The sequence below is a fragment of the Rugamonas violacea genome, assembly GCF_016461825.1.
In the GTDB taxonomy this organism is placed as follows: domain Bacteria; phylum Pseudomonadota; class Gammaproteobacteria; order Burkholderiales; family Burkholderiaceae_D; genus Rugamonas.
This window is the reverse complement of sequence record NZ_JAEMNU010000083.1, coordinates 1-56,373: the sequence shown is the minus strand read 5'-3', so window position 1 is coordinate 56,373 and position 56,373 is coordinate 1. Positions and strand designations below refer to the sequence as shown.

Annotated in this window: 53 protein-coding genes and 1 other RNA gene (1 of these 54 only partly in view); 36 read left to right on the top strand and 18 right to left on the bottom strand. The window is 66.7% G+C overall.

The features are described 5' to 3' along the window. On the top strand, positions 1–1,390 hold the 3' portion of the coding sequence (locus H7U20_RS16225) for a putative bifunctional diguanylate cyclase/phosphodiesterase (RefSeq protein WP_233410805.1). 905 nt of this gene lie to the left of the window's left edge; the window shows 1,390 of its 2,295 coding nt (coding positions 906–2,295); its start codon lies off the left edge, out of view; it ends in the stop codon at positions 1,388–1,390. 54 nt (positions 1,391–1,444) lie between these two features. Here H7U20_RS16225 and H7U20_RS16220 read toward each other — a convergent pair whose 3' ends face one another. Both H7U20_RS16220 and H7U20_RS16215 read right to left on the bottom strand, forming a co-directional pair. After that, on the bottom strand, positions 1,445–1,750 hold the full coding sequence (locus H7U20_RS16220; RefSeq protein WP_199760191.1) for an antibiotic biosynthesis monooxygenase family protein: 306 nt from the start codon (positions 1,748–1,750) through the stop codon (positions 1,445–1,447). A gap of 98 nt (positions 1,751–1,848) precedes the next feature. Beyond that, positions 1,849–2,484 carry a TetR/AcrR family transcriptional regulator gene (locus H7U20_RS16215; RefSeq protein WP_199760190.1) on the bottom strand — a complete coding sequence of 212 codons (636 nt, stop codon included), beginning with the start codon at positions 2,482–2,484 and terminating at the stop codon, positions 1,849–1,851. Positions 2,485–2,700: 216 nt separating this feature from the next. Between H7U20_RS16215 and H7U20_RS16210 the strand changes: the two genes are divergently transcribed. Then, the gene (locus tag H7U20_RS16210) at positions 2,701–3,123 is read left to right on the top strand and encodes a nuclear transport factor 2 family protein (protein ID WP_199760189.1); all 423 of its coding nucleotides are present in this window, start codon (positions 2,701–2,703) and stop codon (positions 3,121–3,123) included. A 57-nt stretch (positions 3,124–3,180) separates the two neighbouring features. On the opposite strand, the gene H7U20_RS16205 is transcribed toward H7U20_RS16210, so the two are convergent. Then, on the bottom strand, positions 3,181–4,518 hold the full coding sequence (locus H7U20_RS16205) for an ATP-binding protein (protein ID WP_199760188.1): 1,338 nt from the start codon (positions 4,516–4,518) through the stop codon (positions 3,181–3,183). 3 nt (positions 4,519–4,521) lie between these two features. Continuing rightward, positions 4,522–5,214, bottom strand: coding sequence for a response regulator (locus H7U20_RS16200; RefSeq protein WP_199760187.1), 693 nt, complete (start codon positions 5,212–5,214; stop codon positions 4,522–4,524). A gap of 200 nt (positions 5,215–5,414) precedes the next feature. Here H7U20_RS16200 and H7U20_RS16195 point away from each other — a divergent pair, with 200 nt between their 5' ends. The 3 genes from H7U20_RS16195 to H7U20_RS16185 all read left to right on the top strand — a co-directional run bounded on the left by H7U20_RS16195 (position 5,415) and on the right by H7U20_RS16185 (position 7,597). Next, positions 5,415–6,002: an outer membrane beta-barrel protein gene (locus H7U20_RS16195; protein WP_199760186.1), complete on the top strand. Its 588-nt coding sequence runs from the start codon at positions 5,415–5,417 to the stop codon at positions 6,000–6,002. 73 nt (positions 6,003–6,075) lie between these two features. Next, entirely contained in the window at positions 6,076–6,858 is a 783-nt protein-coding gene (locus H7U20_RS16190; protein ID WP_199760185.1) for a MipA/OmpV family protein, read from the top strand. Positions 6,859–6,871: 13 nt separating this feature from the next. Beyond that, positions 6,872–7,597, top strand: a complete 726-nt coding sequence (locus tag H7U20_RS16185) for a hypothetical protein (RefSeq protein ID WP_233410804.1) — start codon at positions 6,872–6,874, stop codon at positions 7,595–7,597. Positions 7,598–7,637: 40 nt separating this feature from the next. Here H7U20_RS16185 and H7U20_RS16180 read toward each other — a convergent pair whose 3' ends face one another. Both H7U20_RS16180 and H7U20_RS16175 read right to left on the bottom strand, forming a co-directional pair. Next, positions 7,638–9,104 (bottom strand): PepSY-associated TM helix domain-containing protein, encoded by a 1,467-nt coding sequence (locus H7U20_RS16180; protein ID WP_199760184.1) that lies wholly within the window; start codon positions 9,102–9,104, stop codon positions 7,638–7,640. A 124-nt stretch (positions 9,105–9,228) separates the two neighbouring features. Further along, positions 9,229–9,621, bottom strand: coding sequence for a DUF2946 domain-containing protein (locus H7U20_RS16175; RefSeq protein WP_199760183.1), 393 nt, complete (start codon positions 9,619–9,621; stop codon positions 9,229–9,231). Between the two features lie 198 nt (positions 9,622–9,819). Between H7U20_RS16175 and H7U20_RS16170 the strand changes: the two genes are divergently transcribed. Next, entirely contained in the window at positions 9,820–9,969 is a 150-nt protein-coding gene (locus H7U20_RS16170) for a hypothetical protein (RefSeq protein ID WP_199760182.1), read from the top strand. 95 nt (positions 9,970–10,064) lie between these two features. Further along, positions 10,065–11,336, top strand: a complete 1,272-nt coding sequence (locus H7U20_RS16165; protein ID WP_199760181.1) for an O-acetylhomoserine aminocarboxypropyltransferase/cysteine synthase family protein — start codon at positions 10,065–10,067, stop codon at positions 11,334–11,336. Here H7U20_RS16165 and H7U20_RS16160 read toward each other — a convergent pair. Beyond that, a complete protein-coding gene (locus tag H7U20_RS16160) occupies positions 11,333–12,871 on the bottom strand; it encodes a GGDEF domain-containing protein (protein ID WP_199760180.1) in 1,539 nt (512 codons plus the stop codon). The two genes, H7U20_RS16165 and H7U20_RS16160, sit on opposite strands and share 4 nt — an antisense overlap. A gap of 282 nt (positions 12,872–13,153) precedes the next feature. Continuing rightward, positions 13,154–14,206, bottom strand: a complete 1,053-nt coding sequence (locus H7U20_RS16155) for a DUF5694 domain-containing protein (protein ID WP_199760179.1) — start codon at positions 14,204–14,206, stop codon at positions 13,154–13,156. Positions 14,207–14,391: 185 nt separating this feature from the next. On the opposite strand from H7U20_RS16155, the gene H7U20_RS16150 reads away from it, so the two are divergent. Then, entirely contained in the window at positions 14,392–15,048 is a 657-nt protein-coding gene (locus tag H7U20_RS16150; RefSeq protein WP_199760178.1) for a 2-hydroxychromene-2-carboxylate isomerase, read from the top strand. Between the two features lie 63 nt (positions 15,049–15,111). Here the strand turns inward: H7U20_RS16150 and H7U20_RS16145 are convergent, their stop codons facing one another. After that, the gene (locus tag H7U20_RS16145; RefSeq protein ID WP_199760177.1) at positions 15,112–15,885 is read right to left on the bottom strand and encodes a flagellar brake protein; all 774 of its coding nucleotides are present in this window, start codon (positions 15,883–15,885) and stop codon (positions 15,112–15,114) included. Between the two features lie 592 nt (positions 15,886–16,477). Further along, positions 16,478–16,838, bottom strand: a transfer-messenger RNA (tmRNA) gene (ssrA, locus tag H7U20_RS16140). A gap of 271 nt (positions 16,839–17,109) precedes the next feature. Here ssrA and H7U20_RS16135 point away from each other — a divergent pair. Further along, positions 17,110–18,399 (top strand): ABC transporter substrate-binding protein, encoded by a 1,290-nt coding sequence (locus H7U20_RS16135; protein ID WP_199760176.1) that lies wholly within the window; start codon positions 17,110–17,112, stop codon positions 18,397–18,399. 48 nt (positions 18,400–18,447) lie between these two features. Beyond that, positions 18,448–20,187 (top strand): sensor domain-containing diguanylate cyclase, encoded by a 1,740-nt coding sequence (locus tag H7U20_RS16130; RefSeq protein WP_233410803.1) that lies wholly within the window; start codon positions 18,448–18,450, stop codon positions 20,185–20,187. Positions 20,188–20,325: 138 nt separating this feature from the next. Here H7U20_RS16130 and H7U20_RS16125 read toward each other — a convergent pair whose 3' ends face one another. From H7U20_RS16125 to ompA, 4 genes are all read right to left on the bottom strand, one after another. Then, positions 20,326–21,357 carry a hypothetical protein gene (locus H7U20_RS16125; protein ID WP_233410802.1) on the bottom strand — a complete coding sequence of 344 codons (1,032 nt, stop codon included), beginning with the start codon at positions 21,355–21,357 and terminating at the stop codon, positions 20,326–20,328. 494 nt (positions 21,358–21,851) lie between these two features. Next, the gene (locus H7U20_RS16120) at positions 21,852–22,550 is read right to left on the bottom strand and encodes an HAD family hydrolase (protein ID WP_199760174.1); all 699 of its coding nucleotides are present in this window, start codon (positions 22,548–22,550) and stop codon (positions 21,852–21,854) included. 66 nt (positions 22,551–22,616) lie between these two features. Further along, positions 22,617–23,312 carry a bifunctional 2-polyprenyl-6-hydroxyphenol methylase/3-demethylubiquinol 3-O-methyltransferase UbiG gene (gene ubiG, locus H7U20_RS16115; RefSeq protein WP_199760173.1) on the bottom strand — a complete coding sequence of 232 codons (696 nt, stop codon included), beginning with the start codon at positions 23,310–23,312 and terminating at the stop codon, positions 22,617–22,619. Positions 23,313–23,472: 160 nt separating this feature from the next. Continuing rightward, positions 23,473–24,189, bottom strand: a complete 717-nt coding sequence (gene ompA, locus H7U20_RS16110; protein WP_199760172.1) for an outer membrane protein OmpA — start codon at positions 24,187–24,189, stop codon at positions 23,473–23,475. Positions 24,190–24,759: 570 nt separating this feature from the next. On the opposite strand from ompA, the gene gyrA reads away from it, so the two are divergent. The 14 genes from gyrA to H7U20_RS16040 all read left to right on the top strand — a co-directional run bounded on the left by gyrA (position 24,760) and on the right by H7U20_RS16040 (position 40,868). Then, complete coding sequence (gene gyrA, locus H7U20_RS16105; protein WP_199760171.1) at positions 24,760–27,429, top strand: DNA gyrase subunit A; 2,670 nt, start codon at positions 24,760–24,762, stop codon at positions 27,427–27,429. A 143-nt stretch (positions 27,430–27,572) separates the two neighbouring features. After that, on the top strand, positions 27,573–28,217 hold the full coding sequence (locus H7U20_RS16100) for a DUF2059 domain-containing protein (protein WP_199760170.1): 645 nt from the start codon (positions 27,573–27,575) through the stop codon (positions 28,215–28,217). A 26-nt stretch (positions 28,218–28,243) separates the two neighbouring features. Then, positions 28,244–29,332: a 3-phosphoserine/phosphohydroxythreonine transaminase gene (serC, locus tag H7U20_RS16095; RefSeq protein ID WP_199760169.1), complete on the top strand. Its 1,089-nt coding sequence runs from the start codon at positions 28,244–28,246 to the stop codon at positions 29,330–29,332. Between the two features lie 91 nt (positions 29,333–29,423). Next, positions 29,424–30,497: a prephenate dehydratase gene (gene pheA / locus H7U20_RS16090; protein ID WP_199760168.1), complete on the top strand. Its 1,074-nt coding sequence runs from the start codon at positions 29,424–29,426 to the stop codon at positions 30,495–30,497. 154 nt (positions 30,498–30,651) lie between these two features. Next, entirely contained in the window at positions 30,652–31,566 is a 915-nt protein-coding gene (locus H7U20_RS16085; RefSeq protein WP_199760167.1) for a prephenate dehydrogenase, read from the top strand. 13 nt (positions 31,567–31,579) lie between these two features. Continuing rightward, positions 31,580–32,938 carry a 3-phosphoshikimate 1-carboxyvinyltransferase gene (gene aroA, locus H7U20_RS16080; RefSeq protein ID WP_199760166.1) on the top strand — a complete coding sequence of 453 codons (1,359 nt, stop codon included), beginning with the start codon at positions 31,580–31,582 and terminating at the stop codon, positions 32,936–32,938. Positions 32,939–33,107: 169 nt separating this feature from the next. Beyond that, entirely contained in the window at positions 33,108–33,779 is a 672-nt protein-coding gene (gene cmk / locus H7U20_RS16075; RefSeq protein WP_199760165.1) for a (d)CMP kinase, read from the top strand. Positions 33,780–34,007: 228 nt separating this feature from the next. Then, positions 34,008–35,687: a 30S ribosomal protein S1 gene (gene rpsA / locus H7U20_RS16070; RefSeq protein WP_199760384.1), complete on the top strand. Its 1,680-nt coding sequence runs from the start codon at positions 34,008–34,010 to the stop codon at positions 35,685–35,687. Between the two features lie 16 nt (positions 35,688–35,703). Continuing rightward, positions 35,704–36,009 carry an integration host factor subunit beta gene (locus H7U20_RS16065; protein ID WP_008446215.1) on the top strand — a complete coding sequence of 102 codons (306 nt, stop codon included), beginning with the start codon at positions 35,704–35,706 and terminating at the stop codon, positions 36,007–36,009. 142 nt (positions 36,010–36,151) lie between these two features. After that, complete coding sequence (locus H7U20_RS16060) at positions 36,152–36,457, top strand: LapA family protein (RefSeq protein WP_199760164.1); 306 nt, start codon at positions 36,152–36,154, stop codon at positions 36,455–36,457. Positions 36,458–36,493: 36 nt separating this feature from the next. Beyond that, positions 36,494–37,669, top strand: a complete 1,176-nt coding sequence (gene lapB / locus H7U20_RS16055) for a lipopolysaccharide assembly protein LapB (RefSeq protein ID WP_199760163.1) — start codon at positions 36,494–36,496, stop codon at positions 37,667–37,669. 221 nt (positions 37,670–37,890) lie between these two features. Then, complete coding sequence (locus tag H7U20_RS16050; protein ID WP_199760162.1) at positions 37,891–39,258, top strand: UDP-glucose dehydrogenase family protein; 1,368 nt, start codon at positions 37,891–37,893, stop codon at positions 39,256–39,258. A 9-nt stretch (positions 39,259–39,267) separates the two neighbouring features. Beyond that, a complete protein-coding gene (rfaE1, locus tag H7U20_RS16045) occupies positions 39,268–40,215 on the top strand; it encodes a D-glycero-beta-D-manno-heptose-7-phosphate kinase (RefSeq protein WP_199760161.1) in 948 nt (315 codons plus the stop codon). A 185-nt stretch (positions 40,216–40,400) separates the two neighbouring features. Then, a complete protein-coding gene (locus H7U20_RS16040) occupies positions 40,401–40,868 on the top strand; it encodes a ComEA family DNA-binding protein (RefSeq protein ID WP_199760160.1) in 468 nt (155 codons plus the stop codon). 131 nt (positions 40,869–40,999) lie between these two features. On the opposite strand, the gene H7U20_RS16035 is transcribed toward H7U20_RS16040, so the two are convergent. From H7U20_RS16035 to H7U20_RS16020, 4 genes are read right to left on the bottom strand one after another with little or no spacing between them, the layout of a single operon-like run. Beyond that, complete coding sequence (locus tag H7U20_RS16035) at positions 41,000–41,761, bottom strand: hypothetical protein (RefSeq protein WP_199760159.1); 762 nt, start codon at positions 41,759–41,761, stop codon at positions 41,000–41,002. Continuing rightward, entirely contained in the window at positions 41,758–42,669 is a 912-nt protein-coding gene (gene lepB / locus H7U20_RS16030; RefSeq protein WP_199760158.1) for a signal peptidase I, read from the bottom strand. Before lepB ends, H7U20_RS16035 begins: the two co-directional genes overlap by 4 nt. 12 nt (positions 42,670–42,681) lie before the next feature. Beyond that, a complete protein-coding gene (locus tag H7U20_RS16025) occupies positions 42,682–42,906 on the bottom strand; it encodes a hypothetical protein (RefSeq protein ID WP_199760157.1) in 225 nt (74 codons plus the stop codon). After that, positions 42,899–43,444: an RNA polymerase sigma factor gene (locus H7U20_RS16020; RefSeq protein ID WP_199760156.1), complete on the bottom strand. Its 546-nt coding sequence runs from the start codon at positions 43,442–43,444 to the stop codon at positions 42,899–42,901. The genes H7U20_RS16025 and H7U20_RS16020 overlap by 8 nt, the downstream gene beginning before the upstream one ends. Positions 43,445–43,953: 509 nt before the next feature. On the opposite strand from H7U20_RS16020, the gene H7U20_RS16015 reads away from it, so the two are divergent. The 12 genes from H7U20_RS16015 to H7U20_RS30795 all read left to right on the top strand — a co-directional run. Beyond that, positions 43,954–44,238, top strand: a complete 285-nt coding sequence (locus H7U20_RS16015) for a pilus assembly protein (RefSeq protein ID WP_199760155.1) — start codon at positions 43,954–43,956, stop codon at positions 44,236–44,238. A 20-nt stretch (positions 44,239–44,258) separates the two neighbouring features. Further along, positions 44,259–45,596 (top strand): pilus assembly protein TadG-related protein, encoded by a 1,338-nt coding sequence (locus H7U20_RS16010; RefSeq protein WP_199760154.1) that lies wholly within the window; start codon positions 44,259–44,261, stop codon positions 45,594–45,596. Positions 45,597–45,607: 11 nt separating this feature from the next. Then, positions 45,608–46,564, top strand: a complete 957-nt coding sequence (locus tag H7U20_RS16005) for a hypothetical protein (RefSeq protein ID WP_199760153.1) — start codon at positions 45,608–45,610, stop codon at positions 46,562–46,564. Further along, positions 46,561–47,391, top strand: coding sequence for a hypothetical protein (locus H7U20_RS16000; protein ID WP_199760152.1), 831 nt, complete (start codon positions 46,561–46,563; stop codon positions 47,389–47,391). The genes H7U20_RS16005 and H7U20_RS16000 overlap by 4 nt, the downstream gene beginning before the upstream one ends. Continuing rightward, positions 47,388–48,122, top strand: a complete 735-nt coding sequence (locus tag H7U20_RS15995) for a hypothetical protein (protein WP_199760151.1) — start codon at positions 47,388–47,390, stop codon at positions 48,120–48,122. Before H7U20_RS16000 ends, H7U20_RS15995 begins: the two co-directional genes overlap by 4 nt. Continuing rightward, a complete protein-coding gene (locus H7U20_RS15990; RefSeq protein WP_199760150.1) occupies positions 48,119–48,313 on the top strand; it encodes a hypothetical protein in 195 nt (64 codons plus the stop codon). Before H7U20_RS15995 ends, H7U20_RS15990 begins: the two co-directional genes overlap by 4 nt. 2 nt (positions 48,314–48,315) lie before the next feature. Continuing rightward, positions 48,316–49,299, top strand: coding sequence for a Flp pilus assembly protein CpaB (gene cpaB / locus H7U20_RS15985; protein ID WP_199760149.1), 984 nt, complete (start codon positions 48,316–48,318; stop codon positions 49,297–49,299). Positions 49,300–49,338: 39 nt separating this feature from the next. Next, a complete protein-coding gene (locus H7U20_RS15980) occupies positions 49,339–51,126 on the top strand; it encodes a type II and III secretion system protein family protein (protein ID WP_233410801.1) in 1,788 nt (595 codons plus the stop codon). Between the two features lie 8 nt (positions 51,127–51,134). Beyond that, positions 51,135–52,994 carry an ATPase, T2SS/T4P/T4SS family gene (locus H7U20_RS15975; RefSeq protein WP_199760148.1) on the top strand — a complete coding sequence of 620 codons (1,860 nt, stop codon included), beginning with the start codon at positions 51,135–51,137 and terminating at the stop codon, positions 52,992–52,994. After that, positions 52,991–53,851 (top strand): type II secretion system F family protein, encoded by an 861-nt coding sequence (locus H7U20_RS15970; protein WP_370593163.1) that lies wholly within the window; start codon positions 52,991–52,993, stop codon positions 53,849–53,851. Before H7U20_RS15975 ends, H7U20_RS15970 begins: the two co-directional genes overlap by 4 nt. Positions 53,852–53,899: 48 nt before the next feature. Continuing rightward, positions 53,900–54,832, top strand: coding sequence for a type II secretion system F family protein (locus H7U20_RS15965; RefSeq protein ID WP_199760147.1), 933 nt, complete (start codon positions 53,900–53,902; stop codon positions 54,830–54,832). Between the two features lie 26 nt (positions 54,833–54,858). After that, positions 54,859–56,373: DUF192 domain-containing protein (locus tag H7U20_RS30795; protein ID WP_199760146.1), on the top strand; the 1,515-nt coding region annotated here is incomplete at its 3' end.

The window sequence follows — 56,373 nt, the reverse complement described above, 5'->3', positions numbered from 1 at the left end:
AGGCGAGTCGGCCACCCAGTTGCTGATCACCGACGACACCGAGCGCATCGCCAGCGCGCGCGAGTTGCAGCACCAGGCCAGCCACGACGAGCTGACCGGCCTGCCCAACCGCAGCGTGCTGATGGAGCGGCTGGCGCAGTGCTGCGCGGCCGAGCGCGCCGGCGCGCCCTGCACGCTGGTGGTGCTCAACATCGACCGCTTCAAGCTGTTCAACCAGAGCCACGGCCACCTGGCCGGCGACCGCGTGCTGCAGGCCTTCGCCGCCAAGCTGGCCGGGGCCTTGGGGCCGGGCGCCGAATTGATGCGCCTGGGCGGCGACGAGTTCGCCCTGCTCGAACCGGGCGCCGGCGCCGCGCGCGAGATGGCGCAGCGCTTGCGCGCCGTTTGCGCCCAGCCGCTGGCGGTGGCCGACGGCGAGTTTTTCATCGACGCCTCGATGGGCATGGCGGTGTATCCGGCCAACGCGGCCGAGCCGGACGCGCTGCTGCGCGCCGCCAACGCGGCGATGTACCAGGCCAAGCGCACGCCGGGCACCGCGTTGGCGCTGGCCGAGCAGCGCTTCGAGCTGATGTCGAGCCAGGCGCTGGAGCAGGAGCAGGCGCTGCGCAAGGGCATCCGCAACCACGAGATCCATCTGCACTTTCAACCCAAGGTCGACGCCACCACCGGCCGGCTGCTGGCCTTCGAGGCGCTGGCGCGCTGGCACCGGCCCGGCATCGGCGACATCAGCCCGGTGGAATTCATCGCCATCGCCGAGCACACCGGCCTGATCGCCGAACTGGGCGCCATGCTGCTGCGCGAGGCCTGCCGCCAGATCGCGCTGTGGCGCGCCGCCTTCGGCGAGTGCGTGCCGGTGGCGGTCAACGTGTCGCCGGTGCAGCTGCTCGATCCCGGTTTCCTGCAACTGGTCGAGCAGGCGCTGGAGCAGCACGGCGTGCCGGCGCGCTACCTGACGCTGGAGATCACCGAGAGCGCGGCGGTCGACAACCTCGACGACACGCGCCAGCAGCTGCAGCAGCTGCGCGAGTTGGGCGTGCAGGTGGCGATGGACGATTTCGGCACCGGCTTCTCGTCCTTGAGCATGCTGCGCAATCTGCCGCTGCACACGCTGAAGATCGACCGCGCGCTGATCGACCCGCTGCCGGCGGCCGACGCGGTGGCGGTGGTGCGGGCGATCTGCCAATTGGCCGATGCGCTGCAACTACGCGTGGTGGCGGAGGGGATAGAGACGTCGGCGCACGCGCTGTCGGCGCGCTTGGCCGGTTGCCACGAGCTGCAGGGCTTTCACTTCGCCCGGCCGATGCCGCCGCAGGAGGCGACGCAGTGGCTGCGCCTCGGCCTGGAGGGCGCGGTGACGCCGGACCTGGCCGGCATTACCGGCCAGGATTGAAGCGGGCGGGGAGGGCGACCGCCTCGGCGGAATGGAAACGGCGGGCTTGAAGGCTTAGCCGCCGAAGCCGGCGACCACGGTCTCGAAGTGTTCGACCTTGGGCGGCTGGGCGAAGTAACCGCCCACCAGGCCGCGCCAGGCTTGGAAGTCGGCGCTTTCGCGGAAGTCGACGGTGTGGTTTTCCAGCGTCTGCCAGCCGACCACCAGGTGGTAGGTGTCGGCCTGCTCGATGCCACGGGTCAGGCGCATCGACAGGCAGCCCTTGGCGCGCTGGAACAGCGGCGTGGCTTCGGCGACGCCGGCCTGGAAGGCGGTGTGGGCGTCCGGTTTGATGTACAGCTCGGCGATTTCATAGATCATGGCGGCTCCTGTGTTGGGGGCTACCATTCTGCCTGAAGCCGGCCGATCGTGCCGGCGCCGGCGCCGCCCGGGGCGGCCAAGCCCTGCGCCTGTGCTGCCTAGGCCTCGCGCGGCGGCGTGCGCAGGATGAACAACAGCGCCTGCTGCGCCAGTTCCTTGACGTCGGCGCCGCTGCCCGGCTTGAACCACTGCACGGTCCAGTTCAGCGCGCCGAAGATCAGCAGGCGGTCGAAGCGCGACGGCATGGCCCAGTCGCCGGAGCGGTGCAGGGCCCCGATCACCTCGTCCCACACCGCCTCGTAGCGGTCCTTCAGCGCGACGATGCGTTGGCGCGAGGGCTGGTCGAGCGAGCGCCATTCGTACAGCAGCACGGCGATGAAGTCGTGGTCGGGCGCCAGCAGGGTGTGCAGGTGGACTTCGACCAGCCGCTCCAGCGCCGCGCGCGGCGCCAGGCCCTGCTCGGCGATGGCCTCGATCTGCAGCAGCGAGCGGGCCATGCCCTGTTCCATGATCGCCACCAGAATATCCTGCTTGGTCTTGAAGTGATAGAACCAACTGCCGGCCTGGATGCCGCTGGCGGCGGCGATGTCGCGCACGGTGGTGTTGTCGTAGCCTTTTTCGCGGAACAGGCGGGCCGATTTTTCGATCAGTTCGGCGCGCAAGCCGCCGCCCTCGCCCTTGGCGGGGCGTCCGCGTTTTTTCAGCACGGAGGGAGGGGGGGCGAGGGTCTGCATGGTAGTTGATATCAAAAGGCACTAATCGCCCATTTTAATGCAAAGTGGCTTTCAACCCGGTTTCAACTGGGTTATTCGCGCGAATTGGCCCGTTTTTGGCCCGTTTTTCGTCATTTTCGCCGGCTATGCGCCGCCGCATATACCCCATATCAGCGCTCGGCCCGGCCGCCCGGCGGTGCCGCACGGCATGATGGCAGGCCAACCCAGGAGCATGCCATGAACCGCAATACCACTTCCACTTCCCCTTCCTCGTTCGTCGCCACGCCGACCTACAGCGCCGAGCAGGCGGCCGTGCTGACGCCGATTGAACAGTACTTCCTCGGCCACGCCCGCGACGACGCGGCGCATATGCGGCTGGCCTTTCTGCCGAGCGCGCACATCGAGTCGATGCGCGAGGGCGTGTTCACCTCCTGGCCGCTGGACGTGTACTGCGAGCGCTTCAAGGGCCTGCCGGCGGCCGACGAGGCGCAACGCCGCCGCACGGTGGACTGGATCGACGTGGGCGGCAACTCGGCCTGCGCCAAGATCACGCTGCTGCACGGCGCCGTCACCTTCACCGATTATTTTGTGCTGCTCAAGACCGAGGCCGGCTGGAAGATCGCCAACAAGGCCTTCAACGGCCAGCCGACCTTGGCCTGACCTTGGCCTGATCTTGGCCTGAGCTTCGCCGACCTTCGCTCGACCTTCGCCTGATCTTCAACTTCGCCGGCAGGGGATGGTGAGCACGAAGCGGGCGCCGTGCGGCGCGGTGCCGGTGCCGGCGGCGCCGTCCTCGATGGCGATGGCGCCGCCGTGCAGTTGCAGCGCGCGCTGGGCGATGGCCAGGCCCAGGCCGTAGCCGCCGGCGGCGTGGTCGGCCTCGCGGCCCAGCCGGTAGAACGGCTCGAACACGCGGCCGCGCATGTCGGCCGGGATGCCGGGGCCGTCGTCCTGCACCACCACCGTCCAGTGCTCGGCGTCGTGCCGCGCCGCCGTCAGGACGATGCGGCCGGCGGCGTATTTGGCGGCGTTGCCCAGCACGTTGTTGACGGCGCGCGCCAGCAGGCGCTGGTCGCCGTCGACCATGCCGTCGCCGGCGCCGATGCGCGCCTCCAGCGTGGTGTCGCGCAGGCCGGCGGCGCAGCTGTCGGCGCAGGCGTGCAGCATCGCCGCCAAGTCGAAGGGCGCGCCCTGCGGCGCCTGCGCGTGGTCCAATTTGTTCAAACTGAGCAGCTCGTTGACCAGCGCCTTCAGCTCGTCCACGTCGCCCTCCAGCGCGACCAGACGCGGCTCCAGCGCCGCGTCGGCGGCCGCCGTGCGCAGCAGCTCCAGGCCGAATTCCAGCCGCGCGATCGGCGTGCGCAGCTCGTGCGAGACGGCGTGCAGCAGGTTCTTGCGGGTCTCCAGCAGCGTGGCGATGCGCTCGGCCATGTCGCCGATGCGGCCGGCCAGCGGCGCGATGCTGGAGGTCTGGCGCGGCGCCGGCCGCGCCGTCAGGTCGCCCCGGCCGAAGGCGTCGGCCACGCGCGACAGCGCCTGCAGGCCGCGCCAGTGTGAACGCGACCACCAGCCGATCGGCACCAGCAGGAACAGCGCGACGATGGCGAAGCGGATCGCCTCCATGCCGAGCGCCTCGCCGATGTCGATCGGCAGGCGCTGCACGTGGATCACCTCGGCGTCGCTGTCGATGTAGCGCGCGCCGCGCAAATCGACGCGGCGGTAGAAGGCCTTGGCGCCGACGTCGACCACGATGGCGCCGCCCAGCAGCGCGGCGCGGCGGCGTTCGGGCAGGGCGGCCAGCGCGGCCGGCAGCGGCAGCAGCTCCATGTCGGCGCCGGATACCTCGCGCACCTTGTTCAGGCGCGCCAGCCACTCGTCGCTGGGCGCCAGGTCGATGTATTGCTCAAGCAGGAAGATCTGGCCGGCCGCCTGGCGCGTGGCGATCTGTTCGAGCGGGTCGCCGAACAGGCGGCTGAAGGTGAAGTAGATGACAAAGGTGGCCAGGGTGATGGCCAGCATCACCAGCACGACGAAGCGCTGAAAGATGCGGTTCAAGGCTTATTCCCAGGCGGCCGGGCTGAATAGATAGCCTTCGCCCCAGACGGTCTTGATGCGTTCGGCGCCGCTGTCGTCGAACTTGCGGCGCAGGCGCGAGATGCAGTTGTCGATGCTGCGGTCAAGGCCGTCGAACTCGATGCCGCGCATCTTGACCAGGATGTCGTTGCGCGACATGACGCGGCCGGCCGCCTCGGCCAGGATCAGCAGCAGCTTGAACTCGACGCCGTTGACGCTCACCTCGGCGCCGCGCCAGAACACGGCGCGGTCGGCGCGGGCGATGCGCAGCGCGCCTATCGTCAGGTCGGCGTTGGCCGGCGCCGGCGCCGCGCCGCGCTCGCCACGGCGCAGCAGGGCGCGCAGGCGGGCCAGCAGCACGCGCGGCTGGATCGGCTTGTTGATGTAGTCGTCGGCGCCCTGTTCGAGGCCGGAGACCTCGTCGAACATGTCCTCGCGCGCGGTCAGGATCAGGATCGGCACGGCGCTGAGCTGGCGCAGTTGGCGGCACACCACCATGCCGTCCATGCCGGGCAGGGTCAGGTCGAGCACCACCAGCTCGGGCCGGGTGGCGTCGAAACGGGCCAGCGCCAGGTCGCCGCGCGGCACCACGTCGACCTTGAACTCGTAGGCGTCCAGGTACTCCTTGACCAGCGCGGCCAGGCGCGCATCGTCCTCCACCAGCATCACAGCGATCATCCAGCCTCCATTGTTGGGCAGGCGTATTGTATAAGAGGCACTGCGCGGCGGGGGCATTCCGACAATCGCATACATCGGCGTACATTTTCTATACAAATGGCGCCTACAAATTGACGACAATTGCACGACACCGCAAGGAGGATTTCGACGCCGCGCGCCGCTACCATTCATGGCTCCTACCACTACCCGGAAACACCACCATGAAGCCTATCCTGACTACCCTGTTATTCGCCGCCGCCACCGGCTATTCCTCGCTGGCGCTGGCCGACGACTTCTATGTCGGCGCCAACCTCGCCAGCAAGAGCGAGGGCCACATCAACCAAACCGGCAGGGACGGCAAGACGACGCGCGCCGACAGCAAGAACGGCGGCATCCCGGTCAAGGTCTACGGCGGCTACAACATCTCGCCGCTGCTGGCGCTGGAGGGCGGCTACCAGCGTTACGGCACCAACCATTTCGACCTGCCCCTGGGCGGCCAGCTAGGCGCCGAGGCGCACGCCTTCTACGCCGCCGCCAAGGGCACGCTGGCGTTGAACGAGCAGTGGTCGCTGTTCGGCAAACTGGGCGTGGCCCGCACCAGTTCGAAGATCACCGTGTCCGGTTTGGGCGCGGCCTCGGACAGCCGCAGCGCCAACCGCAACAGCCTGTATGCCAGCGTGGGCGGCGCCTATGCGATCAGCCAGCAGCTGTCGGTGCAGCTGGAGTGGGATCGCTTCGGCAAGGTGAACAACGAGGGCTTTGTCTCCAACCTGAACAACTTGTCACTGGGCCTGCGCTACAGTTTTTAGGCCGGCTCCGCCGGTTTGACCTTAGAATGCGGTGGGCTTGGCCCGCCGTGTTCCCTTTTTTGAAAAGTCGCTGATGATCAAACTGTCCCCGCTGCCCCCGCTGTTACTGCTGCTGGCCTGCGCGCCGGCCCTGGCCGACCAAGCCCGCGTCGCCATGCTGCCCGACGGCAGCACCGACATGTACGTCGGCATGGCCGTCGGCGCCCGCCTGGGCAGCGCCGACCTGAACGAGCATGGCCGCGGCAGCCTCATGCCGCTGCTGCAGGTGGAGTGGGCCAACGGTATCTTCATCGCCAACCTGTCGACGTTGGGCCTGCATTTGTCGACCACGCCGGGCCTCGAGTACGGCCCGTTTTTGGAAACGCGCGACAGCCGCCACCCGAACGACCGGCGCGGCCTGGCCGGTACCGAGACCATTTACGGCAATCCGAACCTGGGCGGCTTCGTCAACTACTACCTGGGCGCGGAGACGCGTCTAACCAGCTCGCTGTACTACGATACCAACGCGCACGGCGCCGGCCTGCACGTCGGCCTGCAAAAGAACCTGCCGAACATCCTGCCGCACCACAGCCTGACCTTTGCGCTGGGCCTGTCGGCCTCCGACAGCCGCGTCATGCGCCAGCTTTACGGCGTGACGGCGGACGCCGAGCGCTATCCCGGCCTGCGCGGCTACCGCGCCACGGCCGGCCTGGGCAGCGTCAACGCCAGCGTCAACTGGAACTGGAAGCTCAGCCCCAGTTGGATGATCAACACCGCCGTCAACGCCAGCCGTTTCGGCGCCGCGGTGGCCGACAGCCCGACCGTCAACCGCAGCAGCGTCGTCAGCGTGTCGACCGGCCTGGCCTACCGCTTCTAGGCATCGCGCCGCCATGCCCCGACCGCTCCGACCGCTCGGCTTTCTGTTGCTGTGCGCCTTGCTGGCGTTGGCGCCGGGCCGCGTGGCGGCGCAGGCGGTCGAGGGCGGCGAGTCGGACTGGGTCGAGTATCGCGACGCCTACCGGCAGATGATCTGGTTCGAGAAATACAGCAAACCCAAGCAGTTCCTGCTGAGCCACTACCGGGTCCGGCCGCGCGACAAGAACGCTTCGCTGGACGGTTTGCGGCTGACGCTCAACAGCAAGGCCGGCACCTTGAACCTGGCCTTGGACCCCTTGGGCCGCGCCGTCTTCCCCTTTTCCAAGGCCGCCTACGACGACAACGCCGCGCTGACCTTGAACCGCAAGGCCGGCCAGTTCCGCTTTGAAGGATGGATCTCCATCGCCACCCGCGCCGACGGCGTCTACGAGGCGGCCGATCTGCGCCTGGCCTGCGAACAGCTGCTGGCCTATCTGCGCTATGTCGGCGATAGCGGCGTTGGCGGCAGAAGCTGCGTCGGCGTGCAGTTCTCCTACGCCCACAACGACGGCGAGGCCGAGGTGCGCCTGCGCCGCGCCGACCATGGCCAGACGGCGCTGCCGGCGCGCGAAGGTCCGGCCTTCCCGGGCGATGTGGTGGGCAAGCTGCGCGTCTTCGTCTACCGCTTCGCCGCCATGCCGGAGGGCGGCCAGGTGGTCACCCGCAACACGCCGTTGGCCATCGCCGCCTTGCTGGAGTAGGGCGGGGGATGGGCCCTGTCTTGAGACACGGCCCGCATGCTCAGGCCCGCAGTCGCCGCCACAGTATCGATTCGCACAGCAGCACCAGCGCGGCCGACACGGCCAGCAGCGGCATCAGCGCGCACAGCGCCAGGGCGCTCAGCCACAGGCCGGGCGTCACGGCGCGCCAGGCGCCGGGCAGCAGCTTGGGCAGGCCCAGCGTGCCGGGCGCGCGGCGCTTGAAGTACATCAGCCAGCCGGACACCAGCGAGAACAGCACGCTCAGCCCGAACACCAGCAGTAGCGCCTGGTTCCACCAGCCGAATTCGCCGCGATGGAAGGGGATGCCGATGGAGGTGGCCTTGCCGAAGGCGGTCTGGCGCTGCCAACCGGAGTAGTACAGCGTTTGCGCGTTGTAGGCGTCGAGCAGCAGGTCGAAGCGCTTGTCCGGCTGGCCACGCTCGGCGGCGCCGACGCGCCATGGATGTTGTGGCGTGCGCGGCGGCGTCAGTTGCAGCGCCACGTCGGGCGCGTGGCGCCGCGCGGCGTTCCAGGCGGCCTGCCAGTCCAGCGCCACGGCGCCGTTGGCCGGGCCGGAGCGCAGCTCCCGTGGCGGCTGCGGCGAGGCTTGTCCGGCGGCGTCACGCAGAACGCGCACCTGCTCGCCGGCGTATTTGCTCCAGGTCAGGCCGGTGAGCAGAATCGGCAGACTCATCAGTCCCAGCGCGACGCCGAGGAAACCGTGCCACTGCCTCCAGAAATTGCGGCCGGCCGCGCCGGTCTGCGGTAGTGCCTTTTGCGCGCCGCGCGGCCACCACAGGTAGACGCCGGTCAGCAGCATCACCAGCATCCAACTGGCGGCCAACTCGATCATCCAGCGCCAGCCGTCGCCCTGTAGCAGGTGCGAGTGCAGCTTTTTGCTCCAGTGGCCGAAGCGGTCGGCGCTGGCCAGGGTGCCGAGCACGGTGCCGGTGTAGGGATCGACGTGGACCACCAATGAGCCGGACGGCGAACCGGAGGCCGGCTTGGCGGGCGCCTCGGCGATGGCCATCGGCGCCAGTTCCTGCGCGGTCGCGGTCGCAGTTGCTGCGTGCCGGTGTTGCGCGTTGGGCGGTGTCGGCGGCGTCGCTGGTTGCTGCGATGGTTGATGGGCATCGTGCTCGCCGCGCGCCTGGCCCTGCGGCGCCAGCGTCACGCGCACCGCGTCGTCGGCTTGGTAGGGCGGCAGCACGGCGAGCACGCTGAGTCCCGCCGGCGCGGCGGCGCGGGCGGCCGCCACGGCTATGTCCAATGGCAGCACGGCGCCGTTCGGCGTGACGTGGTCGATGTTGCGATACAGCGCGGCCTCGATCTGCGGCGTGAAAATGTAGAGGATGCCGGTCAAGGTGGCGATCAGGGCGAACGGCGAGGCGATCAGCGCGGCCCACAGGTGGATGCGCCAGAACAGGCTGCGGCGGCGGGCGTGACGTAGCTTGCTGTGGCTGTTGCTGTGGCTGTTGCTGTTGCTGTGGCTGGAGTGTGAGTTCATTGGCGGAGCGATTTTCTGATCGAAATGGGGACGGTGCCCGTGCACCGGCGTGCGCGGGCCATGCGCCGTGGGGGCGCACAGCGGAAACCATGGAATGGCGGACCGGCGCGGGGCCGGTGCGGGATCAGGAAAGGCTAGGCGGGGCGCGCGACTGCGCCGAGGTCCAGATGAACAGCGGGCGTGGCGATTGGTAGAACAGCGTCGGTGCGATGCTCACACCGCTGACGATGGGCAGCACGCAGCTTGCGCTGGGCGGCGGCCCGTCGGCGCCGGCATGGCTGACGCAGAAGGCGCAGTGTTCCAGGTGCAGCAGCTTGGCGCCGCCAGAGGACGAGGGCGTGGCGTCGCCGGTCTTGACCAGCTTGGCGCCGTCGGTGGTGCAGATCTCGGCCCAGGTGGCGACGCCGCCGCGCTGTGCCTCGATGGCGTGGGAAATCGACGGCGCGAGTGCGGCGAACAGGATCGCGAAGCAGGCGATCCATGAGGCGTACCAGCGGGTGATTGATTTGATTCCCATGATGAAATTATAGCAGCGCCGATGCGGCGCCGACGCGCCACTTTGCGCGCGCTCATGCGAGACGACGGTGAACGATTTAGGCTGGGGGGAGTGCATTCTCATTGAGGGGGGAGGCCATGACCAGCACCGACAACGTGACGCCCGGCACGGCGGGACCGGAGGGCGAGGATGAGTCCGATCCGGCGGACGATATCTTTAGTGCGGGCCGAACTGCTCGCTGCCCGCAGCGAGGCCAAGGCCGACGTCGAACGTCTGCGTCGCGAAATGGCGCTGGGCTTTCGCTGGATGGTCGGCATTCAAATCACCACGCTGCTGGCAATTGCGGCCAAGTTCGCCAATATGTACTAGCCGCATATGGAAATGATTTTATATTCTTTTGCCGCATAGTTGCTTTCTCCTATGCTGGGGCGGCGAATTTGGCAACACCACCCCAAGGAGATGCAATGAAGCTGGAAACCATCGCCGTGCACGGCGGCTACACCCCCGACCCGACCACCCGCGCCGTCGCCGTGCCGATCTACCAGACCGTCGCCTACGCCTTCGACGACACCCAACACGGCGCCGACCTGTTCGACCTCAAGGTGCCCGGCAACATCTACACGCGCATCATGAACCCGACCCAGGACGTGCTGGAGCAGCGCGTCGCCGCCTTGGAGGGCGGCATCGGCGCCTTGGCGCTGGCCTCGGGCCAGGCCGCCGTCACCTACGCCATCCAGACCATCGCCGAGGCGGGCGACAACATCGTCTCCGCCGCCACCCTGTACGGCGGCACCTACAACCTGTTCGCCCACACGCTGCCGCAGTTCGGCATCGGCACCCGCTTCGCCGACGCCGCCCGGCCCGAGTCCTTCGCCGCGCTGATCGACGAGCGCACCAAGGCCATTTTCGTCGAGTCGATCGGCAACCCGCTGGGCAACATCACCGACATCGCCGCCATCGCCGAGATCGCCCACCGCCACGGCCTGCCGCTGATCGTCGACAACACCGTGGCCACGCCGTATCTGCTGCGCCCGTTCGAACACGGCGCCGACATCGTGGTCCACTCGCTGACCAAGTACCTGGGCGGCCACGGCAACTCGCTGGGCGGCGCCATCGTCGACTCCGGCAAGTTCCCCTGGGCCGAGCACAAGGCCCGTTTCAAGCGCCTCAACGAGCCCGACGTGTCCTACCACGGCGTGGTCTACACCGAGGCGCTGGGCGCGGCGGCCTACATCGGCCGCGCCCGCGTGGTGCCGCTGCGCAACACCGGCGCCGCCATCTCGCCGTTCAACGCCTTCCTGATTTTGCAGGGCATCGAGACGCTGGCGCTGCGCATGGAGCGCATCACCGAGAACGCGCGCAAGGTCGCCGAGTTCCTGCAGGCGCACGCCAAGGTGAAGTGGGTCAACTACGCCGGCCTGGAGAGCCACCCGGACCACGCGCTGGCCGTCAAATACCTGGGCGGCCGGCCGTCCGGCGTGCTGACCTTCGGCGTGCGGGGCGGCGTCGAGGGCGGCGCCCGCTTCCAGGACGCGCTGCGCCTGTTCACCCGCCTGGTCAACATCGGCGACGCCAAGTCGCTCGCCTGCCATCCGGCCTCGACCACGCACCGCCAACTCGACGAGGCCGAGCTGGCCAAGGCCGGCGTCACGCTCGACACGGTGCGCCTGTCGATCGGCATCGAGCACAGCGACGACCTGCTGGCCGACTTGGCGCAGGCGCTGGAGGCGGTCTAGCCCGGCGCCGGGGGCTGGTAGAGGGCGCTGCCGCCGCGGCCGTTCTTCTTGGCGGCGTACATCGCGCTGTCGGCGTTCTTGGTCAGCTCGGTCTGGTCGGCGCCGTGCTCGGGATAGAGGGCGATGCCGATGCTGGCCGAGATGTCGATGCGGTGGCCGTCGAGCAGATAACTCGGGCGCAGCGCGGCGCACAGCTTGTCGGCCATGGCCAGGGCGTCGCCCGCCGTGCCGACCGTGCGCAGCAGCACGACGAACTCGTCGCCGCCGAGCCGCGCCACCGAATCGGAGTGGCGCACGCCGTGCAGCAGCCGCTGCGCCACCTCCTTGAGCAGCAGGTCGCCGACGCCGTGGCCCAGGCTGTCGTTGACCGGCTTGAAGCCGTCCAGGTCGATGAACAGCAGCGCCAGATGCTGCTGCTCGCGCCGGGCGCCGGCCAGCGCCTGTTCCAGCCGGTCGGCGAACAGGGCGCGGTTGGCCAGTCCGGTCAGCGTGTCGTGTTGGGCCATGTGGCGCAGCGCCTGCTCGGCTTGCCGGCTGGTGGCCAGCGCGCGCGCCAGCCGGCGGTTGACGCGGTAGATGTACAGGGCGATGGCGCCGGTCAGGCCGAGCAGCGCGGCGGCCGCGACCAGCCAGCGCAGGTCGGTGGCGGGTTTGGACTGGTAGAGAAAACCCCGCAGTGAAAAGCCGCGCGGCAGCAGGCCGAGGTCGGCGTAGGTGTCGGCGATGTGCAGCCAGCGCACCGGATTCATGTAGCCGACCTCGATCAGGTCGGTGCGCATCAGCGGCTTCATCGCCGCCGCCTCGTACAGATAAAACTCGCGGCTGTACGGGCCGGGATAATGCTTGAACATCATCTCGACCACCTCGCGCGGGTGGGCCACGGCGTACTCCCAGCCGCGCAGGCTGGCCTGGCGGAAGGCCGCCACCCGCGCCGGATGGGCGGCGATCTGCGCCTCGGTGGTGAACAGGTTGTCGCCGTAGAAGTCGATGCCGTCGGCCAGCGGACTGAGCAGGCGATAGGCGAAGCCGGCCCGCTCCAGCAGATACGGTTCGTTGGTGGAGTAGGCGGTCATGGCGTCGACCTTGCCGTCGATCAGGTCCCGCACGTTCTGGCTGTGCGGCAGCTGGACGATCTGCTCGGCGCCGATGCCTTCCTGGCGCAGATAGGCCAGCAACTCCTCCGACTGCGGCTCGACCATGACGCGCTTGCCGACCAGCCCGCGCGGTCCGCTGTGCATGGCCGACTGGGCCACCAGCAGTACCGACGGCGAGTGTTGGAAGATCACCGCCAGCGCCACCACCGGCCGGCCGGCCTTGCGCGCCAGCAGCAGATTGCTGTTGCCGACGCCGAACTGGGCGCGGCCGTCGAGCACCTTCTGCAAGGTGTCGCCGCCGTCGGCGCCGGCGACGATGTTCACCTCAAGACCGGCCTCGCGGTAGTAGCCCAGCTGCTGCGCGGCGTAGTAGCCGGCGAACTGGAAGGCGTGGCTCCATTTCAATTGCAGGGTGACGTTGTCGAGGGCGTGCGCCGGCATGGCCGCCCCCGCCAGCGTTAGATAGCAGGCAAGGAGGAATCGATGCAGCAACAGTGCGCCCCTCAGTGCGCCGACGCGAAGGGCGGCTCGGTGGCGGCACGGCGCCGCATGGTGAAATTATACGGTTGGGGCGGCGCGGCGTTGCGGCGGACGCGGCCGCAACGCCGTCCAAGTGCGTGAATCTGTTGCGAATTTGTTGTATTGGACGCGCTTCTTGCGTGAAATGGCAAGTTTGCCGCAGTGCCAGACCGCCTCGGCGGGCCGGGCTGCCGCGCTCGCGGCTTACTTCAGCAGGCCTGCCGCGTCGACCATGTCGACCCCCTGCAGTTGGCCGAGCCAGCCGTCGAACCACGGCTTGTGGGCGGCGCCGACAATCGACAGGACGCGGGCGCCGGGACGTTCGCGGAAGGTTTCGCGGATGTTGGCGACCATGCGCAGGTTGCGGATTTCCCAGCCGGCGACCCACATCTGCGGATAGCCTTCCGCCGACTTGGCGCGCATGGCCGGGCCGACGTTGGCCTCGGCGGCGAGTTGCAGGCCGGCCGGCTCGTTGAGATAGCGGTACAGCGGCAGCAGCTCGGCTGCCTGCGCCAGGACATCCTCTTGTTTCTTGCGCTCGTTCAATGCCGCAGCGCCCGCGGCCGAGGCCGCTTCGATCGAGCGCACGAAGGCCTTGATGTCCGGCACGTCGATGTGGTCGCCGGTATGGTTGTCGACGGCGTGGACCCGCTGCAGGCCGAGGCGCGCGGCCAGGCGCGCGGCCAGCTGGTAATTCTCGTTGTTGCGCGTTTCGATCTTGCCGAGCAGCTCCACCAGCGCGGCGTTCAAGCTGTCGCCGGCGCGGCGCTCGCCGGCGGGCAGTTGCAACCACTGCACATAGGCCGAGGCGCGGTCGTTCGCCGCCAGGAACAAGGCGGCGAGGCGGCGCCGCTGTGTCGGTGTCGCTTGCGCGGGCCAGGTCTGGAGCGTCTTGTCCACTTCGGCGATGGCGGCGGGCACGTCCAACCCGGTGGCGGCCAGCGCCGCGTCAGTCGGGGCGCAGTAATCGGCGCCGTACTTTGCGGCGTGGCGCGCGGCCAGATCACATTCCTCGCCGGACTCGGTCTCGATGGTGATGATGTCGGGCTTGAACGCCGCCAGCCGATTGAGCACGCCGTCCAACGATGCGGGATTGAAGCCCGCCGCCATGCCACTTAGATGCACGGTGCCCAGCACCAGTATTTGTGCCCGTGGTCCGGCCATGTCGCGATCGAGTCCCTTCAAATTGACCTGTGCCTGCGCCGCCAACGGTACTGTCACGATGACGCTGCATAGCCATTTTGTCCATTTTTCCATGTTGTATTCTTCCTTGTGTTGTCGGAGCGGGTCTGATCGTCGAAGTGGGGCCAGTGTAAGAATGTACGAAGGAAGCTCAAGCGTGTTTTGGACAGGATGCGTATTTATGGGGCCAGGATGTCAAAAAATGCGTTATTGTTAAAAAATTATGTAAAAAATTCAAATAAACAAATAAGGAGACTTCTTTGACCACCGCAGAACTCAAATCCCATGGTGTTTTCTACTTTGATGTGATCTCGCCATGGGCATGCTTGATGGACCATGCCTTGCGCAATGATCCCCTGCCGATCACGCTGGAGCGGCGCCCGGTGCTGTTTGCCGGGCTGCTCAACACCTTTGGCACCAAGGGGCCGGCGGAGATTGAGAGCAAGCGCCAGTTCACTTACGAACTATGCACGTGGACCGCACAACAGCAGGGCATGCCATTTGTCATGCCGTCGGTGCATCCGTTCAATCCGTTGCGCTACCTGCGGCTGATGCTCGCCTTGGGGACTACGCCGGAAGTGGTTTCCGTCGTGTTCGAGCAGCTCTACACCACTGGGTGCGATCCGGATAGCGCGCAGGCTTGGCAGGCCATGCTGGATCGCTTGGGCGTGACGGAAGCCGAGGCGGCCCTGCGCATGGATGCGGCGGAAATCAAGGCGCGCTTGAGGGAGAACACTGGCCAGGCGGCGGAGGGGGGCGTCTTCGGTGTGCCGACGATCTGCGTGGACGGCAAGTTGTTCTGGGGGCTGGATTCATTGCCCATGCTGAGGGCTTATTTGCGGGGCGATCCGGGGATGGATACGCCGGCGATGCAGGCCGTGGGGAAGGTGCGAGTTGGGGCTGTGCGAAATAGCTAAGGCACTGAGAAGAGGGTGGCGGGCGCTGGATCGATCGCGCAATGGACAGTGGCGCGGCGATCTTCAGCGCTGCCGATGGGCATGGTCTAGCTGATCCATCAGACTCTTGATCTGGCTTTCGACCTCTGGCGTCATATTGCTGAACGTGCAGCCGATATGGATCTGTTCGCCCAGCAGGAAGGAACGGAAGGCGCGCGTGAAGCGGATTTCCAGTTCTGTGACGAGGACGGTTTCCTCTCCCAGTTCCAGTTGCACATCCGGCAGTTTGCGGCCTTTGAGCAAACCCTTCGCTTCGCTCTTTGAGCAGCGCAGACCGATCCCGCCTAGCGAGAAATCGTATACCGACCACTCGTAGAAGGTGCCGTGGGTCTCTAACGAGGCGGTGAAATTGGTGCCCAGCGGCGTTTCCACTCGCTCCGAGGAACGGCGGTCCAGCACCAGGCAGACTTCCGGGAATACCATCGGGATCAGTTGGGGACTGCCGGGAACCGAGTTCCAATCCATGTTGGACAGGCGAAATTGCAGCTTCGCGGTGCGCAGCACGGCGACAAAGGTGATCTTGCCAGGCGTTAAGGTCGCACCTTCGTTTAATTCAATCACGAAATGCGGCAAATCGGGATCGACCGATAGAATGCGCCCAAGCACCGCCTCACGGGTGCCGCTCACGTACATCGAGATCGCATCGCCGCTCGCGGCCAGCAGAGTCAGGGTATCGCCGATCTCGTCTTCGCTCGTCATTTCATGCGAGCTGGCGGCGGCCGGGATGGGCGCTATCGCATCTTGTGGCCGTGGCGGTCCTTTACGGATGGGCACGGCAGTGTGTTCGTTGATGAGCATATCGATCGATTATGATAAGTGCAACTTTAGACGGGGTTTAAGTCTGTTGATAAACTCATCATAGGTCGAAAATTTCCGAAAGGCAACTTAATTTTCGTATTGTAAAAAAATATCCGCCATCGGTGATGTTTGCGCGCCAAGATTTCTTTTAATCGATCATGACGAGGACCTGCTGAGGAGGGGGGGCGCCGGCCCGCAGTCTTTAGGGAACCTCGAAAAACTGTCATTCCCGCGCAGGCGGGAATCCATACCCCGCATGCCCATTGGCTCAGCAGAGGTTCCCGCCTGCGCGGCGGGCCTTGATGTGGGTTTGCATCATTTCCTGTTGGAAATTTGAGGGAAATCGCCTTCGGCGATTTTTTAACGGCGGTGGAGCCGCCAGCCCGCCCGCAGTCTTTAGTCGGACGAATCGGAGAGGCTTCGCGCTTGCAAGCGCGAAGCCGCTTTTGCGGCGGCGAGCTGCGCTCGCCGACTGCCCCGCAAAAGCCCCGCGCCCGTGCCGGACGCGGTTTCGATTCCCGCCAGGCGAACACCCCTAATAAAAACAAAGCCCCGCCGGGCTTACGCCCGGCGGGGCTTTGTTTTTATTCGGTGGTGGAGACGGCGGGAATCGAACCCGCGTCCGCAAGCACTCTACAGACAGTTCTACATACTTAGCACTATCATTTAATTTAGCCTGTACAACGCGGATGTGCACGCTTTGGACAGACGATTCACCTTAGATTTAACGCTACTTCAAGTGACCCGTTATAGCGCGATTCCCTGTAAATGACTCCACAGCTTTTAACGGCCCGCCCCAGGGAAGAAGCGTTGTGGAGCTAACAGCAATTAAGCTGCCAGTGCGTACGAGTTATCGTTTGCAGTTAAGTTTTTTCTGGTTGTATTTACGAGGTAGCCAGCCCTCGGTATGCCCTGCGCTGCTTTGCAACCCACGTCGAAACCAGGTCGTCCCCACAGAACCTCCATTGTAGCGCATTCCACACGTCCCTGCAGCGCTTATCGGCGACCATGCCGAATGCCCCGCCCAGCCTCGCCGCGCTGTGCATTTTGGCCGGCTAAAATGCTTCGCCCAGTTTGTCTGGGGCAAACTTTGGTGTAATCTTTTGCTTATCTGTAGTTACTAGCATGCAATGAGTCCTGTCCGGCCGCAAGCCGGCCTCGGCCCTTGCGGTGCGCCGCCGGGCCTGCCACCGCCCCCCAACCTGGATAGTTGCGAGCATAGAAATGTTGACGTTCCTCCGCTGCGCGCCGCGCTTGTCCGCACTGTTCTGCCTGCTGGCGTTGGCCGCCTGCGGCCGGACGGAGCAGGCCGCCGCGCCGCCGCGCGCGCCGCCGGTCACCATCACGGCGCTGGTCTGGGCGCCCGACTGGCCGCAGGAGATGCACCAGGTGGCGGCCGCTTTCAGCCGCGCCCATCCGGACATCAAGGTCGACCTGCAGTTCATGATCGGCAACTCGGTGGAGGAGAACCTGAAGCCGAAGGTGGCGGCCAATCAGTTGCCCGACCTGGTCTCGGTCAACCCCAACGCCTACGCCGCCGGTTTGGCCGACCAGGGCATGCTGGTCGACGTCGGCCACAGCGCCGCCTGGGACAATATGCTTGAGGTGCTCAAGCCGGATTGGACCTCGCGCGAAAAAAAACGCTTCGGCGTCGCCGGCGGTGTCGCGGCGACCTTGATCTACTATAACAAGGCGCTGTTCCGCCAGGCCGGCGTCGAGCGGCTGCCGGCCAATTTCGACGAGTTCCTGGCGCTGTGCGAACGCCTCAAACGGGCCGGCATCACGCCGCTGATGTTCGACGCCGGCTTTCCCAACATGCTGGGCAACGGCCCGTTCAGCTTCGGCTTCGCCAACAACGTGGCGGCCGGCCGGCCGGGCTGGCGCGAGGCGCTGACCGCCGGCAAGCTCGACTTGAACACCGAGGCGGCGGCCGACATCTTCGCCAAGATCAAGCTGCTGGCCGAGCGCGGCTACGTGCAGAAGAATTTCCTCAACACCGGCTACGACGAGGGCATCCGCCTGTTCGCCGAGGGCAAGGTGGCGATGGCTTTCCACGGCACCTGGGCGGCCGGCCGGTTGATGGCCAGCCAGCGCTTCGCCAGCGGCGTGTTCGTGCCGCCATGGAACGCGGCCGGCCGCGCCGTGGTGCCGGTGGTCGGCAGCGAGACCGGCTTCGCCGTCTGCGCCACTCGCAACCAGCGGGAGGCCCTGCTGTTCCTCGATTTCATCTTCGGCCCGGGCTTCCCGCTGCAGCAGAACAAGCGGCAGAACCTGCCGCCGATGAAGCGGGTGCCCGGCCCGGTGGTCAACGATGCGCAGATCACCGCCTACGCGGCGAGCGTGGGCGCGGCGGCGCAGACCAGCGGCCCGTATTATTCCTTCCTGCCGGCGCCGGCCATCGAGCTGGTGCACGCGCTGTTGCACGATGTGTTGGCCGGCAAGACCACGCCGCGCCAGGCGGCGGCCGCGCTGGACGCCTCGGTGCGGGCGGCGGCCGACCAGGACAACCGCTGAGGCCACCGCGCCCGGCATTTTTTCGAAAGTTCGAGCATGCGCTTGTCGTTGGAAAATCGTCTCACCACCTTGCTGCGCGCGCTGTCGATCCGCCACCGGCTGATCGCCTCCTTCGTGCTGCTGTCGCTGCTGTCGCTGCTGCCGCTGCTGGTGTCGGGCTACATCTCCTATGCCGAGTCGAGCCGCGAGATCGAGCGGCGCACCCGCCTGTTCGCCACCGAGGTGGTCAAGCAGGTGGCCAAGAACGTGCAGTTGCAGATGGCCGAGGTGGAAACGGCCAGCGAGGCGCTGGTGCTGTCGGACGGGGTGCAGGCGGCGCTGGCGCGTTACGCCGTCGACGACGCCGCCGAGAAGGGCCGCGCCCGCGCCGAGCTGACCAAGATCCTGCTCGACAGCTACGGCTCCTTCGAGGACGTCAGCCAGAAGTACTTCCTCGACAAGGACAACCGCATCCTCGACCCGCAGGTGCTGGGCCAGCTGGGCGGCACGATGGAGCGCTTCGCCGCCGCCGCGCCGCCGCGCCACGGCCGGCCGCACTGGGGCGCGCTGGAACTGTGGGGCGGCCAGAAGAGCCTCGTCATGCTGCGCCAAGTCTACTTCAAGAGCAACAACCGGCTGGCCGGCAGCCTGTTCCTCGGCGTGCGGCCGCTGTACTTCGCCGGCATCTTCGACAACGTCCAGCTGGGCGAGGGCAGCGACATCTTCATCCTCGACGGCCGCGACGGCAGCGCCGTGGTGCAGGCGCGCGAGCGGCCCAACGGCGCGCCGCTGGCGGCCGGCCTGCTGGCCGAGGTGGGCGCCAGCCTGCGCCACGGCCAGTCCGCCGGCTTCGCCGCCTACGAGGACGTGGCGGCCGACGGCCGTGGCCGCGCCAGCTTCCGCGCCGCCTACACGCAGATCCCGCGCACCAACTGGTACGTGGTCAGCACGCTGCCCAACGACAGCCTGCTGGCCCAGGCCCAGTCGGTGCGCGACAAGATCCTGTTGATCGGCCTGGCCTGCTTCCTGGTCGCGCTGGCGCTGGCCTACCTGATCGCCCGCTCGATCTCGGCGCCGCTGGAGAAGCTGGCCGGCATCATGCGCGCCACCGAGGGCGGCAACTACGGCCTGCGCATGGACTACACGGGACGCGACGAGCTGGCCCAGTTGGCGCGCAAGTTCAACGAGATGGCCGGCAACATCGGCCAGGCCCACGAGCAGCTCGAAAGCCGGGTGGCGGCGCGCACCCACGAGCTGGAGCTGGCCAACGAGAAGCTGGCCACGCTGAGCATGACCGACGGCCTGACCGGCATCGCCAACCGGCGCCGTTTCGACGCCGTGCTGGAGGCCGAGCTGCACCGCGCCAGCCGCTGCGGCCAGCCGCTGACGCTGCTGATGATCGACGTCGATTTCTTCAAGAGTTACAACGATTTCTACGGCCACCAGGAGGGCGACGCCTGTCTGTTGCGGGTGGCCCGCCTGTTGCAGGCGCACGCCCGCCGCGCCGGCGATCTGGCGGCGCGTTATGGCGGCGAGGAGTTTGTCATGCTGGCCGCCGACACCGACCTGGAGACGGCCGCCGCGCTGGCCGAGAGCATCCGCCTGGCGCTGGAGCAGGCCGGTCTGCCGCACGCCGAGTCGCCGATCGGCTGCGTCAGCGTCAGCATCGGCGTGGCGACGCTGGCGCCGGACGAGCGGCAGAGCGCCGAGATGTTCATCCGCACGGCGGACAAGGCGATGTACCGCGCCAAGCAGCTGGGCCGCAACCAGGTGCAACTGGCCGGCGGCCGCAGGATCGCGGCGGCATAGGGGCGAGGCGAGAAAACCCCGGACGCAAACTGGGGTCGGACCCCGCGGGGTCCGACCCCGGCTCTTGCTCTTGGGGTGGTTTTTGCGTCCGCCGGCGCTCGGACCGGGCGGCGTCGGCTTGGACTTGGCGCGCGGCGCCTAGTGCTTGCCGGCCGGCGCGGCCTTGTCCGGCACGCGGGTGATCGCGATTTCACCGTCGACGATGCGGCAGTCGAGCACGTGGCTGCGCGACATGGCGGCATGCTCGGACATCAGGTCGTGGTAGTTGTCGGCGCCCTCCAGGCGCAGGTCGATGCGGAACTGCTGCAGATTGTTGGCGGCGCCGATCTCGCGCACCCGCTCGCGCCGCATCTGCAGTTCCGGCTCCAGGCGGCCGCGCATCTGCTCGCCCTCGAAGTAGCGGATCAGCGTGCATTCGACCAGGTCCATGCGGTCCTTCTGCAGCGCGTCGGCGGCCACCGCGTTCTGATTGGCGGACAGCTCGGCCGGGTCGCCCTGCTCGGACAGCACTTCGACGCTCATGCGCTGCACCAGCAGCAGCGTGTCCTGGTCCTCGCTGTACTTCTGGTGCACCCGCTGCACCGCCGTCAGGCGGGCCTTGGCCAGGCGGCCGGCCGGGTCGCGCGTCTGGCCGACGTAGCGCACCGTGCTCGGCGCGGTGAACTGGTTGGGATAGTCCTGCAGGATGTCGTGGATGGAACGGGCCTCGATCAAGCCGCCCCAATTGAAGGTGACGAAGCGCTCGTTGAGCGACACCGACGGCTTCTTCAGCGTCGCCGCCATCGGCACGCTCAGCTCGATGGTGAGCGTGTCGCGCTTCTGCTCGACGCCGACCAGCACCGGCAGCGTCAGCTTGAGCGAGAAGAAGCCCCACTGTACGCTGCGGCTGGGGTCGAGGCGAATGATCGGGCGGTTGACCACGCAATAGATCAGCCGCTTCTCCACCGCCGCCTCAAGGTCGAACTGCATGCGGCGCAGATAGCGTCCGACCGGGTCGCGGATGTCCGGCACGGCCGGGAAGCCGGCGATCAGGTCGTACCAATGGAATTTGGCGTCAGCCACGGTGACGTTCCAGGTCTGCGGCGCGCTGGTGCGCACCGGCATGTCCGGCATCAGCTCGCTGTAGGGCTCGGGGATGTCCGCGATTAGGTCGGGATAATCGCTTGTCATGGTCAATGCTCCAGGGTTTGGGGTTGGCATTTTTTACTACTTGTCTCAGTATAGTACGGACTCGGTGATATTTCCACTCGGCAATTACCTCTTGCCGTAGTGGCTTATCTGACGCCGCAATGCGAGTGGCCGGCGCAGGGCGGGGGCGCGGGCCACAATGGCGAAACTTGGCGTTATTCTAACGGTGCTGGGCGAATAAACAAGGGGGAAATGTTTTTTAACAACACCACTTGTTGCATGTTAATTCGGTCGGCGGCGCCGGCGGGCGCGGACGATGGCATGCGGAAAGATACGTGATTATACGTAGATGAGGGGGCGGGGCAACGGCAGAATTAGTGGCCGCGCTCGGCTTGTCGGGACGACCAGCCGGGTACGGCATGCGCAACGTGGGCGGCCGCTCAGGCGGCCAACCAGGCGGCCAACCAGGCGGCCGCTCAGGCGGCCAACCAGGCGGCCAACCAGGCGGCCGCTCAGGCGGCCAACCAGGCGGCCGCTCAGGCGGCCAATGCCGCGCCGCTGGCGGCCAGGCTCTGGCGCAGCAGGTCGAGCAGGCTCAGCGGGCTGGCCAGCAGATGGTCGGCGTTCCAGTCCAGCGGCTCGTGCGGGCCGCAGTAACCCCAGCCGCAGGCCACCGTGCGCATGCCGGCGGCGCTGCCGGCCTGGATGTCGCGCAGGTCGTCGCCGACATACCAGCATTGCTCGGGCGCCAGGCCGAGCCGGTTGGCCGCTTCCAGCAGCGGCGCCGGATGCGGCTTGGCGTGCGCCGTGGTGTCGCCCGAGACGACGCAGCCGGCGTGCTGCAGGCCGATCTGCGGCAGCAGCGGGTCGGTGAAACGGGCCGGCTTGTTGGTGACGATGCCCCAGGCCAGGCCGGCCTGCTCGATGCCGGCCAGCAGCTCGGCGACGCCGTCGAACAGGCTGCTGTGGACGGCGATGGCGGCCTGGTAGTTGTCGAAGAAGCCGTCGCGCAGGGCGACGAAGCCCTCGTCCTGCGGCTTCAGGCCGAAGGCCGCGCCGATCATGCCGCGCGCGCCGGCCGAGGCGGTCGGCCGCAGCAGCGCGTAGTCGGTCGGCGCCAGGCCGCGCGCGGTGCGCAGCAGGTTGACGGCGGCGGCCAGGTCGGGCGCGGTGTCGGCCAGGGTGCCGTCGAGGTCGAACAGGATGGCGCGGGGCGGGGTGGTCGGAAGGCTCATGGCGGCGGTGGCGGAAGGGGGCGAAATAGGAGGGGGGCGGCGTGCGCCGCCCTCGTGTTGGGCGGCTTACAGCGCTCGGCTGGTGGCGACCATGTAGTTGACGCTGGTGTCGTCGTTGAGCGAATACAGCTTGCTCAGCGGATTGTAGCCGAGGCCCTTCATGCCGTTCAGCTCCAGGCCGGCGCTGCGGATGAACTGCGACAGCTCGGCCGGGGTGATGAACTTCTCGTAGTCGTGGGTGCCCTTGGGCAGCATGCGCAGCAGGTACTCGGCGCCCAGCACGGCGAACAGGTAGGCCTTGAAGTTGCGGTTCAGCGTGGAGAAGAACACCTGGCCGCCCGGTTTGACCAGGCTGGCGGCGGCGCGCACGATGGCGGCCGGGTCGGGCACGTGTTCCAGCATTTCCATGCAGGTCACCACGTCGTACTGGCCGGCCTCCTGCGCCGCCATGTCCTCGGCGGCGATCAGCTTGTAGCGCACCTGCACGCCGGATTCCAGGCTGTGCAGGTCGGCCACCTTGAGGGCTTTTTCGGCCAGGTCGATGCCGGTCACGCGGGCGCCCTTGCGCGCCATCGATTCGCTCAGGATGCCGCCGCCGCAGCCAATGTCGATCACGTTCTTGCCCGCCAGCGGGGCGCGCGCGTTGATCCACTCGAGGCGCAGCGGATTGATTTCGTGCAGCGGACGAAACTCGGAAGTGGGGTCCCACCAGCGGTGGGCCAGCTCACTGAATTTTTGCAGTTCTAGGGGGTCGGCGTTCATGGGGTGAATAATAACGGCAAATCGTCCCGTTCCCAAGCGGGGCGGCTAAAAAAACCGCCGCGCCGCGCCGGCGGCGGGCCAAAAAAAACCCCGCACGAGGCGGGGTTGATGTGTCGGGCGCGGCGCTCCGGGGAGCGGACCGGCCTGGCCACTGCGTCAATTACTTGGCGCGGGTGCCGACGACTTCGATTTCAACGCGACGGTTTTTGGCGCGGCCTTCAGCGGACTTGTTGTCTGCCACTGGTTGTTTCTCGCCCTTGCCTTCGGTGTAAACGCGGTTGGTTTCGACGTTTTTCGACACGATGTAGGCCTTGACGGCTTCAGCGCGACGGATCGACAGTTTTTGGTTGTAAGCATCGGTGCCCACGGAGTCGGTGTGGCCGACAGCGATGATGACTTCCAGTTTGATGCTGCCCAGTTTCGAGGTCAGGTCGTCCAGCTTGGCTTTGCCTTCTGGCTTCAGTACGGCTTTGTCGAAGTCGAACAGGGCGTCGGCGGCGAAGCTGACTTTTTCCGAGGTCGGTGCGATCACGACTGGCGCGACGACAGGAGCTGGTGCCGGTGCCGGTGCCGGAGCGGCTGGCGCTGGTGCTGGAGCGACGCATTTGCCGTTTTCCAGTTTTTCGCCTTCGTTGCACAGTGGCAGATCGCAACCTGGAACGGCATCGGCCGGGGTCCAGTAGCCGGTGCGCCAGCACAGGCCGAACGGGTCACGGGCGATGACGCCACGGGCGTCCTGCACGTAAGCGCTTTTCGGGGTGGCGGCCTTGATGTCCTGGGTCACAGGAGCGAACGGCGGGGTGGTCGGTTGAGTTTGAGCGATTGCCGAACCTGCAAATGCGGCCGACACAGCCAAAATCGAAATAAGTTTCTTCATATTTTTCTTCCTTTCGGGGGGTGATATCCGCAGAAAAACTGCGCGACGTAGTGATGCATGGGGCGAATTCTACCATCACGCAGCAAATCGCGACGGTCTCCCGATTGCGAAACAAGCAATTGACTTCCAGTCCATTTTGCCACACGCGATCTTGCCGCACGTTCGGGGGTAAATCAAACCCGCTGCGATTCCGACCAAAATGTTGTTTTGTTGCAACGCGAAGGAGGATCATAAGCGAAAATTGTGTCATCGCGATTACATCCGTGCCTTATGCACAAGAGTCGGACGGGAGCGCGGCGGGGTGGCGGCAGGGCATGGAGGCGGTCGGCGCCGCCGCGCGGCGCGCCGCGCCGCGCCGGCGCTGGCTCCGTTCCCGCCGGCAACGGCCGGGGCGCGGCGGCGCAAGGCGGAAATGCGCTAGTTGCCGGGCGCGCATGCTAAAATCGCAGGCTTGACTGTCCAGCACGCGGCCCCCGGGGCGCGCCGGCGGGACGGCTCAGGCATGCTTCAGTGCGGCATTCATTGCTTAAAAGATAAGTTAACCACAGTCAAAGATCAGTCGACCCGCCAATGGATCAATTCGCAAAAGAAACAATCCCTATTTCCCTCGAAGAAGAGATGCGCAAGAGCTACCTCGATTACGCCATGAGCGTGATCGTCGGCCGCGCCTTGCCGGACGTGCGCGACGGCCTCAAGCCGGTGCACCGCCGGGTCCTGTTCGCGATGCACGAAATGAACAACGTGTGGAACCGTCCCTATGTCAAGTGCGCCCGCGTGGTCGGCGAGACCATGGGTAAGTATCACCCGCACGGCGATGCTTCGATCTACGACACGCTGGTGCGGATGGCGCAGGACTTTTCGCTGCGCTACATGCTGGTCGACGGCCAGGGCAACTTCGGCTCGGTCGACGGCGACAGCGCCGCCGCGATGCGTTACACCGAGTGCCGTCTGGACAAGATCGCCAGCGAGATCCTGGCCGACATCGACAAGGACACCGTCGACTTCCAGCCCAACTATGACGGCAAGGAAAAAGAGCCGACCGTCCTGCCGACCAAGATCCCCAACCTGCTGATCAACGGCTCGTCGGGCATCGCCGTGGGCATGGCGACCAACATCCCGCCGCACAATCTGACCGAGGTCATCGACGGCGCGCTGCACGTGCTGCGCAATCCGGATTGCACCATCGACGAGCTGATCGAGATCATCCCGGCGCCGGACTTCCCGACCGCCGGCATCATCTACGGCGTTTCCGGCGTGCGCGACGGCTACCGCACCGGCCGTGGCCGCGTGGTGATGCGCGCCAAGACCCACTTCGAGGAATACGGCAAGGACGGCGGCCGCACCGCCATCATCGTCGACGAGCTGCCTTACCAGGTCAACAAGAAGTCCCTGCTCGAGCGTATCGCCGAGAACGTGCGCGACAAGAAGCTCGAAGGCATTTCCGACATCCGCGACGAGTCCGACAAGTCGGGCATGCGCGTGGTGATCGAACTGAAACGCGGCGAAGTGCCGGAAGTGGTGCTCAACAATCTGTACAAGCAGACCCAGTTGCAGGACACCTTCGGCATGAACATGGTGGCGCTGGTCGACGGCCAGCCGCGCCTGCTGAACCTGAAACAGATGCTGCAATGCTTCCTGGCGCACCGCCGCGAAGTGGTCACGCGGCGCACCGTGTTCGAGCTGCGCAAGGCGCGCGAGCGCGGCCACGTGCTCGAAGGCCTGGCCGTGGCGCTGGCCAACATCGACGACTTCATCGCCATCATCAAGGCGGCGCCGACGCCGCCGCTGGCCAAGTCCGAACTGATGGCGCGTCCTTGGGATTCGTCGCTGGTGCGTGAAATGCTGGCCCGCACCGGCGAAGGCAGCACCGTCGGCGGCGTGGAAGCCTTCCGCCCCGAGCACCTGCCGAAGCACTACGGCATGCAGGCCGACGGCCTGTACAAGCTGTCCGACGACCAGGCGCAGGAGATTCTGCAGATGCGTCTGCAACGCCTGACCGGTCTGGAACAGGACAAGATCGTCAACGAGTACAAGGACGTGATGGCGGAAATCGCCGACCTGCTGGACATTCTGGCCAAGCCGGAGCGCGTCACCGTCATCATCACCGACGAGATGACCCTGGCCAAGAACGAATACGGCGCCGGCAACAAGGACGTGCGCCGTTCGAGCATCGAGCACAACGCCACCGACCTGGGCACCGAGGATCTGATCACGCCGCAGGACATGGTGGTCACCCTGTCGCACACCGGCTACATGAAGTCGCAGCCGATCTCCGAGTACCGCGCGCAGAAGCGCGGCGGCCGCGGCAAGCAGGCCATGGCGACCAAGGAAGAGGATTGGATCGATCAGCTGTTCATCGCCAACACCCACGACTACATCCTGTGCTTCTCCAACCGTGGCCGGATGTACTGGCTGAAGGTGTGGGAAGTGCCGCAGGGCTCGCGCAATTCGCGCGGCAAGCCTATCGTCAACATGTTCCCGCTGGCCGACAACGAGAAGATCACCGTGGTGTTGCCGCTGTCCGGCGCCAACCGCACCTTCCCGGAAGACCATTACGTGTTCATGTCGACCAGCCTGGGCACCGTCAAGAAGACGCCGCTGAAGGACTTCAGCAATCCACGCAAGGCCGGCATCATCGCGGTCGACCTGGACGACGGCGACTTCCTGATCGGCGCCGCGCTGACCGACGGCCAGCACGACGTGATGCTGTTCTCCGACTCCGGCAAGGCGGTGCGCTTCGACGAGAACGACGTCCGTCCGATGGGCCGCAACGCCCGTGGCGTGCGCGGCATGAACCTGGAGGAAGGTCAGCACGTGATCGCCCTGCTGGTGGCCGAGAACGAGGAGCAGTCGGTATTGACGGCCACCGAGAACGGCTACGGCAAGCGCACACCGATCACCGAGTACACCCGCCACGGCCGCGGCACCAAGGGCATGATCGCGATCCAGACCAGTGAGCGCAACGGTAGAGTCGTCGCCGCCACGCTGGTCGAGACCACCGACGAGATCATGCTGATCACCACCGGCGGCGTGCTGATCCGCACCCGCGTTTCGGAGATTCGCGAGATGGGCCGCGCGACACAGGGCGTGACCCTGATCGCGGTCGAGGACGGCACCAAGCTGTCCGGCCTGCAGCGCATCGTCGAGACCGATATCGACGAGGTCGAGCTGGAGCCGGGTCCGGACGCCAAGGGCGAGGACGCCGCGCCGGATGCCGTGTCGGACGCCGCGCCGGAATAAGCGCAACACAGCATGCCCCGGCGCCCAGCGCGGCCGGGGCGGACGGGGTCAGGGTTTTTTTCGCGGAATGATGCGACAATAAACACTGGCCCCGTTTTTCTTTCAGCAACCTCTTCGCAACGCGGAGTATTCCGCCAGTCAACATGAAAAAATTCGTCGCAGCAAGTATTTCCAGCGTCGCCGCCTTGTTCTTGCTGGCCGGCGCGCCGGCCCGGGCGCAGAACACCCCGGCCGCCATGCCAGTTGCCGCCGCCGCGCCGGCCAAGCCCATCGAGCCGGCCGCCGCCGCCGCCGTCAAGGAGCTGTTCGTGGCGATGAACTACCGCGCCCTGATGAGCGCCGGCATGCAGCAGATGACCCACAACCTGCCGACCATGATGCGCAACTCGATGGAGGCCGGCATCAACGCCAATCCCCAGCTCGGGCCGCAGGACAAGCAGGTCGCCATCGTCAAGGCCGAGGCGCGCCTGCCCGCCGTGGTCAAGGCGCTGCAGGAATTCCTCAGCGATCCCAAGCTGGTCGACGAGATGATGGAGGAGATCGCGCCGCTGTACGCCGCCAACTTCAACGTCGCCGAGATCGAGCAGCTGTCGGTGTTCTACCGCAGCGCGCTGGGCGCCAAGATGCTGGCGCTGTCGCCCAAGCTGATGGCCGAAGGCATGCAGATCGGCCAGCGCGTCGTCGCCCGCCGCATGGCGCCGCTGATGAAGCAGCTGCAGGCGGCCGACCAGGCCGACAAGGCCGAAGCGGCCGGCAAAGCCGAAGCGGCCGACAAGGTCGAGAAATAAGCGCAACCCAACCATAAGGATAGCCCGTGACGCACATCTATAACTTCTCCGCCGGCCCCGCCGTCTTGCCGAAAGAAGTCTTGGCGCAAGCCGCCGCCGACATGCTCGACTGGCACGGCAGCGGCATGTCCGTCATGGAAATGAGCCATCGCGGCCCGGAGTTCATCTCGATCTACCAGGCCGCCGAGCGCGACCTGCGCGAGCTGCTCGCCGTGCCGGCCAACTACAAGATCCTCTTCATGCAGGGCGGCGGACTGGCGCAGAACGCCATCGTGCCGCTCAACCTGGTCGGCCACAGGGCGCAGCCGGCCAGCATCGACTTCGTCCACACCGGCTCCTGGTCGGGCAAGTCGATCAAGGAGGCGGCCCGCTACGCCAAGGTCAACGTCGCCGCCAGCGGCCAGGCCGGCGCCTTCACCGGCGTGCCGCCGCAGTCCGAGTGGAAGCTGACGCCGGACGCCGCCTATCTGCACATCTGCACCAACGAGACCATCGACGGCGTCGAGTACGACTTCGTGCCGGAACTGCCGGCCGGCGCCACCATCGTCGCCGACATGAGCTCGCATATTTTGTCGCGCCCGGTCGACGTGTCGCGCTACGGGGTGATCTTCGGCGGCGCGCAAAAGAACATCGGCCCGGCCGGCCTGACCCTGGTCATCGTGCGCGAAGACCTGCTCGGCAAGGCGTTGCCGATCTGCCCGTCGGCCTTCGATTGGAAGATCGTCGCCGACAACGAGTCGATGTACAACACGCCGCCGACCTACGCGATCTACATCGCCGGCCTGGTGTTCCAGTGGCTCAAACAGCAGGGCGGCGTGGCCGCGATGGAGCGCCGCAACATCGCCAAGGCCGAGCTGCTGTACGCCGCCCTGGACGCCGACGACTTTTACCAGAACCGCGTCGCCAAAGAATACCGCTCGCGCATGAACGTGCCATTCTACCTGCGCGACGAAAGCAAGAACGAAGCATTCCTGGCCGGCGCCAAACAGCGCGGCCTGCTGCAACTGAAGGGCCACAAGTCCGTCGGCGGTATGCGCGCATCGATCTACAACGCGATGCCAATCGAGGGCGTACAAGCCCTGGTCGATTATTTGAACGAGTTTGCCGGCCGCTGATACCCCTCCAGCGCCGCACGCACCATCAAAGGCCGGGGCGGCCGGGCAGCCGCTCGCGCTCCGGCACAACGACACTGACACTACGCACACCATGACTGATAAATTGAAACCCTTGCGCGAGCAGATCGATTCGATCGACGCGCAAATCCTCGACCTGCTGAACCGCCGCGCCAAGGTGGCGCAGGAAGTCGGCCACGTCAAGGCCGAGACCAAGGCACCGGTGTTCCGCCCCGAGCGCGAAGCCCAGGTGCTGCGCGGCGTGGCCGATCGCAACCCCGGCCCGATGGGCAACCACGAGGTGCAGACCATCTTCCGCGAGATCATGTCGGCCTGCCGTTCGCTGGAAAAGCGCGTCACCGTGGCCTTCCTCGGCCCGGCCGGCACCTTCAGCGAGCAGGCCGTCTACCAGCAGTTCGGCAGCGCCGTCGAAGGCCTGCCCTGCGCCTCGATCGACGAGGTGTTCCGCGCCACCGAGGCCGGCACCGCCGACTTCGGCGTGGTCCCGGTGGAGAACTCCTCCGAAGGCGCGATCAACCGCACGCTCGACCTGATGCTGCAAACCTCGCTGCTGATCAGTGGCGAGGTGGCGATCGCCGTGCACCACAGCCTGATGACCAAGACCGGCGGCATGGACGGCGTCAAGGTGATCTGCGCCCACTCGCAGGCGCTGGCGCAGTGCCAGGTGTGGCTGAACCTGAACCACCCGAACATCGAGCGGCGCGCGGTCGCCTCCAACGCCGAGGCGGCGCGCATGGCCAGCGCCGACGCCAGCATCGCGGCGATCGCCAGCGAGATGGCGGGCGAGCAGTACCAACTGGGCGTGGTCAAGGCGCACATCCAGGACGACCCGCACAACCGCACCCGCTTCGCCATCGTCGGCCATCTGCAGACCAACCCGTCGGGTCAGGATCAGACCTCGCTGGTGCTGGCGGTGCCGAACAAGGCCGGCGCCGTTTATCAGTTGCTGGCGCCGCTGGCCAAGCACGGCGTGTCGATGACCCGCTTCGAGTCCCGCCCGGCGCGCATCGGCACCTGGGAGTACTACTTCTATGTCGACGTCGAGGGCCATGTCCACGACGCCGCCGTGGCGCGTGCCTTGGCCGAGTTGCAGGAAAACGCCGCCTTCTTCAAAGTGCTGGGTTCCTACCCGCTGAGTCTGACCTGAGCCCATCTAAAACCCCGTCGTTCCCGCGCAGGCGGGAACCCATGGCGCGCCGGACTGCATGCGAAGTATGGATTCCCGCCTGCGCGGGAATGACGGATTCGGGAAGCTCGAAGCTCCCTGAAGTACGACCACCTCGAACGGGATTGAAAATATCGTGTTGAACAAGATCGTCATTTGCGGCGTCGGCCTGATCGGCGGCTCCTTCGCGCTGGCGCTGCGCAAGGCCGGCGCCGTCGCCAGCGTGGTCGGCGTCGGCCGTTCGACGGCCGCGCTGGAACGGGCGCGCGCGCTGGGCATCATCGATGTCGCCAGCGGCAACGCGCCGACCGACCTGGCCGCCGCGCTGGCCGGCGCCGAGCTGGTGCTGCTGGCCGCGCCGGTGGCGCAGACCGAGTCCATTTTGGCCGCGCTGCGGCCGCACCTCCGGCCCGGCACGGTGGTGACCGACGCCGGCAGCACCAAGGGCGACGTGGTGGCGGCGGCGCGCCGCGCGCTGGGCGACAAGGTCGGCCAGTTCGTGCCCGGCCACCCCATCGCCGGGCGCGAGTCGAATGGACCGGACGCCGCCATCGACCACCTCTATCTGGGCAAGAAGACGGTGTTGACGCCGCTGGCGGAAAACCGCGCGCAAGACATCGAACGCGTCGCCGCCGCCTGGCGTGCCTGCGGCGCCGTCATCCACCAGTTGACGCCGCAGGAGCACGACAAGGTGTTCGCGGCGGTCAGCCACCTGCCGCACCTGCTGGCCTACGCCCTGGTCGACGACATCGCCAAGAAGCCGCACGCCGACCTGCTGTTCCAGTACGCCGCCAGCGGCTTCCGCGACTTCACCCGCATCGCCGGCTCCTCGCCGGAGATGTGGCGCGACATCAGCCTGGCCAACCAGGCCGCCTTGTTGGCCGAGCTGGACGCCTACATGGCACAATTGAGCGGCCTGCGCGCCAGCCTGGCCGCCGGCGACGGCGCCGCGCTGGCCGCCGTTTATAGCAATGCCCAGCACGCCCGCCAGCAGTGGATCGAGGCGATCGAGGCGGCCGAAGCGCCGCAGTCCAACGACCAAGCAGAATAAAGGAAGATACGGCATGACGCAGCACACTCCGAAGCACTACCCGCATCACCTCGATCTCCCTCCCGTGACGCACGTGCAGGGCACGGTGCGCCTGCCCGGCTCGAAGAGCATCTCCAACCGCATCCTGCTGCTGGCCGCGCTGGCCAAGGGCAAGACCAAGATCGTCGACCTGCTGGCCTCCGACGACACGCTGGTGATGCTGGGCGCGCTGCGCTCGCTCGGCGTGCAGTGGGAGCAGGAGGAGCAGCAGGACCCGCACACGCTGCACCAGGTGCACCATGTCAGCGGCTGCGGCGGCGAGTTCCCCAACAAGAAGGCCGACCTGTTCATGGGTAACGCCGGCACCGCGATCCGTCCGCTGACGGCGGCGCTGGCGGTGATCGGCGGCGACTACACGCTGCACGGCGTGGCGCGCATGCACGAGCGGCCGATCGGCGACCTGGTCGACGCCCTCAACGAGGTCGGCGCCAACATCGGCTACACCGGCCAGCCGGGCTTTCCGCCGCTGCACATCCGCAGCGGCCAATTCAAGGCCGAGCGCCTGTCGGTGCGCGGCAACGTGTCGAGCCAGTTCCTCACCGCGCTGCTGATGGTGGCGCCGCTGATGGCGCGCGAGCACGCCGTTTCGATCGACGTGGTCGGCGAACTGATCTCCAAGCCCTACATCGAAATCACGCTGAACCTGATGCGCCGCTTCGGCGTGCGGGTCGAGCAGGACGGCTGGCAGTCGTTCACCGTGCCGGCCGGCCAGCAGTACCAGAGTCCGGGCACCATCCACGTCGAGGGCGACGCCTCGTCGGCATCCTACTTCCTGGCGGCCGGCGCCATCGCCGGCGGTCCGGTGCGGGTCGAGGGCGTGGGGCGCGACAGCATCCAGGGCGATGTGCGCTTCGTCGCCGCGCTGGAGCTGATGGGCGCCAGCATCACCATGGGCGACAACTGGATCGAGGCCAGCTCGAACGGCAAGCTGAAAGCCATCGACGCCGATTTCAACCACATCCCCGACGCCGCCATGACCATCGCCATCGCCGCGTTGTACGCCGACGGCACCAGCACCCTGCGCAACATCGCCAGCTGGCGCGTCAAGGAGACCGACCGCATCGCCGCCATGGCCACCGAGCTGCGCAAGCTGGGCGCCGAGGTGGAGGAGGGCGCCGACTACCTGCGCGTGACGCCGCCGGCGCTGATCGCCGCCGCCACCATCGACACCTACGACGACCACCGCATGGCGATGTGCTTCTCGCTGGCCTCGCTGGACGGCGCGGCGCGGCGCGGCAACACCATGCGCATCAACGATCCGAAATGCGTCGCCAAGACTTTCCCGGACTATTTCGCCGCCTTCGCCGCGATCGCCCACGACCGGCTGATCTAAGCCAGACCCGGCGGCAAAGGGCGGACCCGGGGGCAAAGGCTTGACCCAGCGGCAGATGCCGGGGACGGACCCGGCGGGTCCGTCCCCAGGTTCACGCCCTTGGGTTTGCCCGCCGGACCGCCGGCCGCGCCGCCGTGCTATTGTCTTCCATTAACACTGAAATTTTGATATGTCGACCCACTCTATCCCAGTCATCGCCATCGACGGCCCCACCGCATCCGGCAAGGGCACCGTCGCGCACCGCGTCGCCGATAAGCTCGGCTTCCATTACCTGGACTCCGGCGCGCTGTACCGCCTGACCGCGCTGTCGGCGCTGCGCCGCGGCACCGACCTGGCCGACGAGCACGCGCTGGCCAAGTTGGCCGAGCACCTGCCGTGCAGCTTCACCGGCGGCGACGTCATCCTGTCGCACGAGAACGTCAGCGAAGCCATCCGCGCCGAGCTGGTCGGCAACACCGCCTCGAAGATCGCCGTCCTGCCGGCCGTGCGCCACGCCCTGATCGGCCTGCAACTGGGTTTTCGCAAGGCGCCCGGCCTGGTCGCCGACGGCCGCGACATGGGCACGGTGATCTTTCCGCACGCCCCGTTGAAGGTGTTTTTGACGGCCAGCGTTGCGGCGCGCGCCGAACGTCGATATAAGCAATTGATTGACAAGGGGATTCCTGCTAATATGGAAGACCTTCTGATGGATTTGCAGGCGCGCGACGATCGCGATACGCACCGGGCGATAGCCCCGCTGGTTCCGGCAGAAGGCGCCCATGTGCTCGATACCTCGCATATGAGCGCCGACGAAGCCGTCGACGAGGTGCTCAAATGGTATGCGGCGGCGATGAAATCGTAGGCTGCGCGGCAAAGAATTCAGCAGTGAATGCGGTAAAAAACAGCAGTAAAAACGCAGTAAATCAGCAAAAAAGCAGTAAAAATGGTACGTATCAGTACCATTTGCGGTGCCCAAGACGGGCCTGTGCTCGTCACGGGTGTGTCAAAACCCTAACCCAGTTTAAGTCGCGTTGTGCGAACTCTGCTGGCTAACCATGTGTGAACCCCTATGTCTACAGCTACCACCGGTATGGAAAGTTTTGCAGCGCTCTTCGAAGAGTCGTTGTCCCGTCAAGATATGCGCTCCGGCGAAGTTATCTCCGCTGAAGTCGTGCGTCTCGATCACAACTTCGTGATCGTTAACGCTGGTCTGAAATCGGAAGCTTTCATCCCTGTTGAAGAATTCAAGAATGACCACGGCGAACTGGAAGTCAAAGTTGGCGATTTCGTTTCCGTGGCCATCGAATCGCTCGAAAACGGTTTCGGCGATACCATCCTGTCGCGCGACAAAGCCAAGCGTCTGGCTTCGTGGCTGGCACTGGAAAAAGCCATGGAATCGGGCGAGATCGTCGTCGGTACCGTCAATGGCAAAGTCAAGGGCGGCCTGACCGTTCTGACCAACGGCATCCGCGCCTTCCTGCCGGGTTCGCTGGTCGACACCCGTCCAGTCAAGGACACCACCCCGTTCGAAGGCAAGACCCTCGAATTCAAGGTCATCAAACTGGACCGCAAGCGTAACAACGTGGTTCTGTCGCGTCGCGCCGTCATCGAAGCTTCGATGGGCGAAGAGCGTCAGAAACTGATGGAAACGCTGAAAGAAGGCACGGTCGTGACCGGCGTCGTCAAAAACATCACCGACTACGGCGCCTTCGTCGACCTGGGCGGCATCGATGGCCTGCTGCACATCACCGATCTGGCATGGCGTCGTGTGCGTCACCCGTCGGAAGTGCTGACCGTCGGCCAAGAAATCACCGCCAAAGTCCTGAAATACGATCAAGAGAAAAACCGTGTTTCGCTGGGCGTGAAACAACTGGGCGACGATCCTTGGACCGGTCTGTCCCGTCGTTACCCACAAAGCACCCGTCTGTTCGGCAAAGTCACCAACCTGACCGACTACGGCGCCTTCGTTGAAGTCGAGCAGGGTATCGAAGGTCTGGTCCACGTTTCCGAAATGGATTGGACCAACAAAAACGTCGCTCCGAACAAAGTTGTCCAACTGGGCGACGAAGTAGAAGTGATGGTTCTGGAGATCGACGAAGAGCGTCGCCGTATCTCGCTGGGCATGAAACAGTGCAAAGCGAACCCATGGGACGACTTCGGCGTCACCCACAAGAAGGGCGATAAAGTCCGCGGCGCGATCAAATCGATCACCGACTTCGGCGTCTTCATCGGCCTGGCCGGCAACATCGACGGCCTGGTTCACCTGTCCGACCTGTCGTGGACCGAAACCGGCGAAGAAGCCGTGCGTCGCTTCAAGAAAGGTGACGAACTGGAAGCCATCGTTCTGGCCATCGACGTCGAGCGTGAGCGCGTTTCCCTGGGCGTTAAACAGCTCGAAGGCGACCCGTTCAACAACTTCGCAGCGATGAACGACAAAGGCGCCCTGGTCACGGGTATCGTCAAGTCGGTCGAGCCAAAAGGCGCGGTCATCCAACTGTCCGAAGAAGTCGAAGGCTACCTGCGCGCTTCCGAAATCTCCCGCGACCGCGTGGAAGATGCCGGCACGCACCTGAAAGTCGGCGACTCCGTCGAAGCCCTGGTCATCAACATCGACCGCAAAGCTCGCAGCATCCAGCTGTCGATCAAAGCGAAAGACAACGTCGAGACCCAGGAAGCGATGCAGAAAATGGCCGCCACCGACAACAACGCAGCTTCGGGCACCACCAGCCTGGGCGCGCTGTTGAAAGCCAAGTTCGACAACAAGAACTAATATCGGTACTGCGTAGATGACCAAGTCCGAGTTGATCAACCGCCTGGCTGAGCGCTATTCTCAGCTGGTGGCCAAGGATGCGGAGTACGCCGTCAAGACGATTCTCGACGCGATGACCAACGCCCTGGCGACCGGTCAGCGCATCGAGATCCGCGGTTTTGGCAGCTTTGCTCTGAATAGCCGGCCGCCACGCATCGGACGCAATCCGAAGTCGGGCGACAAGGTGATGGTGCCGGAAAAACGGGTGCCGCACTTCAAGCCGGGCAAGCAATTGCGCGAGCGGGTCGACGCGATGGTCGGGCAACCGATCATCGAGGACTGAAGCGTCTACCACCGATGGATGTAAAAAAGCGGCGTCCCTGGATGCCGCTTTTTTTTGTTCCCGTCGGGAATTTTTTGAAGTATTTGCTTTCTTGTGCGACACTGGCGCACACTGAAATACAGACAGAACAGGAACCAAGCAGATGAAATTTCTTTCCACTATCGTTGGATGTGTTCTCTTCGTTTTGTTTTTTGGTTTTGCATTGAAAAACACGCAGGAAGTCGATCTGCGCTTTTTCCTCAACTATGAACTACGCGGCCCCCTGGTGCTGCTGCTGCTGGGCTTCTTCGCGGCCGGCGCCGCCCTCGGCGTGCTGGCGCTGACGCCCACCGTGTTCCGCCACCGGCGCGAAGCGAACAAACAAAAATCCACCATCCACACGCTGCAATCGTCGGCGCAGCAGGGCAGCACCCCGCCGCAGCCGGACAGCGTCAACACGCAGCAGTAATGCCGCCCGCAAGCCAACAACAACAACAAACACAGCATGGAATTTGAACTCTGGTGGTTATTGGGTATCCCGGTCTTTTTCGGACTGGGCTGGATCGCTGCGCGGGTCGACATCCGCCAACTGGTCGCCGAGTCGCGCACCCTGCCGCGCGGCTATTTCAAGGGCTTGAACTTCCTCCTCAACGAGCAGCCCGACAAGGCCATCGACGCCTTCATCGAGATCGTCAAGCTGGACCCGGAGACGGCCGATATGCACTTCGCGCTGGGCAACCTGTTCCGCCGCCGCGGCGAGACCGAGCGCGCCATCCGCGTCCACCAGAACCTGTTGTCGCGCCCCGACCTGCCGCAGGAGCAGAAGGAGCACGCCGAGTACGAGCTGGGCATGGATTACCTGAAGGCCGGCCTGCTCGACCGCGCCGAGGAGACCTTCAACCGCCTGACCGGCAGCCAGTACGCGGTGCAGGCGCGCCGCGCGCTGCTGGAGATCTTCCAGCGCGAGAAGGAATGGCCGCGCGCCATCGAGGCGGCGCTGGGCCTGCAGGAGGCCGGCGCCGGCTCGCGGCAGAAGGAAGTGGCGCAGTTTTATTGCGAGCTGGCGCAGGACGCGCTAGTCCACCTGCATCCCGAGGACGCCTTGCCGCTGCTGGAGAAGTCGCTGCAGATCGACCGCACCAACGTGCGCGCGACGATGCTGGTGGGCGACGCCCAGCTGGCCCAGGGCGACGTCGAGGGCGCGCTGTTGAGCTGGCGCCGCGTCGAGCAACAGAGCGTGCCGCACGTGGCCCTGGTGGCGCAGCGCCTGATGGACGGCTACCGCAAGGTCGGCCGGCCGCAGGAGGGCGTCAACCTGCTCAAATCGTATCTGGAGCAGGCCTCGTCGATCGACCTGATCGAGGTGGTCTTCAAGGCCGTGCTGGAGCTGGACGGCGTCGAGGCGGCCAAACAGTTGGTCAGCGCCGAGCTGCGCCGCACGCCGACCCTGCTCGGCCTCGACAAGCTGCTCGAGGCGCGTCTGATGGACGCGCCGGCGGCGTTGGTGTCCGAGCTGTCGATGGTGAAGAACCTGGTGCACGGTTACACGCAGAAGTTGGCGCGTTACCAGTGCAGCCACTGCGGCTTCAAGGCGCGCCAGTTCTATTGGCAGTGCCCCGGTTGCAGCCGCTGGGAGACCTACCCGCCACGGCGCACCGAAGAATTGAATGTAATGAATTAAGCGGACCGTAGCCGTCGTTCCGCATCGGCGGACCGCCGCGCAGGCGGGAAGCCATGCCCCGCCGGCCGGATGTGACGGGGCATGCCTGTACTGCGCCACGTTAGCGCCCATGCTGACGTCGGCGGGAAGCCATGTTCTGTATGGGTTCCCGCGTGCGCGGCGGTCCGCCGATGCGGAACGACGTCGGTCTGCAGTCAACTTTAAGTGAAGGCGGAACCTCTATGAAAATCACCATTATTGGCACCGGCTATGTAGGCCTGGTGACCGGCGCCTGCCTGGCCGAGCTGGGCAACGACGTCTTCTGCCTCGACGTCGACGCGAAGAAAATCGCCATGCTCAACGCCGGCGGCATCCCGATCCACGAGCCGGGCCTGGAGGAAGTCGTCGCGCGCAACCGCGCCGCCGGCCGCCTGCAGTTCTCCACCGACATCGCCGCCTCGGTGGCGCACGGCACCCTGCAGTTCATCGCCGTCGGCACGCCGCCCGACGAGGACGGCTCGGCCGACCTGCAATACGTGCTGGCCGCCGCCAAGAGCATCGGCCAACACATGACCGAGTTCAAGGTTATCGTCGACAAGTCCACCGTGCCGGTCGGCACGGCCGACCGCGTCAAGGCCGCCGTGCAGGCCCAGCTCGACGCCCGCGCCGAGGGCGCCAAGTTCTCCGTCGTGTCGAATCCCGAGTTCCTCAAGGAAGGCGCGGCGGTCGAGGACTTCATGCGGCCCGACCGCATCGTCATCGGCTGCGACAGCAGCGCCGAGGGCTCGCGCGCCCATGGCCTGATGAAGAAGCTGTACATGCCCTTCAACCGCAACCACGAGCGCACCTTCTGGATGGACGTGCGCTCGGCCGAGTTCACCAAGTACGCCGCCAACGCCATGCTGGCCACCCGCATCTCCTTCATGAACGAGCTGGCCAACCTGGCCGACCAGGTCGGCGCCGACATCGAGGCGGTCCGCCACGGCATCGGCTCCGACCCGCGCATCGGCCACAGCTTCCTCTACGCCGGCGCCGGCTACGGCGGCTCCTGCTTCCCGAAAGACGTGCAGGCGCTCGAACGCACCGCGCGCCAGTACGACCAGGACCTGCTGATCCTGCGCGCCGTCGAGGCGGTCAACGACAAGCAGAAGCTGGTGCTGGGCCAGAAGGTGGCCAAGCGCTTCGGCGACGATTTGAGCGGCAAGCACTTCGCCGTCTGGGGTCTGGCCTTCAAGCCGAACACCGACGACATGCGCGAGGCGCCGGCCCGCGTGCTGCTCAAGCAGCTGCTCGACGGCGGCGCCAGTGTCGCCGTGTACGACCCGGTCGCCATGGCCGAGGCCAAGCGCGTGCTGGCGCTCGATTTCAACGCCGAACAACTGGCCCGCATCCGCTTCGCCAGCAGCCCGATGGACACCCTGACCGGCGCCGACGCGCTGGTCATCGTCACCGAGTGGAAGGCCTTCCGCAGCCCGGACTTCGACCGCATCAAGGCGACGCTGAACAATGCCGTCATCTTCGACGGCCGCAACCTGTTCGAGCCGCAGGTGATGGCCGAGGCGGGTTTCGAGTACCACGGTATCGGCCGTTCCGTGCTGACCCGCAGCTGAGAGGACGCCATGCCCAATACCCTGACTCAATTCGTCGCGCCGGCGCTGGACCAGGTGCGCATCCTGGTGGTCGGCGACGTCATGCTGGACCGCTACTGGTTCGGCGAGGTGGCCCGCATCTCGCCCGAGGCGCCGGTGCCGATCGTGCGCATCGAGAAGCGTGAAGCGCGCCTGGGCGGCGCCGCCAACGTGGCGCGCAACGCCGCCGCGCTGGGTGCCCACGCCGGCCTGCTCGGCGTGGTCGGCAACGACGAAGCCGGCAGCGAGGTCGAGCAGCTGCTCGCCGCCGGCGGCATCCACAGCTACCTGAAGCGCGACGAGGCGATCTCCACCATCATCAAGCTGAGGGTCATCGGCCGCCAGCAGCAGATGCTGCGCATCGACTTCGAAGAGGCGCCGACCGACACCGTGTTGCGCGACAAGCTGATGCAGTTCAAGGCGCTGCTGCCGGACTACGACGTGATCGTGCTGTCGGACTATGCCAAGGGCAGCCTGGTCAACGTGGCCGACATGATCGCCTCGGCGCGCGCCGCCGGCAAGGTGGTGATGGTCGACCCGAAGGGCGACGACTTCGGCCGCTACGCCGGCGCCACCGTGCTGACACCGAACAAGTCGGAGATGCGCCGCATCGTCGGCCACTGGAACAGCGAGGAACAGCTGACCGCCAAGGCGCAGCAGATGCGCCGCGAGCTGCGGCTCGACGCGCTGTTGCTGACCCGTTCGGAGGAGGGCATGACCCTGTACACCGAGAACGAGAACATCAACATGCCGGCCGCCGCGCGCGAAGTGTTCGACGTCTCCGGCGCCGGCGACACGGTGATCGCCACCATGGCCGCCATGCTGGGCGCCGGGCGTAGCTGGAACGAGGCGGTCAAGACGGCCAACCGCGCCGGCGGCATCGTGGTCGGCAAGCTGGGCACGGCCACCGTCACGCGCGAGGAGCTGTTCGGCCAATAAGCCGTTCAGATGGCTTGTGGCGTCGTTGCGGTTCCAGGCCGCGGCGGCGCGCTGCCGGCCCGCGATTTGATCTGAATCCAATCGCTATCATGTTTGTCGGTCAACCGATCACAGCGTCGGCCGTTAAAGTGGCTCAAGGCGCGGCCTTCGCCCTTGCTTTTTCCACCCACCACGGAGATACAGACATGTTCAAGAAACTACTGCTGGTAGTTGCCACACTGATCGCAACGATGGGCTTTGCGTTTGCTCAGGTCGACGTCAACAAGGCCGACGCGGCCGCGCTGGACAGCATCAAGGGCATCGGTCCGGCCAAGTCCAAGGCCATCATCGAGGAGCGCAGCAAGGGCGGCGAGTTCAAGGACTGGGCCGATCTGGAGAAACGCGTCAAGGGCATCGGCGAGAAGAGCGCCGTCAAGTTGTCGGAAGCCGGCTTGCAGGTGAACGGCAAGGCGAAGGATGGCGCCGCCGCCAAGCCTGCCGCCGAGAAACCGGCCAAGGCCGCCAAAGCTGAGAAGGCCGAGAAGGCTGAGAAACCGGCCAAGGCGGCTGCCGCCATGCCGGCCGCGACGCCTGGCGCCGCCACCGCCTCGGTGCCGGTCAAGGGCGCCGCCGCCGACAAGGCTGCGGCAGCGGATGCGCCGAAGAAAAAGTAAGCTGGTCGCTGTGTTGCCGTGTCGTGGCCGTCAGGCCACGTCGGCAAAACCACCCGCCGGTGCGAGCCGCGCGGGTTTTTTTACGCCGATGGTGGTCGTGCCCACGAAGTCGGCATTTTCAAGTGCCCAATTTACTCCGTGTGTGGGTTCTTTTTTAGGGCCTTGAGCAAATCATCCTCGTTCGGCGGGCGGGCGAAGATCTGTTGCACGCTCAAGCCATTGTTGATGAGATAGCTTACTTCGAGTTGGAAGCGCCGATATAAGCCACTTCGACGAATATCGAGAAGCTGGTCGTCGCTCATCAGCAAGCGTCGATTTTCCGCGAAGTCGAAATTGCCACCTTTGCCAACGTAATCGGCATAACCCTCGGTCAGCCATATCGGATGGCGAAAGTACATCAGCCGGCCAAATTCGCGCGATTCGATAATGTGCGCTGCTTCATGCGCGATGAAGTAAGACAGCGGCCGCACCGCGGCATCATTCAGCGGCCCGCCATCGGGCGCGTTGAGACGATTGGCGGCGATATCGGAGGAGCGCAGGTAGACGTTGCGGGTCAAGATGGTGTCGGCGCCGCCGCCGATTTTGCTGGTAAAGTGGCCGCCATACAGCCACATGCGCCAGTTTGCATTGCAGAAGAAGACCCTGATCGTCCAGTCCGGCTTGTATAGCTCCGAGGTACGCAAGCGCCGTGTCGTATCGTCGAGCACGCTGGAAATTTCGGGCGGAATGGCTTGGTCCGACCAAATTTCATAGTTCTGGTAGACCATGTGATGTGAGAATAACGGTCGCGGAAACGCCAGCGCGGCGACGTAGGCAAACACCAGGCATGCCACCGTTGATGCCGCACGTTTGATGTATTTCATGCCCATGGCGCGTTTCGACAGCGCAGTCATTCGAGCACTTTCCCAATCCGTTCAACCCGCAGGCCATCGGCTCCGGTCGAGAACCAGACCTGCCGCGCCTTACCGACCACGTCGGCCAATGGCACCGTGCCAAATGAACGGGAATCGAGACTGTTGCCGCGGTTGTCGCCCAACACAAAAACCTGACCGGCCGGCACGGTGAAATCGGCGGCGGGCGCCGCCTCGGACGCAGCGGCCCATTGCACCCGCCAGCGCCTTGCACCGGCCTGTTCCGCGCTGGTGCCGTTGGCGTCGATCGGCGCCGCCGCTGTGGTCAGCGGCTTGCCGTTGACCGCCACCATCCTGTCGCCAATCTGAATCCGGTCGCCGGGCAGGCCGACGATGCGCTTGATGTAAATCTGCGTGCGGTCGTTCGGATAGACGAACAGGGCGATATCGCCGCGCGCGACTGGCGATTTGCAGCCGGCGCAGTTGTAGCGCTTGTCGGCGAAAAAGTAGTCGCCTTGCTTCACGCTCGGTTCCATGCTGGTCGACGGCACACGGTAGGGCTCGACTTGATGCTCACGCATATACATGGTGAGCAACGGCAGCCCGACAAAATCGCACAGGATGAGGGTCAGAAAATAGGCCGCGCCGGTCTGCCACGGCTTCAGGACATGGTTGTCGAAGCGGCGAGCGGTGCGCCATGCATCGGCCATCCCGCCCAGCCACAGCCCGATCGCCAGCAGCAGGCTGAGTGCCAAGGTCGGCGCCATCAATGGCGCCGGCAGATACAGCGCGGCCAGCGCGATCATCGGTATGCTGACGATGGCGAAACCGAGAAACAGCCAAATTGCCTTTTCCGCCTGGCCGTTATAGAGCTGCCCAAAGCCTGGCAAAACCAGTGACATCAAGGCGGCGCGCCACGGTTTGCGCGCTGTGATTTCAAGGTGGTTCATGGTCTTTCCTCTTTAACCGGCAGCCGAAGCCGACCACATTCCAAACAAGAACGCCGCCAGCTGCGTGGCGCCCAGAATGCCGCCCACAACCAGGACCAGGCCCTGCAGTTTTTCCAGCCAGCCGGAGTGGCGCTGCGGCAGCGGCAGAAACTGGACACGCCGCATGACGCCTTGTGTGAAGTTGTCCGGCACATCCAGCAACGGCGTGCTCAACAGCGCATCGAGATCCTTATCCATCGTTTTCCTCCAATAGTTGCTTGAGTTTTTCCTTGGCGCGATGCAGGCGGGTCTTGAGCGCGCCGACGCTGCATGCTTCGATGCGCGCCACCACCGCAAGGTCCATTTCCTCGATGTAGGCCAGGGCCAAGGCGCTGCGTTCCTGCAGCGAGAGCCGGTGCAAGGCCGCTTGCAGACGCTGTCGCTGCTGCTTGCCGGCCAGTTGCGCCTCCGGTTGCGGGCGCTCGCATGCCGGCTCGGCGACATCGTCCAGCACGGCGTTCTCGCGCCGGTGCGCCGCCCGCTCCAGCTCGTGCAGGGCCAGGTTGCGCGCGATGGTGAACAGCCAGGTGGAAAACGCGGCCAGGCTCGGATCAAAATCAGCCAGCTTGCGCCAGGCGCGCAGAAAGGTCTCCTGGGCGATTTCTTCGGCATGCGCGGAACTCAATGCCATGCGCCCCAAAAAGCCGAACAACGGGCGCTGGTAATGCGCCACGACCTGCGCGAACGCTTGCCGGTCTCCATTGTTGATGCGTTCTAAAAGGGCTCGTATATCCACGCTGCTTTCCGGTTGATCTGAGCGTTATACCGCTCAACTCGGCAAAGGTTACACAAGTGGGCGATTTATTTTGTGGCGGGGTGGCATCGGGCATGCAACTGATCGCTGCCGTGGCTGAGCAAGGATGGGGGAGGGCGACTAGCAAGAACTGACGGCGGTATGTATCCGCACAGAAACCTGCCGGCTCCGCCGAGCGGGGTTTTTATACATTCCAGACGGCCGCCAGACCTTGAGGATAGTCAATCTTGATAGCCACACGATTGAAGAGTAGCAAATAAACATCAAAAAACATTGAATTAAGGTGAATATTTTCATTGTGACAATTCGCGCATATGTGCGCCCCTTCTCATCCATAAGATGTGCCCTTCTTTCAAGCGGGCGCGTCTGTACGCTTCGCTGCAATTCCGTTTGGCAGGTTTTTCCACGTTCTTTTTTGGAACGAGTATTGCTACTTGGATATTGTTTTTCCATGCAGATATTTCTATCAATTTTCACTCCAAGGGGAACACATGAACATCCGCGCATTGAAACGCAAGCAGACCGGCCAGGGCATGACCGAGTACATCATCATCGTCGCGCTCATCGCCGTGGCGGCCATCGCCGTCACCCAGTTGTTCGGCGCCACCATCCGCAACCAAATGGCCGGCATCGCCAAAGAGGTTTCCGGCACCAACGGCACCGCCGCCATCACCCAGTCGGGCACGGCGGCCACGGCGGCGGTGGCGGCGGCCAAGGACAACAACAAGAACACCTTGTCGACCTTCGGCGACCAGGCCACCACCGGCAAGCAGTAAGCCGAGCAGCCAAGGCCGCCATGTTTTCGTCCCGCACTCCGCACCGCTCGATACCGCGCCGCGCCCGTCAAACCGGGCAGGCGCTGGTGTATGGCTTGTTCGTGCTGATCGCCGGCCTGGTGGCCTTGTTTTTCATGTTTAACACCGGCCAGCTGACGGCGGAGAAGACCAAGCTGGTCAACACCGCCGACGCGGTGGCCTACAGCGCCGCCGTGATGCACGCCCGCGCGCTCAATTTCGACGCCTACACCAACCGCGCCTTGATGGCCAACGAGGTGTTGGCGGCACAGATGGTCAGCGTGTCGTCCTGGCTCGAGTACGCCGTCGAGCACTCGGAAAGCGTGACGCCGCTGAACTGCCTGACCTATTATTCGGTGCCGCTCGTGCTGGTGATGAGCAAGTACGAATTGCTGTGCGCCTTCCTTTCCGTGCCCACCGTTCCCGCCGGGCTGGAAGGCCTGCAACAGGTGGTCGACGGCGTCGCCCCGGTCGCGATGGCGGTGTCCGAGCTGGCCAAGGCCGCCCTGCAGACTTCGCAACTGACCATGTATGCCAGCTTCCTGCCGGCGCGCCAGCAACTGCTGCGCCAGGTGGCCGACGCCAACTACGCCGGCATCGGCCCGGTGAAGGTCGACACCGTGCCGCTGCTCGACAATTACAGTCTGTTCGATGGCAAGCCTTTTATCGCCCCCTACAACGGCAACGATCGCACCCGCTTCAAGGATGCCGAGACGCGGGCCGCCTACAAGGACGGCTTCGTCGCCGGCCGCAACTGGGATTCGCGCTCGCCGTGGCCGTGCATTCCCGGCCTGGTGCGCGGCATCGCCAACCGCAGCGGCAGCACCGCGCTGCAGGGCTTCGACGATTGGACCGCCAGCGACAGCGCCTACTTCCGCACCGAACGCATGCGGGGCTGGCTCCTCAAGTGCCGTGGCAACAGCATGAGCCTGGGCGACGGCTACCGCTCGGCCAAGGACTGGGGCTACAGCGGCGTGCCGAATTTCTTCGACCTGTCGAGCGTCGCGCTGGGCTATACGCCGGACAACACCGACGTCAACAAGCGCGATCCGCGCCTGAAATTCGCCATCCGCCTGACCCGCGCCAACACCGACGCCGCCACCTCGACCGGCACCTCGCAGGTCAAGCCGAGCGGCCGCATGGAGGTCTTCCAGGGCGCCGAGGCGAAGGGCGTGATGGCCGCCGTCTCCAGCTCCGAGGTGTACTTCGAGCGCATGGCCCCCAACCCGCAGGGCAAGGAGCTGCCCAGTCTGTTCAACCCCTACTGGCAGGCCCACCTGATCGCCACTCCGCCGGCCGTGCTGGCCGCCGCCGTCGCGCTGCAAAACAGTCCGCCATGAAAGATCCCACCATGAACCCAACAATCTGGCGCGCCGCCGCCAAGGGCGCGCCGAACCTGAGCGACGGCGCCGCGCGCCGATGGCCGGGCGCGTTGCCGGCCGGCCGCCTGGCGAAGTTGCCGATGTTGCCGATGTTGCCGATGCTGGCACTGTGGGCCGGCGCCGTGGCGCCGCTGGCGCAGGCCGCCAGCGAGGCGGAGGAGGCGATGCGCAAGGCGCCGATGCCGCACCAGATCTACCAGCGCGGCGGCGTGCCGGTGGCGGTGCATCGGGCCCGGCTGGACGGCCAGCAGAACAGCCCCGGCGGCGAGGCGGCCGCGCTGGCAGGCCTGCGCCAACTGGTGCAGCAATGCGTCGCCAGCCACCCGGGCGCCGGCGCTTCGCTGCATCCGCCGACGCAGTGGCCCGAGCACGTGTTGGCGCTGCGCGAGGACCACTACATGGCGGCCAACCGCAGCATCACCTATTTCAACAGCGTGGCCCACGCCGTGCGGCCGGACGACTGCGCGCTGCTGGCGCGGCCGGTGTCGCGCGCCGTGCTGGTGTCGAGCAAGGGCAGTTGCCAGATCGACCTGTTGCGCAAGACGGCGCGCGGGGTCTGCGACGCCGGCGGCCACGCCGACGCCGCCGGCGAGCCGCGCGGCGCGGCGGCGGCCTTGTCCGGCGCCGCCGCCGGGCTGGGCGGCGTGCGCACCGGCCAGTTCAAGAATGTCGCCGGAGTGCGCTGCGAGATATGGCGGCAGAGCGCGTTCGAAGCCACGCTGTGCTTCGCCGACGGCGGCGCCTTCGCCCCGGCGCGCGCCGCCGGCAACGCCGGCTGGGCCGGCCTGCTGCTGGAGACCGACAGCCAGATGGGCCGCAAGATGAGCGCCGTCGAGGCCAAGCTCGACAGCGAAGTCAACAGCGCCGTGTTCACCCCCTACAACGGCGACGGTTTCAGCATCAGCGCCAAAGGGGCCGCCAAATGAGGCGCCTCGCCGTCCAGCGCGGCCAGGCGCTGGCCGAGTTCGTCGTCGTGGCGCTGGCCCTGGTGCCGCTGTTCCTGCTGATGCCGGTGCTGGGCAAGTACCAGGACATCGCCCACGCCACCGAAATGGCCAGCCGCTACGTCGCCTTCGAGGCGATCAACAACAACGGCGGCATGAGCAGCTTCAAGGCGCCGGCGCGGCTGGAGGACGAGGTGCGGCGCCGCTTCTACAGCAACTCCGACGCGCCCATCAAGAGCGGCGACACGGCCGGCGACTTCATGGCCAACCAGAACCTGTTCTGGCGCGATCCGCAGGGCGGCGCCTTGATCCGCCGTTTCAGCGACGTCACGGTCAGCTTCGGCAGCGTGCAGGGCGCCGACCATGCCGCCGCCTTCAGCGCCGCCGCCGACAAGCAGCCCTTCACCACCTTCGGCCTGCTCGACGTGCCGAAGCGCCTGCAACTGGAGGCGCCCGGCGTCTACACCGCCAACGTCAGCGTGCTGCTGGCCAACCTGTCCGACCTGGGCGGCAGCTACGCCAGCACCTACCAGCAATTCTCCGCCATCAACCTGAGCGTCACGCGCCACACCAGCGTGCTGGTCGACAGCTGGACCGCCGCCGGCCCGGCCCAGGTGAGCGGCCGCATCGACGATAAGCTGCTGTTCCCCGGGCATATGCTGCGCCCGTTCAAGGCGCCGCTGGCGGTGGCGGTGAACCTGGTCGAGATGCCGGCCTGCCTGCCGGGGACCTGCCCGAAAAGCAAGCTGCCGCAAATCGGCGAGTTGACCTTCTGGGAGGACGTGGTGCCCGGGGACCGTCTCCAATGAGCCGCCGCCTGCTCGCGATCCTGCTGGCGCTGGCCGTCGGCGGCGCCGCCGCCGCCGAGTGGCCGGTGGTGGCGCTGCCGCCCGGCGCCCAGCCGATCAGCATGGGGCCGCAAATGCTGGCCGGCGGCGTGCCGCTGCGCCTGCAGGGCTTTGTCGCCGAGGCCTCGCCGGCCGGCGTCGCCGCCTGGTTCCGCCGCCAGTTGGGCCGGCCGCTGGTGGAGAACCAGGTCGGCGGCAAGCTGGTGCTGGGCGGCGCGCGCGGCGGCCACTACATCACCGTGCAACTCGGCGCCGACGGCCAGCGCACGCGCGGCGTGGTGGCGGTGGCCGACCTGCGCACCGCCGCCGCGCGGCGCGGCGCCAACCAGGCCGCCCACGAGCGGCTGCTGGCCCGCTTCCCGTCGGGGACGCGCATCGTCAGCGCGCTCGACTCGGTCGACGGCGCGCGCAGCGCGCGCCACGTCGTGCTGTCGAACGGCTACAGCGAGGAGGTCAACCGCGCCCGCCTGGTGGCCATGCTGCGCGAGGAGGGCATGGCGCTGGAGCGCGAGGCGCGCGCCGGCGCGCTCGGCACGCAAGCGCTGCCGGCCGGCGCCGCCGCCGGCAGCACCCTGTTTTTCAGCGGTCCGGGCAAGGAGGCCATGGCCGTCATCAGCCGCGGCGGCGACAACCACGTCAACGTCGTTCTCAACACCATCAACACTATCGCCACCATGGAGCCATACAAATGACCCGCCGCCAATCCGGCCACGCCACCCTGGAGTACATCGTGGTCGGCGCCATGCTGGCCTTCGCCCTGTTCGTGCCGATCGGCGGCGACGCCGCCAGTCCCGACAGCGCCCGCAGCACCGTGCAAATCGTGCTGGAGTGCTTCCACCGCGCCTATCAGAACATCAGTTACGCCCTTTCACTGCCGAGCTAATCATGAACCTAGACCGTATCAAACGACTGCGCCATTTCCGTCCCGGTAAAACCTGGCTCGTGCTCGGCATCGCGCTGGCCATCGGCGGCTTGGCCGCCTTCGCCGCGCGCAGCTACCTGAGCAACCAGGTGGCGGTGATCGAGGCGCGCGGCAAGGGCAAGAGCGTGCAGGTGGTGGTGGCCAAGGTCGACATCGCGCGCGGCGTCAAGCTGGACAACCACAACGTCGCGGTGCGCAACGTGCCGGCCGAGTTCGCGCACTCGGTGGCCGTGCTGCCGGACGACTTTCCGCGCATCGACGGCCAGGCGCTGGCCTTCCCGGTCAAGGCCGGCGAGATGATCCTGTGGGGCCTGGTGGAGAGTCCGAAGGCGCCGGCGTTCTCGTCGCGGGTGGAGAGCGGGCGCCGCGCCATGACGGTGCCGGTCGACGAGATCAACTCGATCTCCGGCATGCTCGAACCGGGCGATTTGATCGACCTGATCGTCACCGTCGAGCAGGCCGGCAAGAAGCTCACCTTCCCGCTGCTGCAGCGGGTGCCGGTGATGGCCACCGGCCAGCGCGCCGCCGACGACGCCCAGTCGGGCGACCGCCGCCAGTACTCCACCGTCACCGTCGACACCACGCCGGCGCAGGCGCAGAGCCTGATCATGGGGCGCGAGGTGGGCAAGCTGACGGCGCTGCTGCGCAATCCGCAGGACGACCAGCCGATCGGCAACGAGACCGTCGACCTGGCCGCGCTGCTCGGCATGAAGGGCAGCCTGAAGGCCGGCCCGGGCGGCGGCCGCGGCGGCCGCGGCGACGCCGTGGCGGCGGGGCCGTCGATGGTGCCTGTCATCTACGGCAACGGCAAGATGCCGCCCGAGGCGGTCTACCTGCGGCGCGCCGCCAGCCGCGCCAAGGGCGCCGCGCCGGCCGCCCCGGCGCCGGCCGACGAAGCAGAAGAAGCGGCGCCGCGCGCCGCCATCCCAACCATCGGCATGCGCTAAGCGCGCGCCGAGCAGCAGCGGAAAAGAATCCTCACCATCATGAATCAAACCACGAAAACCAGCCGCCCTTGTGGCGGCAACGGCGCCGCTTTGCCGCTCGCCTGGTGCCTGCTGCTGGCCGGCGCGCCGTTCGCCAGCGCCGCCACCAGCGCCAGCGCCGCCACCGCCGCCGCGCCGACGGCGGGCGCCGTGACGCCCGCCGCCGCAGTGGCGCCGGCACGCGCGCCGGGCAGCGCCGCGCCGGCCGCCAACGCCGGCGTCAACAGCATCGCCAGCTTCAACGCCGGCGCCGTCCCAGGCGGCGTCGGCAACCCGGCCGCGCCGGCGGCGGCCGGGGCGGCCGGCAAGGGCGCCGGCACGCCGGCGCTCGAATTGCGCAACCCGATCACCGAGTCGGCGAAGGGCAAGTCCAAGCGCGCCGCGCTCAAGACGGTCGAACCCTACACGCCGATCGGCGAGCAGGGCGACCTGACGCCGGTGCCGGAGATCGAGATGTATGTCGGCGAGTCGCGCGTCTTCCCCACGCCGGGCGTGGCCCGCATCGCCGTCGGCAACGGCCAGATCCTGAACGCCAGCGCGCTCGACGACAAGGAGGTGATCGTCTTCGCCAACGGCATCGGCGTGTCCTCGCTGTTCGTCTGGCACGAGGACGGCCGCTACCAGCGCATCAAGGTCAACATCGTGCCCGGCGAACGCAGCCGCATCACGCGCGAGGTGGCCAGCTTTTTGCAGCACATCCCCAAGACCACCGCCACGGTGGTCGGCGACAAGGTGATCGTCGAGGGCGACGAGTTGTCCGACGGCGACCGCGAAAAAATCGCCGAGCTGGCCAAGCGCTATCCGCAGATCGTCAACTTCACCAGCCCGATCGGCTGGGAGCAGACGGTGCTGATGGACGTCAAGGTGGTCGAGTTCCCCAAGAACGAGCTGCGCGAGCTGGGCCTGAAATGGAACCCGACCGGCGGCGGCGCCATCGGCGCGATCTGGATGCCGGGCGGGCGCGGCGACGTCAACGGCGTCGACATGGGCGGGCGGCAGATCGCCATCACCGCGCCGGCCGGCCGCTTGCCGCCGATCGGGCCGATCGACACCACCAAGGGCAATGGCGTCGGGCTGCCGAGCAACCTGACCATTCTCAGCGCCGTCAACATGGGCCTGAACGCCCAGCTCAACGCGCTCGAACAGAACGGCAGCGCCAGCATCCTGGCCGAGCCGCAGTTGTCGACCCGCAGCGGCTACAAGGCCAGCTTCCTGGCCGGCGGCGAGTTCCCCTATTCGGTGACCAACCTGAATGGCGTGACCATCGTCTTCAAGTCTTACGGCATCAAGCTGGAGATCGAGCCCAGGGTCGGGCGCAACGGCGTGATCCGCGCCGAGATCGACTCCGAGGTCAGCTCCTTGGACACCTCGGTGCCTTCGGTGGCCGGGCCGGCGCTGCTGACGCGGCGCACCAAGACCGAGTTCAACGTGCGCACGGGCGAGACCATCGTGTTGTCCGGCCTGCTCCAGCGCAGCAGCAGCAACGACATCGACAAGGTGCCGCTGCTGGGCGACCTGCCGGTGCTGGGCGCACTGTTCCGCTCCAAGCGTTTCCAGAACAAGGAGACCGAGTTGGTGGTCTTCGTCACGCCGACCGTGGTCGATCCGCGCTCGCCCGGGCTGGTCGAGCGCGTCGAGCGCGCCGGCCAGCGGCTGGGCGAGAAGATGGGCCGCTCGCCCTACCTGAGCGAGCCGCTGCAGCCCGGCAGCGACGCCGGCAAGGTGTTCGCGCCGAGCGCGCCCGCCGCCGCCACCGCCACCACGCCGGCCGCGCCGGACCGTCAATAGGAGTCGCCATGCTGGAAATCGAAATCATCGCCGCCGACGGCGCCACCCGCATCGTCGAGGCGCCCGACGAGTCCATGTTGGGCAAGGGCGCGCAGAACGAGGTCAGGCTCGACAGCTGGCGCGTGAGCAAGGAGCACGCCCGCCTGTACCGCACGCCGGGCGGCGTGCTGGTGCAGGACATGGGTTCCTACGGCGGCCTGTTCGTCAACGGCGCCCGGGTCGAATCGCAGCAGGGGCCGCTGGCGGCCAGCGACGTGGTGAGCATCGGCCCGTTCAAGCTGCGCGTGCTCAACAGCTTCCCCGAGCCGGAGCTGGTGCAGGCGGCGGCGCCGCAGTCGCGCTCGGCCTCGGCGCCGCAGCGCAACCGCATGGCCACCGAGCAGATCCAGGCCTCGCGGGTGCTGGCCGAACAGGCCCGCCAAACGGCGCAGCAGGCGCGCCGGAGCGCGCCGGCGGGCGCCGAGGCGGCGCCGGCGCCGGGCTTCGCCGTCGTGCTCAGCGTCGACCCGCGGCGCAAGGAGCTGGAGTTCGAATGGCGCAAGCGGGTGCACGCCAAGCTGCTCGACACCATGGACCTGCGCCGCCACGACGTCTCCAGCATGAGCGACGCCCAGTTGCGCGGCGAGACCAGCCGGGTGATCCGCGAGATCCTGCTGGAGATGGAGGCCGACCTGCCGCGCGAGTTGGACCGCGAGGTGCTGTGCCGCCAGGTGCTCGACGAGGCGGTCGGCCTGGGGCCGCTGGAGGAGCTGCTGGCCGACGACAGCGTCAGCGAGATCATGGTCAACCGCTACGACGAGATCTACGTCGAGCGCGACGGCCGCCTGGAGCGCCACGCCATGACCTTCACCGGCGACCGCGCCGTGCTCGGCGTGATCGAGCGCATCGTCGCGCCGCTGGGCCGGCGCATCGACGAGTCCTCGCCGATGGTCGACGCGCGGCTCAAGGACGGCTCGCGCGTCAACGCCATCATCGCGCCGCTGGCGCTGAAAGGGCCGGCGCTGACCATCCGCAAGTTCGCCAGCCGCCGGCTGAGCGCCGCCGACCTGGTCGACTTCGGCGCGCTCAGCCCGGACATGGCGGCCTTCCTGCAGATCTGCGTCGAGGCGCGCAAGAACATCATCGTCTCCGGCGGCACCGGCTCGGGCAAGACGACGCTGCTCAACATCCTGTCGAACTTCATCCCCGACAGCGAACGCATCATCACGGTGGAGGACGCGGCCGAACTCAAGCTGCACCACGAGCACCTGATCAGCCTGGAGTCGCGCCCGCCCAACGTCGAGGGCAAGGGCGGCGTGCAAATCCGCGACCTGGTCAAGAACACGCTGCGCATGCGGCCCGACCGCATCGTCGTCGGCGAGTGCCGTGGCGCCGAGGCGCTCGACATGCTGCAGGCGATGAACACCGGCCACGAGGGCTCGCTGACCACGCTGCACGCCAACACGCCGCGCGACGGCCTGGCGCGGCTGGAGACGATGGTGCTGATGGCCGGCATGGACCTGCCGCTGACGGCGATCCGCGAGCAGATCGCCTCGGCGGTCGACCTGGTGGTGCAGCAGAGCCGTTTTGCCTGCGGCTCGCGCAAGGTGACCAGCATCACCGAGCTGACCGGCATGGAGAGCGGCAAGATCCAGATCCAGGAGATCTTCCGCTTCGTCAGCCAGGGCTACGGCCCGGCCGACCAGAACGGCTTGCGCCGCGTGCAGGGTTACTTCAGCGGCTGCGACATGGTGCCGGCCTTCTACGAGGAGCTGCGCGCCGTCGGCGGCCGGCTCGACATGGACATCTTCAAGCCGGCGCCGACGCCCGGCGAGACGCTCGAACGGCGCGACTGGCGCACCCGCGGCGCGGACAGGCGGGCCCTGTGAGCGGCAACGCGACGGTGCTGTTGATCAGCGTGGTGATCGCGCTGGCGGCCGCGCTGCTGGCCTGGTTCCTCATCGAGGTGGGCGGCGCCACGCTGCGGCGTTACCGCGCCAACTTCACCGAGCGGGCCCAGTTCCAGGTGCGCGAGTTCTTCCTGTTCATCGACCCGCGCCAGCTGTTCGTGCTGAACCTGGCGGCGATGGCGCTGGGCGCCGTGCTGGCCTGGCTGGCCAGCGGCAGCCTGCTGCTGGCGCTGGCCGGCTTCGTCACGCTGGCCAGCGCGCCGCGCCTGTTGTACGGCGCCATGCGGCGCCGGCGCATGCGCCAGTTCGAGCACCAACTGCCCGACGCGCTGATGATGCTGGCCGGCGCCATGCGCGCCGGCGCCGGCTTCGGCACGGCGCTGGCCCAGTTGCTGGTCGAGGCGCCGGCGCCGCTGGGCCAGGAGTTTTCGCTGATGCTGCGCGAACAGCGCATCGGCGTCACCCTCGAACAGAGCCTGAACAACCTGGCGCACCGGGTGCCGACCCAGACCACGGTGCTGGTGGTGTCGGCCATGCGCATCGCCGCCGAAACCGGCGGCGGCCTGGCCGAGACGCTCGAACGCACCGCCGGCACCATCCGCAGCCGCTTGCAGATGGAGGGCAAGATCCGCGCGCTGACCGCGCAGGGCAAGCTGCAAGCCTGGGTGGTCGGCCTGCTACCGGTGGCGCTGGCGCTGGTGCTGGGCAAGATGGAGCCGGCCGCGATGGATCTGCTGTGGCACAGCCGCACCGGCTGGGCCACGCTGGCCGTGCTGGTGGTGCTTGAGGCGATGGGCGTCTACGTGATCCGCAAGATCATCGCCATCGATGTCTGAACCGCCGCGCCGCCATCCCACACCGAGCCAACACCCGAGGAGAAACCCATGCAAGAACTGTTAATCGAACACGGCAACGGCGTCATCGCGCTGCTGGCGCTGGCCTGCGGCCTGTCGGTCGCGCTGTGCGTCTGGCTGCTCAGCGCCGCGCTGGCCGGCGTGCCGCGCGAGGACCGCGCCTACAAGGACCCGCCGCCGCTGGGCTTCCGCCTGGCCTGGTGGCCGATCCAGTGGGTCAGCCACTTCGTCGCGCCGCTGCTGTCGGCCGACCACCAGGCCAGGATACTGGCGCGCCTGCGCCAGGCCGGGCTGGACTACACGGTCACCCCGCCGCAGTTGGTCGGCGCCCGCCTGGTCGGCGCCGCGCTGGTGGCGGCGTTGTGCTGGTGGGGCGTGGGCAGCTTCGAGCACGCCCGCGACGGCGAGGCCGGCCTGCCGCTGGCGCTCTACCTGGAGATTGCCGGCGGCGGCGCGCTGCTCGGCTTCTTCTATCCCTCGTTTTGGCTGCGCGACCTGATGCGGGAACGCCGCAGCGAGTTGTTCAAGACGCTGCCGTTCTACCTCGACATCATCACCCTGTGCGTCGAGGCCGGCCTGAACCTGCAGGGCGCGCTGCACCAGGCGGTGGCCAAGGGGCCGCGCGGCGTGCTGCGCACCGAGATCCAGCGCGTGCTGCGCGACATCCGCGCCGGCAAGGCGCGCGCCGAGTCGATGCGGGCGATGGCCGAGCGCCTCAACGAGAGCAACGTGACGCAGTTCATCACCGCCGTGATCCAGGCCGAACGCATGGGCATGAACCTGGGGCCGGTGCTGCGCGCCCAGGCCGAGCAGCGCCGCGCCGAGCGCTTCCTGCGTGCCGAAAAGCTGGCCATGGAGGCGCCGGTGAAGATGCTGTTCCCGCTGATCGCCTTCATCTTCCCCTGCACCTTCATCGTGCTGGCCTTCCCGATCGCCATGAAGTTCCTACATCCGGGCACCTGAACCCCGCCGCCATGACCGAGTCCACCATGTTCCAGCCAACCGCCGCGCCGCCGCGCACACCAGACGGCGCCAGCCTGCTCAGCCGCAGCGGCGTCCACCACCTCGACGTGCGCCGCGCCGCCACCTTCGGCGCGCGCCTGCGCGGCCTGATGCTGCGCCCGCCGCTGGCGCCCGACGCCGGCCTGCTGCTGGCCGACTGCCCCGGCGTGCACACCGCCTTCATGCGCTGCGCCATCGATCTGCTGTACCTCGACCGCCACGGCGTGGTGCTCAAGTGCGTCGCCGATCTGCGGCCCTGGCGCGCCAGCGACAGCCGCGCCGGCCGCGACGCCGCCGGCCGGCGCCACCGCCGCGCCGCCCACACGCTGGAGCTGGCCGCCGGCAGCATCGCCCGCTGGCAGCTGGCGCCGGGCGACCGGCTGCGCCATCCGCTGTGGTTCGCCCCGGCCGCGCCGCCGCCGCGCCAGCCGGGCCGGCGCCAGCGCGGCGCGGCGCTGATCGAGCTGGTGGTGGTCGGCCCGCTGCTCACCATGATGGGCCTGGGCGTGACCCAGTACAGCCAGCTGTTCTTCGCCAAGAACCAGCTCAACCACGCCACCATGCTGGCGGCGCGCGCCGGCAGCGTCGGCAACGCCAGCATCGACAGCATCAAGCAGGCCTACGCCGCCGGCCTGGTGCCGCTGTTCGGCGGCGGCAGCAACGCCGCCGAGCTGGCCGAGTCGCTGGCCAACGCGCGCAAGTCGGTGGACGAAAACGCCTATGTCGACATGCTCAATCCGACCAAGGAGGCCTTCGCCGACTTCAACGATCCGGCCCTGCAGGCGACGTTGAAGACCGGCAGCAAGCGCGTCATCTCCAACCGTGGCCTGGCCTTCAAGTCGCAGCAGGTCGGCGCCACGTCGGGCGAGACCATCCAGGACGCCAATTTGATCAAGCTGCGCATCATCCACGGCATCAGCCCGGCGGTGCCCATCGTCGGGCGCATCTACAAGGCCTACTTGCAGTGGCAGGACACCGGCGAGGACCCGCGCATGACCAACCTTATCAGCAAGGGCCTGGTGCCGGTGGTCAGCCACGTCACGCTGCAGATGCAGTCCGACGCCATCGAGCCGGCCACGCCGACCTCCTCGCCCGGCGCCGGCAACGGCGGCAGCCCGACCGACCCGGGCGACCCGCCGGTGACGTCGCAGCCGCCGCCGGATTGTCCGCAGGGCAGTTGCGGCGAGAGCCCGCCGCCGACGCCGCCCGGCGACGGCGGCTACTGCCAGGCGCCCATCGTCACCAACCTGAGCGCCGACACGCTGTTCGGCTTCGACCAGGCCAACCTGCAGATCTCCGGCATCCTGCAGCTGAAGAGCCTGCTGGCGAGCGCCCGTGGCCAACACTACGATTCGCTGACGGTGACCGGCTACACCGACCAGATCGGCAGCGACGCCTACAACCTGGACCTGTCGCGTCGCCGCGCCCAGGCGGTGCGCGACTACCTGATCGACAACGGCCTGGTGGTCGACCACGTCGACGTGGTCGGCGCCGGCGCCACC

What these genes read in the sequence shown, in the direction of transcription:
- cpaB (WP_199760149.1), top strand. Translation starts at nt 48,316, where the DNA reads ATGAACCTAGACCGTATCAAACGACTGCGCCATTTCCGTCCCGGTAAA.
- H7U20_RS15995 (WP_199760151.1), top strand. Translation starts at nt 47,388, where the DNA reads ATGAGCCGCCGCCTGCTCGCGATCCTGCTGGCGCTGGCCGTCGGCGGC.
- H7U20_RS16040 (WP_199760160.1), top strand. Translation starts at nt 40,401, where the DNA reads ATGTTCAAGAAACTACTGCTGGTAGTTGCCACACTGATCGCAACGATG.
- H7U20_RS16010 (WP_199760154.1), top strand. Translation starts at nt 44,259, where the DNA reads ATGTTTTCGTCCCGCACTCCGCACCGCTCGATACCGCGCCGCGCCCGT.
- H7U20_RS16015 (WP_199760155.1), top strand. Translation starts at nt 43,954, where the DNA reads ATGAACATCCGCGCATTGAAACGCAAGCAGACCGGCCAGGGCATGACC.
- H7U20_RS15990 (WP_199760150.1), top strand. Translation starts at nt 48,119, where the DNA reads ATGACCCGCCGCCAATCCGGCCACGCCACCCTGGAGTACATCGTGGTC.
- H7U20_RS16210 (WP_199760189.1), top strand. Translation starts at nt 2,701, where the DNA reads ATGAACCGCAATACCACTTCCACTTCCCCTTCCTCGTTCGTCGCCACG.
- H7U20_RS16135 (WP_199760176.1), top strand. Translation starts at nt 17,110, where the DNA reads ATGTTGACGTTCCTCCGCTGCGCGCCGCGCTTGTCCGCACTGTTCTGC.
- rfaE1 (WP_199760161.1), top strand. Translation starts at nt 39,268, where the DNA reads ATGCCCAATACCCTGACTCAATTCGTCGCGCCGGCGCTGGACCAGGTG.
- rpsA (WP_199760384.1), top strand. Translation starts at nt 34,008, where the DNA reads ATGGAAAGTTTTGCAGCGCTCTTCGAAGAGTCGTTGTCCCGTCAAGAT.
- H7U20_RS16120 (WP_199760174.1), bottom strand. Translation starts at nt 22,550, where the DNA reads ATGAGCCTTCCGACCACCCCGCCCCGCGCCATCCTGTTCGACCTCGAC.
- H7U20_RS16195 (WP_199760186.1), top strand. Translation starts at nt 5,415, where the DNA reads ATGAAGCCTATCCTGACTACCCTGTTATTCGCCGCCGCCACCGGCTAT.
- H7U20_RS16145 (WP_199760177.1), bottom strand. Translation starts at nt 15,885, where the DNA reads ATGCTCATCAACGAACACACTGCCGTGCCCATCCGTAAAGGACCGCCA.
- H7U20_RS16220 (WP_199760191.1), bottom strand. Translation starts at nt 1,750, where the DNA reads ATGATCTATGAAATCGCCGAGCTGTACATCAAACCGGACGCCCACACC.
- H7U20_RS16100 (WP_199760170.1), top strand. Translation starts at nt 27,573, where the DNA reads ATGAAAAAATTCGTCGCAGCAAGTATTTCCAGCGTCGCCGCCTTGTTC.
- H7U20_RS16215 (WP_199760190.1), bottom strand. Translation starts at nt 2,484, where the DNA reads ATGCAGACCCTCGCCCCCCCTCCCTCCGTGCTGAAAAAACGCGGACGC.
- H7U20_RS16125 (WP_233410802.1), bottom strand. Translation starts at nt 21,357, where the DNA reads ATGACAAGCGATTATCCCGACCTAATCGCGGACATCCCCGAGCCCTAC.
- H7U20_RS16190 (WP_199760185.1), top strand. Translation starts at nt 6,076, where the DNA reads ATGATCAAACTGTCCCCGCTGCCCCCGCTGTTACTGCTGCTGGCCTGC.
- H7U20_RS16160 (WP_199760180.1), bottom strand. Translation starts at nt 12,871, where the DNA reads ATGCCGGCGCACGCCCTCGACAACGTCACCCTGCAATTGAAATGGAGC.
- gyrA (WP_199760171.1), top strand. Translation starts at nt 24,760, where the DNA reads ATGGATCAATTCGCAAAAGAAACAATCCCTATTTCCCTCGAAGAAGAG.
- H7U20_RS16165 (WP_199760181.1), top strand. Translation starts at nt 10,065, where the DNA reads ATGAAGCTGGAAACCATCGCCGTGCACGGCGGCTACACCCCCGACCCG.
- H7U20_RS16035 (WP_199760159.1), bottom strand. Translation starts at nt 41,761, where the DNA reads ATGACTGCGCTGTCGAAACGCGCCATGGGCATGAAATACATCAAACGT.
- H7U20_RS16180 (WP_199760184.1), bottom strand. Translation starts at nt 9,104, where the DNA reads ATGAACTCACACTCCAGCCACAGCAACAGCAACAGCCACAGCAACAGC.
- pheA (WP_199760168.1), top strand. Translation starts at nt 29,424, where the DNA reads ATGACTGATAAATTGAAACCCTTGCGCGAGCAGATCGATTCGATCGAC.
- ubiG (WP_199760173.1), bottom strand. Translation starts at nt 23,312, where the DNA reads ATGAACGCCGACCCCCTAGAACTGCAAAAATTCAGTGAGCTGGCCCAC.
- H7U20_RS16005 (WP_199760153.1), top strand. Translation starts at nt 45,608, where the DNA reads ATGAACCCAACAATCTGGCGCGCCGCCGCCAAGGGCGCGCCGAACCTG.
- H7U20_RS15980 (WP_233410801.1), top strand. Translation starts at nt 49,339, where the DNA reads ATGAATCAAACCACGAAAACCAGCCGCCCTTGTGGCGGCAACGGCGCC.
- H7U20_RS16000 (WP_199760152.1), top strand. Translation starts at nt 46,561, where the DNA reads ATGAGGCGCCTCGCCGTCCAGCGCGGCCAGGCGCTGGCCGAGTTCGTC.
- ompA (WP_199760172.1), bottom strand. Translation starts at nt 24,189, where the DNA reads ATGAAGAAACTTATTTCGATTTTGGCTGTGTCGGCCGCATTTGCAGGT.
- H7U20_RS16065 (WP_008446215.1), top strand. Translation starts at nt 35,704, where the DNA reads ATGACCAAGTCCGAGTTGATCAACCGCCTGGCTGAGCGCTATTCTCAG.
- H7U20_RS15975 (WP_199760148.1), top strand. Translation starts at nt 51,135, where the DNA reads ATGCTGGAAATCGAAATCATCGCCGCCGACGGCGCCACCCGCATCGTC.
- H7U20_RS16200 (WP_199760187.1), bottom strand. Translation starts at nt 5,214, where the DNA reads ATGATCGCTGTGATGCTGGTGGAGGACGATGCGCGCCTGGCCGCGCTG.
- H7U20_RS16050 (WP_199760162.1), top strand. Translation starts at nt 37,891, where the DNA reads ATGAAAATCACCATTATTGGCACCGGCTATGTAGGCCTGGTGACCGGC.
- H7U20_RS16025 (WP_199760157.1), bottom strand. Translation starts at nt 42,906, where the DNA reads ATGGATAAGGATCTCGATGCGCTGTTGAGCACGCCGTTGCTGGATGTG.
- H7U20_RS16175 (WP_199760183.1), bottom strand. Translation starts at nt 9,621, where the DNA reads ATGGGAATCAAATCAATCACCCGCTGGTACGCCTCATGGATCGCCTGC.
- H7U20_RS15965 (WP_199760147.1), top strand. Translation starts at nt 53,900, where the DNA reads ATGCAAGAACTGTTAATCGAACACGGCAACGGCGTCATCGCGCTGCTG.
- aroA (WP_199760166.1), top strand. Translation starts at nt 31,580, where the DNA reads ATGACGCAGCACACTCCGAAGCACTACCCGCATCACCTCGATCTCCCT.
- lapB (WP_199760163.1), top strand. Translation starts at nt 36,494, where the DNA reads ATGGAATTTGAACTCTGGTGGTTATTGGGTATCCCGGTCTTTTTCGGA.
- H7U20_RS16060 (WP_199760164.1), top strand. Translation starts at nt 36,152, where the DNA reads ATGAAATTTCTTTCCACTATCGTTGGATGTGTTCTCTTCGTTTTGTTT.
- H7U20_RS16155 (WP_199760179.1), bottom strand. Translation starts at nt 14,206, where the DNA reads ATGGAAAAATGGACAAAATGGCTATGCAGCGTCATCGTGACAGTACCG.
- cmk (WP_199760165.1), top strand. Translation starts at nt 33,108, where the DNA reads ATGTCGACCCACTCTATCCCAGTCATCGCCATCGACGGCCCCACCGCA.
- H7U20_RS16185 (WP_233410804.1), top strand. Translation starts at nt 6,872, where the DNA reads ATGCCCCGACCGCTCCGACCGCTCGGCTTTCTGTTGCTGTGCGCCTTG.
- lepB (WP_199760158.1), bottom strand. Translation starts at nt 42,669, where the DNA reads ATGAACCACCTTGAAATCACAGCGCGCAAACCGTGGCGCGCCGCCTTG.